A 57671-nucleotide genomic window follows, 5' to 3' on the forward strand; every position below is an offset into this window, starting at 1 on the left:
CCCTTGCCTGGCTATTTTGCGTGCGCACGATCCTTCCTCCGCCGCGGCACTCTCTTCCCCACCCCGCAAGCTTCTCTTACCGAGTTCCAATCGTCCCGAATTAATTATAGGGAATCAATCATAAAAGTTGGGCATTTAATTGGCTGGAAACCATCCCTTATACTGGCGAGGTAAGCGATTACACAGGGTGAAAGGAGGAAAGTTGCCCGCAAAACGGCAGCCGATATCGATGTGGCCTTGTCCCGTTGTATGAAAAATTGGAGGGAGTGAACAAGTGAGTGTCGTTACAAACCAGGAAGGGTAACAAGCTTTTTCATATGCTTAAAATGTTCATCGTCATTGGCGCCCTGATGGCCGGAATGGTTGTCAATCCTCCCGCCCTGCCCTCGGCGCAAGCAAGCGGCGTGTCATACTCGGAAGATTTGCAGCTGCCGAATATTCCCGGCACCGAATGGATTCAGCCTGCGCCTGTCAATGAGTGCGCCAATCCCGATCCGGCCTGGATCTTCTGCGACGATTTCGAACAGGATCGCAGCGCGCAATATTTTGAGGGGAAAAGTTTCGTCAGCAATAATCGGACAGCCGGTGCCGGCTGGAACGGCTCTACGGCTGTAAAAGGGGCATTCAAACAAGGCATCGAGAGCGCGGGCGGCATGAAGGTCGCTTTCGGCAAAACGCCGAGCTCCTATGAAGCGCCTGTCTCGCACAACGGAGAAAAGATACGTGAACTTTATTACCGGATGTATCTGAAAAATGATGCGAATTGGATTGGCGGCGGCGGTTACAAGCTGTCAAGGGTCACTTCGCTTGCCGAGAATTGGGCACAGCCGTTCATCGGTCATGTATGGAGCGGCAACAGCGTACCTGGAAATCCGGACAAGGATTACTTGCTCCTGGACCCCGCATCGGGAACGGATGAGACCGGCAATCTGCTGAGCACCGAATACAATGATTTTGACCATTTGCGCTGGCTGAACCAAAAAAAGGGACTAACCCCGATCTTCAGTTCGGACTACGTCGGCAAGTGGTACAGCATTGAAGTGCATATTAAGCTGAATGACGCGGGACAATCGAACGGCGTGTTCGAATATTGGATCAATAATACGCTGCAGGCAAGCAAGACAGGAATGAACTGGGTAGGCAATTATGATGCGTACGGCATCAATACGGTCCTGTTCGAGAACTTCTGGAACAACGGGGCTCCCCAGGATCAGAATCGGTACTTCGACAATATCGTCATCAGCACCCAGAAGATCGACAAGGACTACGACGTGAATCCGGCGTACGTATCCGGCGGCAATGCCCAGCTCGGCTGGCATGCGGAAGGCGGCCTGGTCGAAGGCGGCGAGCTCGTCGTATCCACGGATGGAACGTATGACTTCGGCAACCTCGGTCCGACGATGCTCTATCGGCAATCGTTGTCGGATGAGGTTCCGGGTACGCAGCTGTCGGCGAACGTCCCCGTAGGACGAGGAACGGTACAGCCTGCGAATGAAGTCGGTTCGCCTTACGTAAGAGCTGTGCCGGAGCTGCCTTACGGCAAGGGGCTCGAGATAGGGACGCCTGTCAAGAAGATCTATGTTTATGATAATCAGGTGCATACCGAATTTTACGAGCACTACTATGTCTACTGGCCTGCCGAGCATCAGGACAATGCGAAGGACAAATTGCTTGCGGCCACGAGAAGCTGGGGAATCAAGGGGATTTGGCACTATCTGGATGCAGATGGATATAATTCGAATACTAAATCCGACGTTTTCTCCAGTTCGCCCGGATGGGACATTAACGGAAAATATTTCTCGGACGGATGGAAGGTTATGTCCAACGATAGCCCCATCTCTTATTTTGACACCACGTCAAGAAGCCGCATGCGCGATCCCAATGACCTCCAAAGATGGAGATCATCGCCGATGCTCAAGCAATTCTGGGTGAAGAGCGGTCCAACTCCCGGTTCGGCGGCAGGATCGGACGGCTTGTATCGATTGACCGATACGAGCACGGGGATGGTTGATTCCAAGAGCTACAAGGACATTGGGCAGTGGACCGCAGCCAATGCGCCTGTCGTTGGCTACGACCGGCTTACGATACCCGGTTTTGTGGAACAATTCAATATCGCCGACCACACCGAGCTTTACTTCGCCGATATTTACCAGGCGGTTGGACCCGGAGCGGCAGCCCGGATTGAGATTACGGACAACGCCGATTATAATGCATCGACGAAGATTACGATCCTGGATATCCAGAACTGGGCAAACCATGAAGTAAGCGCGAAGATTCGCAAAGGGATTTTTTATCAGGAGACGCTGGTTGGAAAATATGTGCATCTGCATGATGCGAACAACAATCCTATTTATATTGGACAACTGCAAGATAACATTACGGTCCCGCCGGCAACCGCACCCGGGGCGCCAACCGACGTAACCGCCGCAGCGGGCAACGGCAAGGCGACCGTCACCTTCACGGCGCCGGTGAACGACGGGGGGAGCGCGATTACGGGATACACCGTGACGGCCTCGCCGGGAAATCTGGTTCAGAGCGGCACGGGAAGCCCTATCGTGTTCACCGGCTTGACGAACAATACGGCCTACACCTTCACGGTGAAAGCGGTCAATGACGTGGGGTCCGGCTTGTCCTCCGCTGCATCCAATACGGTAGTGCCAGGCAGCGTCAAAATCACGCCGGTGGCAACCGAAGACGCGGAATTCAAGCAAGGGGTTCTTATCGAAGCCGAAGATTTCACCTTCCAGAGCGGCGGAACCGTAACGATCGCCGATCGGGGGCAATCGCATACGACCGGGAATCCGCTCGGGAACATGTTCTACAACTGGGACAATGCCGGTCATCTGCTGGAATGGGAATTTAACGTTCCGGAATCCGGCAGCTATCGAATCGGGATGAAATATTCATCCTCGGTGCCCCTGTCGCTTAGAGACCTTCAAGTAGACGGAGGAGAAACGTATACGTTCCACTATCCAAGGACGCTCGGCGGCTGGGGCGATTTCGACAACGCCCTGCTGCAGGATAGCGAAGGCAACGATCTTCTGTTCGATCTGGCGGCAGGCACGCACAAGATTCGAATGACCAACGTATCGTCCGGCTTAAACCTGGATTATATCGTTCTCCACAAGATGAACGACGGCCCGCTGCTGCCGCCGACCGCTGGAGCGGCCAGCATCACCGGCAACCATGACTCCTTGCCCTTGGGCAGCGACCTGGATTTGACCGTCGGGGTGGCCGCGTTGAATGGCAGCTTCACTGCATTGGATGCGATTCTCGACTACGATCCGGCTGATCTCTCCTTCGCCACGGTAACGAACGGGGCTTCCGTATCGTTGGCCGAATCGGCATTGGAGCTGCTGAAGCCGAACTATACGGTCATGAGCGCCGTCAATGAAGCCAAGGGGAAAATTCGCATCCTTGCGTTCACTCAAGATGAGCAGAACGCCGTCCGGAACGTCGGCTCGTTATTCAAGCTGCATGGCGCAGTGAAGGATGGCGCAACGTTAGGCGATACCGACGTGACCTTGGAGAAATTCGATGTGTCTTTATTCAACACGTCGGTTTCGCTAGACACCGGCGAGGCAGGCTATTCGTTCGAGATTCGCCTGGCGGACAACGCTGCGCTCGTTGCGGCTATCGGCAACGCGCAAGCCCTTCACGATGAAGCGACGGAAGGCGAGCTGCCGGGTCAATACGCCGAAGGCTCCAAAACGATTTTGTTGGCTGCGATCAATGCCGCAACAACCGTGAGCGTGAATATTCATGCGGAACAAACCGATGTGAATGCGGCTCTGCAAGCGCTGTTGCAGGCAATCGATACGTTCCATCTGGCCGTCATTCCAATTGACGCCGTTGACAGAACGATCTTGGCCGAAACCATTGCCTCGGCGCAGAATCGCTACAATAGAACGGCGGAAGGCAACCGGGTCGGACTCTACCAGACCGGTTCGAGAGACGCTCTGCTTGGCGTAATCGCAACGGCGAGCGGTATATACGCGCTTCCATCCGCGAATCAGACGCAGGTCAATCAAGCCGATGCGGCGTTGAAGACGGCTCTGTCGACATTCTCAACCAAGATCGTCACGCTTGTGCCGGGCGCAACAGCCGTTACCATTACCGACTTGTCCATCATCCTGCGTTACTTTGGCGTAACTCACGACGACCCGAGTTGGAGTGAAATCGAGCGGGCGGACGTGCTGAACGAAGGGGAAATTACGATTCAGGCGATTGCTGCGATTGCCCAGATGATTCTGGACGATTGGCTGCTCGAGTAGTTCGAAAGGTTTATGGGGGGAAGATGCTTCGTCTTCCCCCTTTTTCCATTCAAGCTGAACAGGATAGGAGCGCTTCCCAATGAAAATAAGATTACCCTCCCGAATCCTCTTCCTTGTATGCATAGCGGCCTTGTGTTGCTGCGCGGCATCGCCTGTTGCGCTTATGGCCGATAACGCCGACAACGCCGCTATCCGGGAAGATGTTCTGTTTCGTCTCGATCCTGCCAATTCCGAAACGAAAGACGAACTCGTCGTTAGCCTGTTCGCTCGGCACGCTTCGGATGTGTATGCCTTCGAAGTCAGGCTGGAGGTTGAACCTCGGAACTTGCAGCTGATCGATGCGCACAGCGAGCTTCCGGGCATGTCGACCGAACCTGTCCCAAGCGGGCAACAGATTCGATTCGCCCATACCCAGCTTGGCCGAATACCGGGCCAGTCGGGGGATCTGAAGCTCGTCACTTTCGTATTCAAGCTGCTGCATAATGGGGATTCCGCGATTCGTCTGCATCAAGTCAGCTTGATCGCCTCGGATTTGAGCAAGACGGTTTACGAGACCGACAACGAATTGCAGGTGGAAGATCCGTTCGTGCCGGTTTCATTGACCGACATCGCCGGACACTGGGCGGCCCAGGCTATCGTGCAGGCTGTCGGCCTCGGGTTCGTCGAGGGGTACCCCGATGGCACATTCCGTCCGCAGCGGGAAGTGTCGCGAAGCGAATTCGTTACGCTGCTGGGGCGGGCGCTTCATCTGGAGATGCCGGGAAGCAAACGGCAGCCCTTGGCGGATGACAGCCTGTTGCCCGAATGGGCCCAACCTTATATTTATGCGGCAATCGATAAAGGGTGGATCGTCGGTTACGAGGATGATACCTTCCGTGCCGATCGTTCGATTACCCGCATGGAAATGACCGCGATCATCGCGCGAACGGTCGGCGTAAAATCGGCAACCGGCGGCTTGGCTTACGTCGATGCCGATCGAATCCCGGCTTGGGGGCATGATGCGGCAGCTACCGCAACAACCGTTGGCCTCGTTCAAGGCAGAGACGATCACACATTCGCCCCGAACGACAACTCGACTCGAGCGGAAGCCGTCGTATTGATATTGAACTTGCTGCAGGCAATCGACCGAGGAGACGTCGAAATTCACTATCATTAACGACAAGTTGCGGTTCCGCGTCACACATGAAAAAGGGCATCCGCTCGGGATGCCCTTCTTTCATAGCTAGACATAGTTCAACCCGCCGGGATACGGCAGCGGCACAGGAATTCGCCCCCACCGCGCCTCGAGCTCGCGCAATACCGCGTCCAACTCGCTCTCCGCCGGTGAAAACAGCCAATCGCTCCATTGCTGGGCGCTCAGTGTCGCCAATCCTTCACTGCCATCCTCACTTTCGCCCGGTGCACGCGCTCCCTTGCCGATGCCCTTCGTCCATCCGATCGTTACACTCCCGTCCTGCCAGGTCTGTACGAGCTTCAACCTCCCGACAGCTCCTTGCGCCAGATAGAACGGTTCCAACTGCTCCAGCAGCCGCGCCGAGTCGATCACCCGGATCGTACCGGGCATCCGTTGCGAGTCGCCGATGCAGGCTGCAGCCTCCAGCTGCCTCCGCAACGCCTCCTCCTGCCAGCCAAACGGTACTTCGCATGCCTCCGCAGCATGCAGCTTCATGGCATAGCCGACCAGCGCGGCCACCCGCTCCGTATCGCCCGCCCACTCCACCAGCCCCATCCGGTTTCCGCGCTCCCGATCACGTGCCACACGGACGACGATGCAGGCGAGCAGGTCACCGTCGCGCTCTGCCACATACACGCGATGCCGTTGCCGCTCGCCGCTGGCAAACGCCTCGGAGGCGATCAGATCGGCCAGATCCCATATGCTGCGCTCGAACCGCACCGCCGTTCCCCGGTCTAGCTCATGCAAACGAAACCAATCGGCCGCCACTCTCTCCCGCAGCACCACTTCTTCGCTGTCCGTCAGCCGTCCCAGCCGTTCCGCGCTTTCTCGTCCCAGCGCCGCCTTCACCATCCCGCCGTAGCGCAAGCAGCGGTGCCGGGCGTACAGGCTGCGGGCGCCGGACACGAATAACAACGACGCCCCGGCTTCTTCGATCCGGGCGATCGCCGCCTCCATCATCCGATTCGCCACGCCGCGCCCCTGCCATTCGGGATGCGTGCACACCTGGCCCAACTGGTACACGGAGACGAAAGCCGGTCCGATCCGCATGACAGACGGCACGAGGCCCATAAAGCCGACGATCCGGTCCCCCGCGAAGGCGCCGATCGACTGGCCGAGCGAATCGGAGAACGAACGGGCGAACGCGATCTCCATCGTGCGTTCCCCTTCTTCGCGGAACACCTCGTTCACGAGCCGGATCGCCTGGGCCCAATCGTCCCGGGCGACCGGGCGAACCTGTATCGCGAGCTCCCCCGTCATGACGAATGCACCGAGGTCCCATGATTAACCGATTTCTGCACTAATCCCGACTCCTTCGCCTGAAAATACCTATTCCTTCAACGATCCGATCATAACGCCTTTGACAAAATATTTTTGCAGAAACGGATAGAGCAGCAAGATCGGCAATGTCGCCACCATTACCGTCGCGTACTTGATCGTCTGGGCGACCTGATAACGCTCCGTCGAATCGACGCCGGTCAGCATCTCCTGCATCATATTGTTGGTCAGCAGCAATTCGCGCAGGATAAGCTGCAGCGGAAACTTGTCGGCATCGGTCAAATAGACCAAGGCGGCGAAGTAAGCGTTCCAGTGGCCAACCGCATAAAAGAGCAGCATAACGGCCATGACCGGCAATGAGAGAGGGATGATGATGCGAAACAGAATCGTGAAATCATGGGCTCCGTCAATCTTCGCCGATTCCTCCAGACTGTGCGGCACGGCCTGGAAGGAAGTCTTCATGACGATCAAATTCCATGTGCTGATCGCACCCGGAACAATAAGCGCCCAGCGCGTGTTGTAAAGCCCGAGGTCGCGGATCAGCAGGTACATCGGGATAAGCCCCCCGCTGAAAAACATCGTGATCGTGATCATGATCATCAGTTGGTTTTTCAGCAGCAGATTGCGCCTTGACAGCACGTATGCTCCGAGACTCGTCATGAACAGATTAAAGACGGAGCCGACCGCTACGTAGAAGATCGTGTTCTGATAACCGGTGAGAATCCGGCTGTTGGCGAATACGGTCTTATAGGCGTCAAGGGAAAAGCCCAGCGGCGAAAGCAATAGTCCGCGGTGCTTCATCAATTCCAATGCGTCGCTGACGGAGGCGAAGGCGATGTATAGAAAGGGATACAACGTCACGGCGATGAGCGCCAGCATGAAAATCGTGTTGGCCGCGTCAAAGGAGATTTCGCCCGGGCTGCGTTTCATCTTCATCTCGATCTCCCCTTTACCATAGACTCGTCTCGGAGACGCGTCGGCTGACTTTGTTCGCCAGAATCAGCAGCGTGAAATTAATGACGGAATTAAACACGGAGACTGCCGTGCTGAAGCTGTAGTTGGCTTCCAGAATCCCCTTGCGATAAACATAGGATGAAATAACATCCCCTGTTTCATAGGTAAGCGGATTGTACAGCAGAATGATCTTGTCGCTGCCGACGCTCATCATGTAGCCGAATTGCATGATCAGCATGATGATGCAGATCGGCATGATGCCCGGCAGCGTGATATGCAGCGCCTGCCTGCCCCGTCCGGCCCCGTCCACCTTGGCCGCTTCATACAGCGTCGGATCGATATTCGCGATCGCCGCGAGGTAGATGATCGTCGACCAGCCGAGCCCTTGCCAGACTCCGGAGCCGACATAGATCGTGCGGAACCATTCGGGCTTCTGCAGGAACGGGATCGCTTCGCCGCCGAGCAGAACGATGAGTTGATTGATCAGCCCGTCCCGGGCCGTGAAGTCCGTAATCATCCCCGCGATGATCACGACCGCGATGAAATGCGGCAGATAGGAGATCGTCTGAACCGTTCGTTTGAACCAGTTTCGGCGGATTTCATTCAAGAGCAGGGCGAACACAATCGGCAGCGGGAAACCGAAGAGCAGCTCGTAAAAGTTGATCAGCAGCGTATTTTTGATCAGCCGCCAGAAGTAATAGCTGTGAAAAAAGGTCAGGAAATGCTTGAAGCCTACAAACGGGCTGGAAAGAAACCCGACGCTGGGGCTGTAATCGCGAAATGCGATCTGGAGCCCGTAGATCGGATAATAGTGAAAGATCAGGTAATACGCCACGACCGGGAGCGCCATGAGATAGATGTGCCGGTTTCGTCCCAAATCGCGCAGCAGCCGCGTCCGGTAAGGAGGAAGGGCGGTCGCGCCGCCCGCCCCTTTCCTTGTCGCCCGATTTCCGTTTCGCATAGGCAGTTGCATAGTCGTCTCCGATTCGCGGGTGATCAACGCCGTTGGTAGCGCTTATACGCCGCTTGCTGGATGGCGACCGCGCGTTCGATCCCCATATCCTTAAGCGTTTTGACAAAGGCGTCGAACTTCTCCATCGGCTCTACGCCCATGACGAATTTGTCCAGCTTCTCTTTGGTAAACGTGTTGATATCGTTCATGATCGTGGCGTATTCCGTGCTCTCCTCCGCGGTCGGGGTGAGGCGCGGCAGATGCTTTTTATTATCCGCATTCATCCAGGTGGTCAGCGAATCGGCGCCGTTCTTCATGGCTGCCGATCTTTGCTCCATCCAGCGTTTATCCTGAACGAACGGACCGTATGCGGAGGAGAGCGTCGTGCGGCCCATCAGACTCGTGTCGGCGAGAGCGCTGGCAATGAACTTGGGTTCGCCGTTCACCATGTTGTAAGTCATGCCTTCAATCCCGAAATTGAACAGCTTATGCCCCACGTCACCGTAATTGAAATCCAGCCACTGCACGAGGGCGGGAACGTTTTTGGCCGATGTGGTGATCGCCGCGCCTGTGCCATCGAAGTACGGGTCCTGCTGGCCGATGATCGGCTTCGTTCCCTTGACCAATACCGGATACGGCGCCGCCTTGATTTCAAAGGTCGGGTGCTTATCCTTCATGAGCGCATTTTCTTTGCCTACCGTATTCTGAACCAGGGTGCCCAGTTGGTCTCCCGTCAGCTTGGCATCGCGCAGCTTGTTGTCCATCGTCACATAATCCGGGTCGATCAGACCTTCCTTGTACCATTTGTTCAGCAGGGTGATGTATTCCTTAAATTCCGGCTGAAGCATGCCGTACTTGACGACGCCGTTCTCCTGGTAGAAATCGTTCTTGATCCCCCACGCCGCCTGGAACCCAAACTGACTCCATTTGTAATATAGCGGTATTTCGTCGGCTTTGCCGTTTTTGTTCGGATCTCCGTTCTTAAACGCTTTCAAGACGGTGTACCATTCGTCGATCGTCTCCGGCATCTTCAGCCCCAGGTTGTCCAGCCAGTCCTTGCGCAGCGCGATGCCGCTATACGTCAGCAAATAAGCGTCTCCGCGGTAGAAGGGAAAGGCAAAGATCGAGCCGTTGTCCGTGCTGATGAGTTTCCGCATCTCCGGATTATCCTTCAGTAGCTTGGTGAGGTTCGGCGCGTATTGGTCGATATAATCGTTCAGTCGGATGATTTTGCCGTCTTTGATGTATTTTTCCGGTCCGCCGGCAAGGGAGATCCAGCCTTCCTCGATAATATCCGGCAAGTTTTTGGAAGCCATCATCAGGTTGAACGATTCGTCGCTCTGCGGGTGGATGAACTCGGCGTCTACGCCGGTCAATTCCTTTTTCTTTTTGTAGGCCTCGTGTTCGCCCAAATTTTTGATGCTGGCGGCCGCATTGCTGTTCAAATAGACATAGTAGGTCAATTTGTCCAGCTTCTCTACTTTGGGCGCTTCCGACGGCTTTGCCGATGCCGATGCCGACGGGCTCGTGCTTGTACCGGGCGCCGTCGCGGTCGCGGCTGTGGTCCCTCCCCCATCCGAGCTGCTGCAGCCGACCACCGCGACGATCAGGGGCACCGCTGCCGCGGCCCGCCAGCGGAATAAACCATTGACCTTCCCTTTCATACTGCTTCCTCCTTCAATTCACCACATCGTGTAGGGAGCACCCTGCGGTTGCGCTTCCCCCGAAACCATCATGCCCCACGCGGAGGGTCGTTGGGTATGCTCCATGCTTCCGTTTCATGATCCAATCTTAAGTTCGGCGGGTTAATCCTTCATATGCTCCCGGTATTTGCCCGGGGTGACGCCCACATATTTCTTGAACACCCGAATCAAACCGGCGTCCTTGGCGTATCCGACCAGCTCGGCGATCCGGTTCAGGCTGAGCGAGTCGTCCCCCAGCAGCGTCTTGGCCCGCTCGACCCTTACCCGGGTCATGTAGTCGGCCAGATTGTAGCCGGTATGCTTCTTGAAGAAGCCGGACAAATACTGCGGGGTCAGCCGAAATTGGTCGGCCAGGGAATTAAGGCTCAGCGAATGCTCCGCGTAATGATCCTCGATGTATCCGGCGATCTGCTCCGCCAGAACCGCGCCGGGGTCGCGCTGGGACGCGACGACGCTGTCGCAGATCTTCTGGTAAATGAGGCGGATCTGCTCCTGCATCTCGGCAAGCGTGGTGCAGGCCGACAGCCGCTGCAGCGGTTCGAAGCCGTCCGCGAACAAGCCCTGGACCCGCTCCGAAGCGTCGTTCCAGATTTTGATCAGCGTGCTCATCATGTTGAAGTACAGCAGCCGTCCCATCTCCAGCGAAATTTGCCGCGCGTGGAAGTTCATCTGTTCGATATGCTTCAGAAGCTGGTCCGCCTGTTCGAAGTCGCCGGCGCGGATCGCGTTGGTCAGCCTCATCTCCACGTCCAGCGGGTAATAATAGCGGGCCCGATCCCGCGCCTGATCGATTTCCCGATAATAAGTCACGCTGCTCTTGCCTTTGACGATCCGATATTCCAGCGCCTCGAGCGCCTCCGTATAACAGCCCGGGACGGCCCGCACCTGCTCGCGGATCTCGCTCACGCCGATACTCATTCGGATATTGAATTTAAGCTCGATTACCGATTTGATCTCTCCGATGGCCGCTTCAAGCGGAAGGCCACGATCGGCCGAGTCGCCCGGCTTCCGATTCACCAGCAGCACAAGCCGATGCAGATCGGTCTCCACGACATAAACCTCGTGGCGCTCCCCCAGCAGCTCCTGGCTGATGTTGGAAATAATGAAGCGGATCATGGCCCACTGCTGTTCGGTTTCGCCCCGCACCAGCTGGAGGAAGTCGTCCACCTCCATCACGATCACGGCGAAGCGGTCGGACTCGAACCGGATGCCCATGAACCGGAGCGACTCCGCATTCAGCGCTTCGGGATCGACCAGCCCTTTCAGCAGCCGGTTCAGGAAGTTGGACTGGATCACGGGCGCCTGGCGATCGACGAGCTCCTGCAGCGCCGCTTCCGATTTCCAGGTATTCGACAGCGTTTCTTCGATCAGGGAGAACTCGGCGATGCCCCTCCCGCCTTCCTTGTTGTCCCGCTTGAGAATGGAGGCGACGAGCGAGCGGATCGGGCTGTACAGCCGCCTGGAGAGGAAATAAGCCCCCGTCAAACCGAACAAAATGCAGATGCCGAGCAGCGTCAGCGCCCACTTTTCCACGCGATTCACCTTGGCCATCATGATCGAGTGGGGAACGAGGGAAATATAGTGCCAGCCTGTCTCCGGCGAAACGAACTTCGTCACCATCATTCGCTCCCCGCTGACAGACTCGGCATATTCGGTGAGCGTGGAATGCAGGATGGCATCCAGGTCCTTCTCGATTCCGCGATACCGCTCGCCGCTGCCCGATTGGGTCAGCAACCGCCCCTCCTTGTCCGCGATCAGGATTGTCGCCTGATGCGCGCCCTCCAGGTTGTCCAGCATACTGCGGATCTGCTGCTCATTGATCATGAATACGACGGCGCCCTTGGACGGCCCCGGTTCCCCGTATGGGATCGGACGGCTGTACGTGATCATCCGCTCCGTTCCGCCGCTCACCCGTCCGGCGATATTCATGGCTGGCAGAAACCCGGCTTCGTTGCCGCTGCGCTGCAGGAAGTCCAGCCACTGCCGCTCGTCCAGCGTTTCATAGTGGTGATACAACCGATAGAACGTACTCGCCTGGCTTTTCACATAAGGGGTGACGACTGCGTCTTGATCCTGAAAATAGACGTAGCGGTCGCGGATGAACTCATTCACGGAGCTGTAGGAAGCAAGCGCATTCATAATATCCAGAAATTCTTGTGGAGCCGGAGGGCCCAGCGCTTCCTGGCGGTGCAGCATCTGCAGCACTTTGGGGTGAAAGGAAAGCTGAACAGCCAGTTGCTCCACTTCATGCAACCGGCTGTCGATCATCAGACTGACTTGCTTCAGCATCGCCTGGCTGGAGTTGCGCACGTCCTCCTTAATGATCGCATTCATATTGTGATAGAGCGCAATCGTCAGCAAGGTAGGAAACGTCAGCATCAGGATAAAGGTCAGGAACAACGTCAGGAAAAAATTGAATTTTCGGCTCATGGCGCCTCCTGGAAGGCGGACTCCCGGTACTTGCCCGGCGTAACGGTTTCGAACTTCTTGAATACGCGAATCAGGACGGCATCGTTGGCGTATCCAACCGCTTCGGCAATCTGATTCAGCGTAAGCGCATTGTCCCGCAGCAGCCGTTTGGCTTGGCCCACCCGAATTTTCGCCATAAAGTCGCCCAGGTTCTGGCCCTTCCATCTTTTGAAATAATGCGATACATACTGCGGGGTCAACCCGAAGGCTTCCGAAATCGAATTCAGGCTCAGCGAATTGTCCGCGTAATGTTCCTCGATATACCGGGCGATATCGTCTGCCAGTCTCCCGCCGGGATCCTTCTGCGCAGCGCTTACGGAGAGGCAGATGGCTTTGTAGATGGCTTTCATTTCCTCGTGCATATCCGCTACCGTATTGCATTCCGATACGCGCTTCAACGGGTTAAAATCCGCTCCCAACCCTTCGATCACGATTCTCCTCGACAAGTCGTTCCAGATTCGGAGCAGCGTGCTCACCATATTGAAATAGAGGCATTTCCCGAGCTCCAGCGAAATGCTGCGCGATTGAAAGTTCATCGCATAAATGGTGTCCAGCAAACGGTCGGCTGCAGCGAAATCGCCGTTCTTGATCGAATTCATCAGCTGCAGCTCGACATCGATCGGGTAAAAATATTGCGGATCGGCGTGCTGCAAGTCCGTATAACGGATCAAATGGCCCTTGCCGGCAATAATCCGGTATTCCAGCGCTTGCAGCGCCTCCTCGTAACAAGTGCCGATCTCGGAAAAGCCGTGATGAATGTCGCCGATGCCGAGACTGGTCATCATGCCGAACTTTGCCGAAAGGAACTGCATCGCCTGACCCAGCGCCGATTCAAGCTCCGCCATTGCCTTATGGTCCGGCTCCGTCCTGACGTTGATCAGCACCGCGAGCCGATTGCGATCCATTTCGAGCACATAGGAAGTATGGTTGTGATTCACGAACTCCCGGCAAATATTGGTCAGGATGTCCCGTATGATGGCCCAGCGCCGCTCTGTCTCCATATCGGGAAAGGTCGAGCAGTCTTCGATATCGATCACGGCGACGGCAAACCTTGCCGATTCGAACCGAATGCCCATATGCGCAAAGGCTTCCGCGCTCAAGGAATCAGGATCGACCAGCCCCTTGAGCAACCGGCTTAACAAATTCGCCTGGATCGCGGGCGTTTGCCGGCTGAGCATGTTCTGAAGCTCCTTCTCCGAATCCCACGATTTCAGAATGGTCTCCTCGATCAGCCGATATTCGTCCGCATACTCGCCTTTGTTCAGATTGCGGTTTTTCTGAATATAGTGAACCAGCTTATGCACGGGCTTGTAAAAAATTTTGGCAAACATAAATGCCCCGCAGATGCCGAAGCATAAACAAATGAACAGCAGCGACAACGCCCACACCTGCACGCGATTCACTTTGCTCATGAAGATGGCCTTGGGCACCAGCGAATAATACACCCAATCGTTCTCCTCCGAAGCGATGGAGGTCATCATGAACTCTTCGCCGTCGGACGTCCGGACAAAATCGTTCGCTCCCGCCCGAAGGTTATGATCGCTGACAAGCGTGAGCTCATCCCGCAAAATGTCGGTGGATGTCGCAAGCACCAGGTGGTTCTTGTCGGTAATAATGAATTTCCCTTCCATTGGCGCTATGATATGCGCAAGCATCGATCGCAACCGGCTTTCCTTGATCAGGATGACCAACGCTCCCTTGGACGCTCCCCAATCGGCCGCCGGGAAGGGGTGGATATAGGTCAGGAAGCGTTCGGTGCTGCGCGAGGAATTTTCCCTCATTTCCATGGCGGGCAAATAAAACGCATTCGCTCCGACCTGGGACAATGCCTTGATCCACTCGGCCTGACTGAGATCCTGATAGGTGTAATAGTTGCGGTAGAAGGTTCCGGGATCCGTTTTGATAAACGGGGTGACGATCGCCCCCTGCTGCCGGAAATAAACATAATAGTCGTGCATCAGCTCGTTCTTGTTGACCGGCTGCACCAGGAGGTCCATGATTTCCGCATATTGCTCGTAGGTCGGCACCCAATTCTCCACCGCATCGTTCCGATTCAGCATCTGTTGGATCTTGGGATGATAGGAAAGCTGAACCGCCATTTGCTCCACTTCCCGCAGACGGCTGTCGATCACTTGGTCGATCTGATTCAGGACCGCCTGGTTGGAATGCAGCGTATCCTCCTTGATAATGGCGTACATATTTTGATACAGAGCGGTATGAATGAATACCGGAAATAGCAGAACAAGAATAAAGGCCAGAAATAAAGCCAGAAACAAATTCATTCGTCTATTCATCATCATTCATCCGCCCATGCCTGCAGAATAACCGTTCCATGCGATTCATTATAAGCGAAATCGGGCATGCTTAGAGAAATTAATGGCTATATACCGTCCGGCCTTGCGAGACGGCGGCTCTGATGTGGAACCGGCGATCGGCCGATTGCTCATACAGAAGCAGGTCGGCAGGCGCGCCAACCGCCAATCGCCCCGTTCCTCTCGCGGAAGCGCCAAGCATCCGGGCCGGATGCTCCGAGGCCATTCGGATCGCTTCTCCCAGCGGACAGATGCCGAAGCGGGCCACGTTCTCCACACATCGGTTGAGCGGTGTCGCCGCCCCGGAGAATATGGCCGGATTGTCGGCCATTACGAGACGCCCGTCCGCGTCCAGAAGGACCTCATGCTGCCGCCGTTTCAAGTACCTTCCCGGAGGGAAACCCTCGAAATGATTGGCGTCGCTGACCAGAATCGCCTTCTCCCCCTTGGCCCGAATCATCGACTTCAAGGTGGCGGGAGGCAGATGGTGGCCGTCGGCAATCAGCCCGGCCCACAGCCTGTCGTCGGCCAGCTGCGACCAAATATAGTTGGGATGACGCGGAATAACGGGATGGGCGCCGTTTCCCAGGTGGGTCGACATGGCGGCGCCGGCGACGACAGCTTGATCGAGCTCCGCTTCCGTTGCCCGGGTATGGCCGATTGCCGCTACGACGCCTTCGCGAGTCAATCGCTCGATGAAGGCAACCGCTCCCTTGCGTTCCGGCGCCAATGTCAGCATGCGAATCCGATTGCCGGACAGCTGCTGCCACGCGGCGAACTCCCGCCAATCGGGGTCGCGCACGTATTCCCGGGAATGAGCGCCCCGCGGCCCATCCTCATCGGAAATATAAGGCCCCTCCACATGGATCCCGAGCACGGAATAACGGACTTCGTCGTATCTGTCGCAAGCCTGCCCGATCGTGCGGATGCAAGTCGACATTCCCTCGCTGTCCGAGGTTACCACCGTCGGGCAAAAATGAACGACGCCGCGGACATGCAAGTATCGCACCGCCTGCAAAATCTGCTCGGGGGACGTTTGCGGATCGTTAAAATCGATGCCCTGAATGCCGTTTAATTGAACGTCAATCAGTCCGGGAGAGATCCACAGATCTGACGTGGACGAAAGCTGCTCCTCAATAGCCGTGATGACGCCATCGGTTGCCGTGATTTTGACGGTGCCGCCGTGGAGATAATGACGGCCGGTCCATTCGGCTGACTGTTCACTCATCATGTGTCACCTCTTTATGCCGGGGTAGCTGCCCATCCATTCTTGCATCGTGACCGGCCGTCTCTCCGCGATCGAGATGTTCGCCGCCGCCCCGACGAACAAGGAGTAGGCGCCGGCCAGCGAATCGGCCTGATGGCCGAGCGGATCGGGATGACCCGGCTCGAACAGCATCCGCTGCAGCAGCGCGTCGCTGCCGCCGTGCCCGCCGCTTCGTTTCATAACCCGATGCGTGACAACTTCCCCGTCGTGCGGATAAATCGTGATCGACTGGGAGGGTTCGCCCGCTTGCTGCCCGCTGGCGAAAGTCTCCGCTTGCAGCCTGCCCTTGGTGCCGTGAATCGTTGCCCGCCACCCTTCGAACGGGCTGTACGACACGAGCGAATAGTTGAGCAGCGCACGACCGCGGTAACGAACGGTAACCGACATCGAATCGTGAATCGTAATCTCGTCGCTAAACACGCAGCCGTCCCTGATATACCCGTCGTCGACCTCGGCCTCTTTGTAATATTTCGTCAAGAAGGGGTCCTTGTCGATCGCCAAATAAAACTCGCAGTCCCGCTTGTAATCGCACGTGCCGCAGCGCTGTCCCGTATTCGTCCGGGTAGGGCCGTAGAACAAGCGGTCGCCGTAAGCGAACACTTCCTCCGGTTGTTGGCCGAGCCACCAGTTGATGACGTCGAATTGATGCGTGGACTTGTGAACGAGCAGCCCGCCGCTGTTCTCCTGCCGCCTGTGCCAGCGCCGGTAATAGTCGGCGCCATGGGAAAGGTCCAGGCTCGATTGGTAGTGAAGATGGGTAATGGCGCCAACCGCCCCTGCGTCCAGCAGCTCCTTGATCCTTGTCACGTACGGGTTATATCGCGCGTTGAACGTAACCGTCACCTTTCTGCCGGTTTGCTTCTCCGCTTCCAGAATGGCAATGCATTTTTCGGCGTCGATCGTAATCGGCTTTTCCGTAATGACGTCGCATCCGGCATGGAGAGCGCGGATAATATATTCGTGGTGAACGCTATCCACCGTGGCTACAATGACATAATCCGGCTTCGCCTGCTCCAGCATGTCCGCGAAAGTCGCAAAGACGGGCACCCCGCCGCATTCCTCGCTGAGCCGCTCCGCGCGAATGCGGTTCGAATCGTACAGCCCTGCCAAACATGCCGTCTCATTCCAAGTCTCGACAATCGGCTTGGCGAACATGTAACGCGCTCTGGCGCCGGTTCCGACAATTGCGTAGCGTTTCATGGTACCTCCAGGAATCGTTATTCTTTTAAAGAACCGATCATCACGCCTTGAACGAAATACTTCTGCAAGAACGGATAGATCGCCATGATCGGCAATACTGTGATGATGATCATCGCGTATTTCAATTGAATCGCATACAAAGCACGGTCGAACGAATCCAGCATGCCTTCCGACATGATCTCCTGATTTTGCACCAGTATTTTGACCAGGTACAGCGATAGCGGCTGCAGCTTCTGTTCCGGAAGGTACATCATCGCCGGAAAAAAACTGTTCCAGTGATTGACGGCATAAAACAACGTCAGCACGGCCAGAATCGGTTGGGAGAGCGGCAGCACAATTCGAACCAGAATGGAAATGTCGTTGGCGCCGTCCAGCTTGGCCGATTCGTGCAAACTTTCCGGAATCGTCTGGAAGAAGGTTCGGGCAATAATAATCAGAAAAGCGCTCACCGCGCTCGGCAACAGGATCGCCCATCTGGTATTGTAGATGCCGAGCTCCTGAATCAAAATAAACATCGGGATAATCCCGCCGCCAAAAAACATCGTAATGACGATGAATACCATCATCGGCCGCCGCAGCGAAAAGCTGCGCCGGGCCAGGGGATAAGCGGCCAATGCGGTCATGACCACATTAATGGCCGTCCCGACCACCGTATAAAACAGCGTATTGTAGTAGGACCTCCACACCATCTCGTTCTCGAAAACCTTCTTGTACGCCCCGAGCGAAAAGCCTTTGGGAAACAGCCAGACCGATTGTTCGATCACATGGATCGGCTTGCTGATCGACATGCTGAACACAAATACGAACGGATACAAGGTAACCACGATAACAAACGCCATCGTCAAATAAATCCATCCATCTGCCAAATGTTCGCCCCACGTTTTACGAATCGTTCTCATCGGCGCCCCTTACCATAACGACGAATCCGACAGCCGGCGGCTGATCTGATTGACGGTTACTAGTAATACAATGTTGATCATATTGTTAAACAGGTTGATCGCCGCCGCGAAGCTGAAATCGGCGTTGATGATGCCCCGCCTGTAGACGAAGGTGCCGATGACATCGGCCGTTTCGTAGGTAGCCGGGCTGTACAGCAGCAAAACCTTCTCGAAGCCTACGTCCATCAAATTGCCCATGCTCAAAATAAATAAAATGACGATGGTAGGCAAAATTCCCGGCAAGGTGATGAACATGATTTTATGCCGTCTTCTTGCTCCGTCGATATCGGCCGCTTCATACAGCTGCGGATTGATGCCGGCAATCGCCGCCAAATAGATGATCGAACCCCAGCCGAATTGCTGCCAGATGCCGGACGAAACGAACAGCGTGCGGAACCAGCCCGGTTCCGTAATAAACCCGATCGGCTCGAACCCCAGCCGCGTCAACAATATATTCACGATGCCGTCGACCGGATGCGTGAACGTAACGATGATGCCTGCGATCACCACGATGGAAATAAAATGCGGCAAATAACTGATCGTTTGCACGATTCGTTTGAAATAGCGGCTTCTTAATTCATTCAGCAACAGCGCGAAGACGATCGGAACCGGAAATCCCCAAATCAGCGAATACAAGCTGAGCAGCACGGTATTGCGCAGCAGCCTCCAGAAATAGACCGAGTCAAAAAACTGCTGGAAATATTTGAAGCCCGCCCAGCCGCTGCCCAGAATGCCGTCCACCGGCCGGAAGTTTTTAAAGGCGATGACAATGCCGTACATCGGAAAATAGTGAAACACCAAATAGTAAACAATCACCGGGCTGATCAACAATAGCAGGTATTTATCCCTTCCGAACGCCTTCCGGGTCCGGGTTAACAGACTGTTCGCTCCGCCTCCCGCCTTGACTTCAACCCCTGGTTCCATGGAATAGACTCCTCGCATGCATGATGTCAAGAATGCCGGACCGGGAATCCCCCAGTCCGGCATTCGAGCCGTCCGAATAACCGACCGGACCGTTTACTTCTTGAGCGCTTTCAGATAGCGGTCATACTGTGCCTGGCGGATCGTCAGAATACGGTCGACTCCCATCGACTTGGTGTTTTTGACGAACGTATCCCATTCCGTCAGCGGAGAACGTCCGGTGATGAATTTCACTATCGTTTCTTCCACGAACGTATTGACGTCGCTTTCGAGTCGGGTCAGCTCTTCCACTTCTTCCTGTGTTCCGAGTATTTTCGGATACGAAGGAACGATATATTTCTTCACTTTATTGACTTGCGCGGCAAGCGGCGGATCCTTCTCCAGCGCGGCAACCGGTTGCGCGGAATGGAACCCTTCCCTCATGCGCAGAAACGGTGTTGTCGGCAACGCGCCCAGCGAACGCAGCGCATCGTTAAACGCCAGTTTATCCGGGTTATTGGATACCCAATCCGTATATTTCGGCTTACCGTTCTCTACCGTGTAGCTGAGCCCTTCGACCCCGAACGTGACCAGTCGCGCGCCCTCTTCGCTTGCATAGATGTAATCCAGCCATTTCATCGCGATATCCGGGTTCTTCGCATCCTTGGAGATGCCGAACGCCTGGCCGATCGGCGGTCCCATTTCGTAGAACGGTTCCGCGTTCGGACCTTTCGGCGGATTCGTAATCGTCCAATCCGATTGGACGCCCGCCTGCTTCATCATCGTATTGAAGCGATTGACGTTGTTCACGAAGTGATTCGTTACCCCGACTACGTTGCGGGATATGCCCGAGTCGATCTGCTCCGATTTATTAACGGCAAACTGACTGTCGATCAAGCCTTCGTTATACAGCTTATTAAACCAGGTCACCAGTTCCTTCGCTTCCGGCTTCAGCCACTGGTATTCCACCTTGTTGTTCTTGTCGGGGAAATAGCCGTTGCTGTAGACGAACAAGTGGAGCCCGAACACACTGCCGAAAATGCCCAAGCCGCGATAGGAATAATCGGGCGACAGCGGAATTTCATCCTGTCTGCCATTCCCGTTCGGGTCTTTTTCCTTAAACGCCTTCAATACGGTATACCACTCGTCAAGCGTCTGCGGCTCCTTCAAGCCCAGCTTGTCCAGCCAGTCTTTGCGGATCAGCCAGCCGAAAGGATCGTTCACGTAAGCTCCGTCGCTGATGGACGAAATCGCGTAAATTTTTCCGTCCGGCGCCCTCATGCCGCTTTCAATAGACGGATTTTCCGCAAACAGCTTGCGAATATTCGGCGCGTTTTTGGCGATCAGGTCGTCAAGCGGAATGATGCTGCCGTCCGCCGCGGCTTTAACGGGACTTCCCGGCAGCCGGAACAAGTCCGGCAGGTTGCGCCCGGCAGCAAGGCGTACATTAATGAATTCGAGGTACTGCGAGTCCGGAACGACCTCCCAGTTGATTTTGACCCCCGTCCGTTTCTCAATTTCGTTCCATACGGGCAACCCTTGGGTCAAGCTCTTCGGGGCGTACAGGTTGTCAGAAGCCGATACCCGTAATGAAACGGTGCCCGGTTCGACAAAGGGCAGCTTATAGTCTGACTGGGCTGCGGGCGCGCTTGCCGCCGGCGCTTTGGATTCGCTTGCCGGCTGTTTGTCGCTGCCGCTGCCGCTGCCACTGCCGCTGCTGCAGCCGGCGACACTGGTCGCCGCCAAAGCCAGAACGACAGCTGTGATGCCGATATTCCTTGTGTTAATCATGTTCACTGTTGCGTTAACCTCCCTGGTTTGTAGTCATCAACTACACGCTAATCTTATGAGCCGCCCCGTTTATTTCATATGGGCTAGAATTAAGAATTGTTGCCTGTTGTCAAGATTGACCGTGCGCTCGGCCGCTTTCCTTGCGGAAATCCCTTCCCCGGCCCCCTCTACAGGTATTCTACCCCTTGAGTCCCGTGGTCGAAATCCCTTGAATGAACATTTTCTGTCCGAAAAAGAACAGGAGTATGATAGGCACCGTTGTGACCACAGATGCCGACATGAGCTTGCTCCACTCGGTGCCATACACACCAACGAACTGCTGCAGCCCAAGCGAAATCGTAAATTTGGATTCGTCGTTTAAATATATTAATGGACCAAGGAAATCGTTCCAGCCGCCGATGAAAGTAAACAAAGCCACCGTAGCCAACGCAGGTTTGGCAAGCGGAAGGATAATCTGCCAGAAAATCCGAAATTCCGAACAGCCATCGATGCGGGCAGCGTCCGATAATTCATAAGGAATGGTTAAATAGAACTGTCTTACCAGAAAAATAGAGAAAGCGCCGCCGAAAAAAGAAGGAATAATCAGCGGTTTGAACGACCCTACCCATCCCAGTTGTTTAAACAGGACGAACAGCGGGATCATCGTCACTTGATAGGGAAGCATCATCGTACTAAGCAGGATCAAAAAGAGGAAGTTGCGTCCGGGCCATTGAATTCGGGAGAACCCGTACGCAACAATAGCGGAAGACAGCGTTGTCCCGAGCAACGTCCATAAACAGATGATCAACGTATTTTTGAGATATTTGAAGAAGGGAAAGAAGGATAATGCATCCGGGTAATTGGACCACATGAATTGGCTTGGAATCCATTCGGGAGGAAAGATGAATAGTTGTTCGTCAGGCTTTAGCGAGGTAGAGATCATCCATACGAAAGGAAGCAGAAATGAAATCCCGAGAACGATTAGCAAGATGTGGGTAATAATCCCGCGAATTGCGCCTGTCGTTCTACGTCTAACCTTCCATTGTGCAGCGCTAGCCGTACCCATAAGACAACCTCCTATGCTCAAATAATAGTGGGAGAGTTTCCTCTCCCACTATTCATGCCATCCATATATTAGGAAAACGTTATTTATTTTTTATTTCCTTCTCTATTTCGGCTTGTAAATCCTGAAGTGCCTTTTCGGGTGTTTTAGCCAGCGTCATGACGGCCTCTTCGGCAGCTTTAATGCGGTCGCTATAATACATTCCTTTGGCGATTCCCGGGAGAGGCTTCGCATTTTTGCTTCCCAGCGTGTCTACGAATATTTTGCGCACAGGAATTTCATTGATAAACGCTTGGTAGTCGGGTTGCACGGCGATCTTCGGCGATGCAGGAATCCAGCCGCCCTGGGTGAGCATATTGGCCGCATATTTCTCATTGCCATATCCGCTCATCCATTTGACAAACTGCCAGGCTTCCTCGGGATGCTTCGCTTTACTGGGAATCATGTTGAAATTGCCGTCGCTTAAATCGGCGTTTGCTTTTCCATAACCTGCTGGATATGGCATCGGAGCAACGCCATAATTCATATTTGGCGCATACTTTTTAATATCCGGCAGCGCCCACATCCCGTCAATGATGATAGCCTGTTTACCGCTAAAGAAAGGATTCGTCGATCCTCCGCTCTCCTTCAGACTGTTCTTGAACGCTGCAAGTTTGGTGGCATCATATTTTTTGGCATAAGATTGAAACCATTGGAACAGCTTCAGATTATGCTCATTCGTCGCAGTAGGATTGCCTGCTTCATCCACCCAATGACCGTCGAAAGAGGGATTCCAGCTTCTTATGTTATTCGGCATATAACCAATTCGCTGGATAAAGCCCCGGTCATCCTTTTGCCACAATTTATCTTGCATGGCGTCCAATTCTTCAATCGTGACCGGCGGCTTCTCCGGATCAAGCCCCGCGGCTTTAAAGATATCTTTGTTATAGATCATCGCATGCGCATCCATCGAAAAAGCAACGGCATACAATTGATTGTTGTATGACCCCATGTTTTTAACAACAGGATACAGCCAGTCCTTAAAATCGGGAGCGTCGGCACTTTGATATTTATCAAGCGGCATGATAGCCCCCGAGTCGGCCCAGGCCGGAACAACCGAACTCCCTTCCGTTATGATATCCGGCGGGTTGCCCCCGGCATTGGCGGTCAGAAATTTCGTATCAATGTCGCCTGGAATCGAAACACTTTTCACTTTGATACCCGGATGAGTTTTATTAAACTCGTCGACAATTCCGTCGATCATCTTGGCATCGTCACCCGTCCAAAAATGCCAGTAAACGAGCTCGACAGCTTCCTTGCCCGACGCCTTGGGCGCAACCGAAGCAGATGGTTCCACGCTTGCGGATGGGTTGGCGCCCTTGGAGCTGCCGCACCCTGCCATCGCAAACAAAACGACACTCGTGGATAAAAAAAGCATTTTCTTTGAAAAAAATTTCATTTGATTTTTCCTCCCGTTTATGGATCGCCTATCTGCGTTCGCCGCGGCTGATGCCGCCAGTATTCTTTTAGAAATGGAGCTTCACTCTTCTTTCATCCCTCGCGGATTCATAGGCTGCCAGTGAGACCTCCAAGGTATGCAACGCATTTGCATAGGACGAACGCGGGAGAGCCGGATTATGGGTTCGGACCGCTTCGATGAAGGCATCATCCTGCTCTTTATACATGTTTTGAGTTTTCCCTTCCAATGTTGTCGTTCGATTGGGTTCCGTGATAGTCAGACTTTTCCCGGACAGGGTCAAGCGATAATCTTTCCCCATTACCTCTACCGCATTTCGCCAATCCGGTTGAATGCATGCCGTGTCGATATGGCCAACCGCTCCGGAAACAAAATCCAATCCAACCGTAACAACGGATGGGATCGTCGCTCCCGCTTTATCCTCCAACAGGCCATATCCCATTAAACCGTAAACGGATCTTATCTCGCCCGCCAAATACCGAACCAGATCGACCGTATGCGTGGCCTGTTCAATCAATTGCCCTCCCGATTTGGCAAGATCCCGCCACCAAGGCGTATTCACGAAACCGGATAAATAATGAGCGCTGACCATGCCAATCGGTTTATCCGCCAAATAATGGCGTGCTTGTTCGACAACATCGATGTACCGCAAGCAGTAGCCGGAGGCAGCGATTATACCTGAGCTTTTGATCGCTTCCGCTTTCCGGCGAGCCGAGGCCATATCAAGACCAATAGGTTTCTCGACCAATAGATGAATATTTTTTGCCGCCGCTTTTTCTTCTATATCTTCATGACCAAAAGGGGGAACACAGACAAACAGCGCATCAATCTGCTCACGATCAAGCATCGAATCGAAATCCGTGTAAGATTTCATTCCATAAGCGAGCGCCGCTTTCTCTGCACTTTCCTTTACTACATCACAAACCGCGACCATTCGCACATCCTCATTCTCAGCCAATACTTTTAAATGAGTCTGAGCGATACCTCCGGCCCCGACAATGGCTACTTTTACCATTCGTATTCCCCCTAAAATGATTCTCCGCGAATGATGGCATCCAAATGACGAGATGTATCATAGACCGCTTGGAGAGCGCTTTCACAATAAGCAGTTATCTCCGCCGTTATTACGTCATCATAGCCAATATCCTTCAGAGCCTGCATCACCGCGCGCCACGGCACGTCTCCCGCCAATAGCGGGACGAAACCTTTCGAGTTTCCCACGGCCCGTATGAAATCCTTGGCATGAATTTTACAAATGTGCTTACCCAACATGCGAATCCATTGCTCCGGGTGACCGAACAGCATCACGTTGCCAATATCGAAGTAAACCTTAATAAACGCCGAGCCGATCTCATCCATATAGCGGATCATTTCAAGCGGCGACAGCAAAAACTTGTTCCACACATTCTCAATCCCAATAGTGATTTTGACCTGCTCGGCATAAGGCAACAGCTTGGCAAGCTCTTCCTGACTTCTGTCGTAGCATTGGTCATAGGTTACTTCTTCCGTACAATAAGCCGGAACTACCAACACCGTATCCATACCGAGAATCGAGGCGATTTCAAGCTGCTTTTTAACAATATCACGTCCCTTCTCCCTTACTTGCGGATTCGGAGACGACAATGAATGATCCCACATAAGACCACAGGACAAGCTGCGCAATTGAATACCATGGGATTGGGCGATCTCTCCCACTTCCCGGATCTCCATTTCAGATGAATCAAGAGTAAAACCAACCCGATCGGGATTGTTAAGCGTTAATTCGATTGCGTCATACCCGGCCTTTCTGGTGTGCGCAAAGACATCACGGAGCGGCATAGTGGATGGAAAACTCCAATGATTAATAGCCTTTAACATCGCTGCATCCGCCTTTATCTTTAATTGGAAATGCTATCAAATCAACTGCCGGCTATCGTTCGCCGCCGTAATATACCCACCGTGCAGACGATTTAAAGACAACTATTGTGGAAACCAGGATAACGAGGAATAACACCCAGGCCATAGCCGATGCGTATCCCATATGAAAATAGGTAAATCCGTTTTTGTACAAATAAAGCGAATAGAACAGCGTGGAATCGTTTGGACCTCCCTCCGTGATGATGTACGATTCCGTAAAATACTGAAACGACCCTATCAAGCCCATAATCAGGTTAAAGAAAATAACGGGTGTAATCATCGGCAGCGTGATGTAATAAATTTTTTGCCGCCACGTGCAGCCGTCAAGCTCCGCCGATTCGTACATTTCTTGCGGAACATCTTGAAGTCCCGCAAGGTAAATAACCATCGCTCCCCCGACTCCCCAGAGTCCCATGAGGATTAGCGCCGGTTTTGACCAATGGGGATCAACAAGCCATCCAGGCCCTTCAATACCGAAGAAATAAAGCAAAGAGTTGATTACGCCAAACTGGGAATCGAACAGCCACTGCCAGAGCAAAGATGAAGCGACGATCGGCACAATTGTCGGCAAATAAAAAATCGTGCGATAGATCCCTATTCCCTTAACCTTCATATTCAAGATCAAGGCCAAAATAATTCCGGCAACCACACTTAATGGAACGGAAAAAATCGTGTAAAACATGGTGTTATAAAGCGCCTTCCAAAACAAAGAATCGTGCAACAGATTGTTGAAATTGCTCATCCCCGTCCACCGGGGAGAGTTAATAATGTCATAGGTAGTAAAACTGTAATAAATCGATAACGCAAACGGTATTAACGTAAATGCGATAAAACCGATCAGCCACGGAGAGATGAACAGCAACCCCTTCATGAGGTTGCGCCTGGTCTCCTTGCTGCCGCTACTCGTCGATACATGCAAGCCGGACATTGGGGTCACATCCCGGATTAGTTGTATTTTGAACCTCGTTAGTAATCGATTACTTTTTGTCACCTCGTTTTCGCGTGGCTGTCTGACTTCCTGCGCCTTTACATCATGAAGCCGGTGTGTACTCCCCTTCATCATAAGGCGGGATTCCCTTCAGGTGAATGCGCAATACTTATGATGAGTCCTTCATAATTAAGATTTCATTGATCCCGAATCGAATCGGACCTTGAAAGTGGTGCCCGAACGGGCCAAAACGTACAACGTGCCGAGCGCGATTCGCCCTTGTCTTAACCATCGCAAAGCAGACATGTTGCACAAGACGCGACATTCTCCCCTCCGCCAACTAACTACTTCGCTTTTTATGCCGCTCCGATCAAGCGTCCTGAAAAATAGGCGATGTTTTATTGCCTATTTCGCCAAAAACGGGCCGCCTCTCCAAAATAGCCAGTGAAATCGCTGGCTATTTTGTCCAAGAAGCCCGATTCAGGGCCTGGCGGAACAAATAAGCCATGATTGCACTGGCTATTTCGGATGAACCGTGCGAAATCGGGCAAATAAGCCATTTTTCGTGGGCTATTTTCTTTACCCGGCCGGCATGATGCCGCGGCCTGCACTTAAAGGTGGTTGGTTCGGGTTCGGGTTACGGTTCTGAGTGTCTACCAAATAAACAAAACAAGAATACCCATCAAGCAGCTCTGATTCCCTCGAAGGGTCGGCTCTCATTCGCCACGTTATACCCAGCACCAAAAAAGCGCCCTACCTCCCGCCGCGCCTTCACGCAGCAGCAAGTATGACGCTTTCGTTTTACTCCTCTTGCATGAACCCCATCTTCCGGGACTGTCCGTCCGTGATCCATTCGCGGCTGCGTCCTTTGGCGTAGTCCGATTTCATACCGGAAATCAGCCGGTCGAGATCGGTTTCCTGCTCGTAATGCATCTGCAGCGCGGCGGAAGCATAGAGCTCGCTAAGCTGTGCCAGCGTAAATCCTTCCGTCCCGCGGGCGGCCCGGGCGATCGTCTCCTCGTCCGCAAGACGCGGCATGCCGATATGCACCAAGTACGCGCGGCGCAGCGCCTCATCCGGCGACTTCACCTCGTACGCCCGGTCGAATCGGCCCGCTCGATTCATCAGCGCGGGATCGATTTTCTCAGGATAGTTGGTCGTGCCGATCAGATAGATCCCTTCCTTCGACGTCGCGCCATCCAGCGTATTCAGGAAATAGGAGCGGCAACCGGCCGGCATCGAATCGATATCCTCGATAACGAGCACCATCGGCGCCATGCGGGCCGCCGTGTCGAATATTTCCTTAATCGACCCGCTGCCCGTATGCTCCGTAATCTGCCAGTAGGCAATCGGCGCGTTGGTCGTCGACGAGATCGATTTGACCAATGTCGTCTTGCCGTTGCCCGGCTTGCCGTATAGCAGAATGCCTCTCTTGTAAGGAATGCCGTAGGATTGAAAAAACGCCCGGTCCTTGGAGAAAAACTCGTCGATAGAGCGGTAAATTTGCGTCTTCAGCTTCTCCTCCAGGAACACTTCGCTCCGACCGACAGAGTATGCCACCGGTTCGCGGGTTTGCTCCAGTCCGTCCGGGGTGTCGGTAAACACGGCAATCTTCGGATCGGCAAGCAGGCGTGCTCTCATCTCTTTCAGAAATCGCATGAGCCCGTCATCGGATTTGCAGAAGATCAGATTCTCGCAACCCCTCCCATGCTCTGACACCCGCGGCACCCGAGAAAGCGCGACCGGATAATCCGGATAAACGAACAGATTGTTGCGTACAGCCGGCCTGATCGCATGATCGCCCCGCTTCGGATCGGCGATGGAAGCGTACTCGAACACACTGGTTTCCACGAGATCGAACAGACTGGCTGCATGCTCGACGCCAGAGAATCCGTTGCGAAGATCTTCCCCAAGTCCGTGCCAAACCTCATTGCCGTCATCTTGATAATAAAGGCGAAGATCGCCTCCGAACCGTTCCCGCAGAAAATCCAGGATAGTCTGCACGACAGTTACATAGTTGAAATAACTTGCCGCATCAAGCCTGCCGCCACCGTCCGCATGATCCGTCCGTATGATAAAAGGACGCTCTTTCATTTTGAATGGTATCGTCATATTCGGCATCACACCCCCTTCACCGTCGCCAGCGGACGGCATTTGGCTACAACGGAAGCCAGCCGCGCCTGGACGACGCTGTCGATAATTTGATCGACATCCTTGTAAGCTTGTGGCGACTCGTCAACCAGCGATTCCAGAGCCCGGTGATTGAGCACGATTTCGTCCTCCTGCCCGATGCGCAGCGACGAAGCGAATTCGTCTACCGTGACCAGCTGTTTCGTCGCACTGCGAGAGCGAACCCGCCCTGCCCCATGGCAGATGGAATAATAATTCCGCAAGCCTTCGGGCGCTCCGACCATCAGATACGAAGCCGTTCCCATCGAGCCGGGAATCAGCGCGGGATGCCCCGTCTCGCGATACGGCGCCGGGTTTCCGGAATGTCCGGCCGGCAGGGCGCGCGTCGCCCCTTTGCGGTGAACAAGCACGGGGGCTTCGCCGTGGTTTTCTTCGCAGGCATAATTGTGCATCAAGTCGTATAACGTGCTCGTCTCCGCCTGGGAACCGAATAATTCCCGCAAAGCGTCACGGACAGCAAAAGCCATCAAGTGCCGATTGGCGACAGCGTAGTTGAGCGCGGCATACATCAGATTCGTATACGTCCGGCCGGCAACACTATCGAGCGGCGCAAAGGCGAGCTTCGGGTCGGCTGTGCCCAGCCCGAGCTTGCTCATCGTTTTGGCGACCAACGAGCCGCAATGCTGGTTGACCGCGCCGCCCCAGGAACGGGAGCCGGAATGAATCATCACGACAACCTGCCCGTCCCGCAAACCCCATTGCTCGGCAATACGGCGGTTTTCTTCGTTAACGCTTATAGCCTGCATCTCGATAAAATGATTCCCATTGCCGAGCGTGCCAAGCTGGCGATGCGCTCTGTGCCAGACCGGCTCCGGAATCCGCTCCAACTCGCTCTCATCGAACCGGAGCCGGCTGCATTCCACATGCGTAAGCGAAGTTGCTTTACGCGGCGTGTATGCGTCCGGGACGTATTTGCCCGGCAAGCCGTGAAGCCCTTTACGCAATACATCCTCCAGCCGAATGTCGGAAAAATGGCCCCGCTGGTGATTTTCGACCGGAATCCGCTTCTCGATCGCCTTGACCAGCTTGCGGCGGAGCTTCACATCGTGCAAGTCCTCGGCCTGTAAATTCGTCAACTGCACCCGCATGCCGCACCCGATATCGCTCCCGACGATCGACGGAGAAACAAAACCGTCCTCCATCCCCCATACCGCGGTCGTGCCGATGCACGTACCGACTCCGACATGGGCGTCGGGCGTGTAGCTCATGTAGCGGATGTTCGGAATTTGCAAATTGTTGTTCGCCATTTCGAGCACCTTGGCCCCCATGGCATGAAAAAGATCGTCGCGAGCGAATACGTGCAGATCCCCCGCGGGGAGATCGATTCGCCGATAATAATTAGCATTGTTATTCATATAGTCGATAAATTCCTCTCTACATTTGAAATATTCAGCCTAAATAAAAACGCAAAAAGACCGCAAGCCCATTCGCTTACGGTCTTCGCGCAATGTGAAAACAGCGGATGCCGCGTGCCTTCCCCCTCACAATAGAGGCGGGAAGCGGCTTTATCCTTGTCTTTCCCTTGCTTGGGCCCGTAAAGGCCGATGGACAATGAACGCAATATTCGATTGCGGCTTGACGACATTGCGACGATTGAACGTTCCGGTCATGTCCGCCGGCCTCCTTTCTGTATAATTGATTTTTTTTATTGGAGCAGTGCATCGGCTATTCCCTAACATTCAGCCCCATACTTCCTGCAAAGACAAGCGGAACCAAGCATCGAGTTGTCCGTCCAGCTTATTCTCCGCCGTGCTTAACGAGGCCGCGATTTGCTCGAAATGCCGCAGCCGCTCCTCCAAATAATCGTTGATCGGGACCAGCCGCGATAGTTCCCACGCGCCATATGAAAGTAGTGATACACGCAAGATTTCGGCGAAAAAGCAAGAGAAGCGATCCCCCGAAGCTGCTCCGCTACCCCATACTTCTCACTGTAACGGATCGGCGATTGCAGCCATTCGAGCAGCGGCGGATTCGATTTGCGATACAAGTTCAACGCTTTGCGCAAATCCCAACCGCCGATGTCGAGCTTCTCGCTGATCGGGCGCTCGATGACATCCCGCTTATCGAAGATAGACAAGTACCATTCCGGCCGACGGATATAAAGGAACCGTACATCGTAATCGCTGTCTTGCGACGGGAACCCCCAAGCACGGCTGCCCGATTCGCAGGCGTACAGGATGCGGATTTGTTCTTCGCGCTCCAAACGATCCAGTTGTTCGGTTATGATTCTATGCATGTCAACCATACCTGACTCCTCCCTCCCAACCGCATGGCCACCAATCTGCAGACATTCATGACCATCCGGCATCGGCTTCATGCCCCTATCTTCGCTTATCTCCTTCCTCCCGAACATGGCGGAAGTATGACGACAGAGAAATTTCACTACGATATGTACTTTGCAGGGAACGAAAAAAGACCCCTGTCGCCCAAGATCCTTCCCTACAGCAATAATAGCCATAGAAAAAGACCGCTCAGCTTCAAGCAGTCTTTACAAAAACGCTTAGCAGGTTCATCGCGAACGACTGAAGCAGCATGATTAACTGCCGCAGCACTTCTTATACTTCTTCCCGCTGCCGCAAGGGCAAGGGTCATTGCGGCCTACTTTATTCGTATTTACGTGCGGCTGGGCTTTCACGCCGAACAATTGCCGCCCCCCGGTCACGCGATTGCTCCCCTTCGACATCCGGCTCGATTGCGCGTCCAGCTTGGCCATCCTTCGTTCTTCGGCTTCAAGCTCGCTTCTCCACTCGGGCAGCAGCGGATGCTCGGTATTCGAAATGACACAGAAGGCATACAACGATTTCGTAAGGTTCAAATACCCGTCGTCATAGCCTTCTTCCACCATCCGCAGAACGAGCGGAAAACCTTGCTCGGATCCAAGCTCGCATAGTGCGTCCGCCAGCTTGGTTGCGAATGTAAAATCTTCTTCGGCCGGCAGCAACGAAAGCAAGGCGGTTTCGGATTCGGGGAGCTTGATTTTGCCGAACACATCGGAAGCAAAGAGACGGTAGTCCCTCTCGGAAGCAGGCGAATACCGCTCCGTCAACGCAGCAATAACGGATGGCTTGCCAATACGAACCAGGGCCTCCACGGCCTTCGACGGAAGCAAGTCATCCTCGGATCCCAAAAATCCGCACAATAAAGGGACCGCGGCTTCCAGTTTCAATGCTCCTGCCAGTTGAGCGAAATAGATGGTTTCATAGCCCATCTCGTCATCCGGGTCATGAGCGTCAAGCTTGTGCAGCACACCTTCGGAGGCGATGCATTGCCGGCGTGCCAGCTCGCGTACGAGTTCGTCTCCATAGAACGAATCGAACTCGTCGATATATTTTCCATAGCAGTCTTTGATAAAATGTTCAAACTCATCCGCCAAACGGCCATCCTCAAGGCTTGCAATATGAATCCTGTCCTGTATACGCTTGTTCCACTCCCGCTCTTTTTCGATGAGCGTGGTGTAAGGTTCCAGCAACGGAAGGTCACTTCTGATAAGAATGTTAAACAAGTGAAATTTCGTGTTGCTATCCACAGCCGGCGAGCGGATTAATTCAACCAGTCCCTGGACGGTTTCCTCGGTTTGGGGAAAACAGTACGCATGGAACAGGTGGACGGATCTTGCTTCCTTGGGCTGCAGCCTTAGCCTTTCCAGGACAAGCGGCATCAGGGTAACATCGTTCTCATATAGGAAGCTTTCCGCAAAAAAGCCAAGTGCCGCATTGCAAACAACCGATTCGGGGTGCAGGATAAAACCCTTTACATGCTCGCGAGTAAACATCGTTATCGACCTTTCCTTATTTATCATTGCCATCCGGCAAAAATCCACATGAATACTATAGCATAGACATGGCAAATGAGCCTAAACTTTGGTAGTGTTCATAGTAAAGTATATTCAAGTCCGGAGGATGCGGGAGGATTCGAACATGGTCACAAATCGGGAAGACGCCGCGCCGCTTGCCGGCCTCGGCTTCCGCGCGCACCAGGGAGGCGCCGTGGTCGTCGGCCTCGCCGTCGGGGAGGGCGAACCTCGTGTCGTGCTCTCCACCTTGCTTGAAACCTGCACGGACGGCGACCGGCTTTCCTTCGAGCCCTACCGTGTCGCAGCCGAAATAGCCCGTCGCGATCCGCAAAGCGGCGCTTCGACCGAAGCGGCCGCCGCCGTAGCGGAGGGACGCAAGCGCCAGGACCGACTGGCAGCGCAGGCTTTGCAGAACATCATTCGTCAACTGGGGAAAACGAATCATACACCCGTCGTCGCGGCGCTGCTCGTCAATCGTGCCGGCTGGGTCACCGACCTCCTCGCGTACAGTCTTGCTTGGCCCGAGCATGTGCCTGTTGCGGAAGCCCTCGCCGTGCGCGACGCGCTTCGGTTTGCCTTTCGTCAATGCAATGTCGAGGTCGCCGAATTGGACGAGAAATCTCTTCCCGATCTCGCAGCGGAAACGCTCGGCATATCGGCGGCTGAGATCGATGCGCGCCTGAAGGCGCTTGGCGCGGCCGTCGGGCGGCCCTGGCGCAAAGAGCAAAAGCTCGCCTGCCTGGCCGCATGGGTCGCGATGGCAGGGCGGCGTTTGACAATAGCCCGCTTGAAATGATAACTTGGCGTAATACCCATTTCCATGGGTCATCTTGAAAGGGGGGCTTATATGTTGTTGCCCATCCACCAACGTTTCCTGGATCAAGCAAAGGAAAAACTCCGTCAAGACCTGAGAGTTCGGGGTCTTCTTGCCGGCGGTTCTCTGGCGACAGGAACCATGGACGAGTACAGCGATTTGGACCTTATCATCGTATATGACGCCGCCTACCGGGAGCCGATCATGAATCAACGGCTCCTCATTGCGGAAGGACTGGGCAAACTGCTCTCCGGCTTCACAGGCGAACACGTTGGCGAGCCGCGTGTGGTGATTTGTTTATACGGGCCGGAGCCACTGCATGTCGATCTGAAGTTTGTTGCGCTGGAAGAGCTCGCCACACGAATGGAAGATCCGCTTATTTTATGGGAACGAGAACAAGCAATCAGCAAAATGCTGGAAAGCACCTCCCCTTCCTATCCATACCCCGATCGGCAATGGATAGAAGACCGTTTCTGGGTCTGGATTCATTACGGCGCCACGAAGCTGGGAAGAGGAGAATGGTTTGAATTGATCAATCATCTTGCCTTTATTCGCAGTGCCGTATTGGGTCCGTTGTTTTCAATAGGCAACAGGCAGCTTCCAAGAGGCGTCAGAAAATTGGAGCAATCCGACGTCGAAGGATGGGAAGAACTGAAGGAAACAATCCCTCAATACAGCTTCGAGAGCTGCTGCCATGCGTTAAGAAGCACGATCCGCCTCTATCGGCGCTTGCGCCAACACTCCGATGTACTTGCTAAAGAGGAAGCGGAACACGCTGCAACCGCCTACCTGGAGAAGGTGTATGCAAGTACCAGGAGCACCTGACACGGTGCTCCTGACTCACGGGTCGGCGGCTGCTCCTCGAACCCGCATAAAAAACACTCCTTTTGAGGCATGGCTGCGCCGGACCAAACGGCGTATACTTGCGATGTTCATATGGCTGCATGATTCGTTTGGCCTGGCTATTTCGATCATCGTGCCTCCTGCCCTACACAATCACTTTATTTGCCGCCGGCACCATCGCCGGAGGCATCTCGACCTTCAGCCGCCAGACGAAGCTCATCGGCTTGTTCCCTTCATGCTTCACATACTCCGCCTCGCCAAGAAACACATAAGGCGCCGTATAGTTATGCTCCTCTTTGTATTCCCTTACAAACAAGACGACCCGCGTCCCCAACCGCCGATGATGGATATAACGCTGCGCCGTCGGGGAATCCTCGGCGGTCCGGCTCTGCGTCTGCCAATGAAACAGCCGTTCGTTGATCGCATAGTCTTCATACAACGTCGACGGCGAAAAATCCTTATCCGACTTGTTGAGCGTAATAAAGAAAATGTCGGTCTTCTTGTCCTCGAAATATTTGACGCCTTCCCGGAAGCTGGGCGCTTTCTCTTCATTCCAATACCCGAAGGCGGCCAGGATCTGGTCCATCGAATAACGGCAATGAACCGCCAGCGGACAAACGTAAGGAAACGCATGCGGCTTGTCCACAAAGTCGAGATGAGCCAGCTTATACGTGAAAATAGCAATCACTTCCCGGCGGAATGCCGGATAAGCCAGCGTATCCCGCAAGGCTGCGATCACGCTCGCATACCCTTGTTTGCCCGGTTCGACGCGATAGAACGTGTAATACAACTGGCTCAGCATGAGCCGTTCCTCTTCCGATTCCGGAGGGTTCATCCCTCCCTCGAGAAAAGCGATCAGGTACCGAAGCTGCCTGCGGGAATCGAGATGAAGCAGCGCCGGCACTCGCTTCGCGACGAAATCGGCATGGTGCCATTCGCCATCTCCACGATTCTCCGCCACACCTGCCTCCATCAGCAGCCCGGTAAACGTCCGGTTCCCCGTCCTTCCGCCATAGAACTCATACAAGCTCATCCCGTGGTAGCGCAGAAAACTATCGAGCGTAAGCTCCATCCCCGTATCGGCGGCAAAATATTTCAGCTTCTGAACCAAGCTCCTGCGGTTGGTAGCGGTTTGCTTCAGGTTGCGGAGAATATAGTCGCGAGCCTGCTTTTCCAACTGAATGAAGCTTCCCCGCGGCAAACTGGAGAAGCCTTGCTCCACGTAGTGCTGCACCGAATGTTTCGCATGTCCGATCAAGGCACGAAACTTCTCCTGGAAGTTGTACTCCTGATGCGCCTGCCCGATAAAATCCAGCACCGTCAGACACTCTTTGCCCTCCGCAAGCCGCAGGCCGCGCCCCAACTGCTGAAGGAACACCGTCAAACTTTCCGTCGGCCGCAGGAACAGAATCGTGTTCACCGCCGGAATGTCGACACCTTCGTTATACAGATCGACGACAAAAATCAGCTTGATCTCGCCATTCGTCAGGCGCACCTTGGCCTCGCGACGTTCTTCGTCGTTCGATTGTCCGTGCAGCGCAATAGCCGGGATGCCGGCTTCGTTGAACACCTTGGCCATATAGATCGCGTGGTCGACCCCAACGCAGAACCCGAGTCCTTTAACCTGCTCCATGTCGGTGACATACTTCTTCATGCTGTTCAGAATTTGCACGGCCCGAATCTTGTTGTTCGTGTATAGATGCTCGAGCTCCGCCAAATCGTAGCCGCGCCGCGACCATTTCACCTGCGTCAGATCGACCTGATCAGTCACGCCAAAATATTGAAACGGACAAAGCAGCTTCCGATCGATCGCGTCCGTCAGCCGAATTTCCGCGGCGATACGGTCGCCGAAATAGCCGAGCACGTCTTTGCCGTCCATCCGCTCCGGCGTCGCCGTAAGCCCCAGCATGACCTGCGGCTTGTAATACTCCAGCAGCTTCCGGTAAGAGGGCGCCGCGGCATGATGAAACTCGTCCACGACAATATAATCGTAGAACGTCGGCGTCGTGTGGTCCGTCAGTCGCATGGAATTGAAGCTCTGGATGCTGATGAACAGATGATTCAGCCCTTGTGCCTGCTCCCCGCCGACATGCAGCTCGCCATAATTCAAATCCTTCAGAATATAGCGAAACGTATCCCGGCTCTGGCGAAGGATTTCCTCCCTGTGCGCAACGAACAGCAGATTGGCCTGGACGCGCCGCTCCGCGAACCGTTTGTAATCGAACGCCGAAACGACCGTTTTGCCGACGCCGGTTGCCGCCACGATCAGATTGTACATGCGCCCATACAACGTGCGCTCGGCGTCCAGCTTCTCCAGAATCTCCTTCTGGTAGTCGTAGGGCGTAATCTCGAATGGAAAATAAAGCGTGCCCTGTTCGCCGGCCTTGGGCTTGCGAAGCGCCCGCTGCAGAAGTTGTTCCTGCTCCGGATCGGAACCGACGAAGGGACGAAACTCGCGATCGTTCCAATAGCTTTCGAACGTCGCTTCGATTTTCTTCAGCACGTCGTAAGAGTCCTTCTCCGTCACCTTAAGATTCCATTCCAGCCCGCTGGTGAGCGCGGAATTGGACAGATTGGAGGACCCGACATAGGCGGTCGTAAATCCGGTGTCGCGTTCGAACACATACGCTTTGGCGTGCAGCCGGGTGCGGTCCGTATCATAGGAAATCTTGATCTCCGTGTTGGGCAGCTTGCCCAGTTCGATAATAGCCTTGTAGTCGGTTGCTTCCATATACGTCGTGGTGATGATCCGGAGCCGGCCGCCGTTCTTCGTGAACATTTCCAACTGCTCCATGAGAATTCGAATCCCGCTCCACTTGATGAAGGAAACAAGCAAATTGATACGGTCGGCGGTCACGATTTCGCATTGGAGCTCGTGCAGCATATTCGGCTCGGCATGAGAGCCAGTGAACAAGGAACTTTGCGACAACGGCGTCGTCGGACGGACGATAGCCGCGTCTTTGAACGAACGAATATGATTGAGCTTGGCGTAAATATACGTCAACACTTCGCCCCGCTCGTCCAGTTGAAGCAATCGGCACTCTTCCGGGCCGAGACTGTCCTTCAGCGTCGCAATCATCGCATTGCAGGCCTGGATCTGCTTCAGAATGAGCTCGTCGTCATTGCTCGTTTGCTCCCGCACCAATTTTAAGGCTCTGCGTGTCACCAGACCGATGTAATTGGCCAGCAGCTTGCGCGCCTCTTCCAGATCCAGCTTCTCCTTGCCAATCTCGAACCGCGAGGCGTCCACCTCGGCCAACTGCTGCGATGTCAATCGGTTGATGACTTGTTCGTAGAGCCCTTGCTTCATGGGGATCGTTCCTTTCCCGGACGAACTCAGGATCCTTCGCCCACTCGATAACGTGCCGGTCCGCGGAACACTTCCCGGACGTGCCAGATGATATAGCTTTCATTCGGTTGGTACAATGGCCGGATCGGGGAACGGACCGTTCGTCCGTGATACCGCATCAGCCATTCGTCAAAACCACGCGTCCCGTGCGCCTCTTCCGCAACAAGCATTTTCCTGTCGGGCGTGATCGTGAACACGCCGCGATCGAACAGCTTGTGGTGCAAGGAGCATAAGGCGACGCCGTTCTCCTCCACGTCGGGGCCGCCGGCTTGGTGCCACTGAATATGGGCGGCATCGACCGCAATCAGTTGATGGCCGAGTCGGACGTTAAACCCGCAGATCGCGCAGCTGAATTCGTAAGCCCGCAATATTTTGTTGCGGAATTCGGGATCTCTTCTCCGTTTGACCACCGGCGACAGGCGCAGCCCCACTTCCTCGAGCAGATCCGCATGCATCGTCTCCGGAAAATGATCGTTCAACAGCTGCTCGGCGACCTCTTGCACAAGCTTCTCATTGCCGCGGAGCAGGTGCAGGACCTCTTCGCTGAACCCGCCGACCACCTGATCGGTGACGAGCTGCTTATCGCTGAACCGCATCTTGTCGATCGAGACGCTCAAATGCCAGATACCATCAGTCGTTAGCCGGACGAACGGTTCCTCCGGATGATACGACGTTCGTGCCGGGCCGAACTCCCTCAGCAGCTGCTTCAGCTTCAAGCGAATGTCTTCATAGGGCAGCAAGGTCACATCGTCCTGCAGCTTGCTCAGGGCAAGCAAAAGCAGCAACGGCTTATGCGGCGCCCGCTGCCCGTTCTTCTTCCATATCGACAGCGTCGCAACCTTCCGCTTCAGTTCCTCGGCATTCATCGGCATTCCCTCTACAAATTCCGGCATTATTTTACAGCGTGTATGGGTAAGTATTCGTCACCGGGGTGGGGAGTTCCTCCAATTGATCGGGCATCAAAAAACCGACCTTGTGAGGAGATCGGTTATCAAGATCCTATTTCAATTTTTGCTCGAACGTCTCCAACATATCTTTCGCAATGCGATGCACAAGCTTGATCTCTTCCGGATCGCGCCCTTTCAGATAACTGACGTGAATCGCCAAAGTCCCGGTAATCCCAAGCTTCTCCTGATGAATATCCATCCCGGAAAATCGAAAAAACTGCTCCGAATCCACATCAAGTGCAACCATGATTTTCTCCAAAGTATTTAACGAAACGTTGCGTTTGCCGCGTTCGATATCCCCGATGTAGGAAAACTTCGTACCCGCCAATTCCCCCAACTGGGCCTGCGTTAGTCCTCTCATTTTACGGATGGATCGAATTCGATCCCCGATCATGATTTTCAAATCCGGCATCATCTACACCCCTCAGTATTTATAGCGTATAGATATCAGCAGAAAGATAAATCCCCTTACTTCTTTCATTATTTGAATATATAACTTATAAGTGTTATTATTGGAGAAATAATTGTAAAATATACACTTGTGGGGTGCAATTCGCCAATGACTTCGATCGAGAATATTCATGACATCATCCTTTCCGACGAATACGACGATCATCACTGGTTTCAATTCGAAAAGGTCTATTTACTTCCCGATCGGCATGTGATAGTACTGAAAAAAGAAAAGAAGCCTTTCGGCTTCCGGATTGTGAACAAACATTATTTTCAACCACTTAATGAACGAGAAACCTCCAAGTTGCAGCAGCTTTACCCTGATACTTTTGCGGGCCTACAAAAGCCCGCCGCGGCTAACCCTGCACCATTATTTATATATGCCATATGTTACAATATCATTGAAACGAACGGGATCGTCCGAGCCCAGATCTCGTTTTCTACTAGAAGTGAGCCGATAGATGCTTCGGGTTCTCTGTTGCAATGTGACGCACGATACGTGCGTGTGTTAGGGTGACATTTCACCAGAGGCTGATGATAAGTTTGAGTTGTTTTGGGTTCTCCATATTCTTTATGCACAAATCCAGTTATAGATGGACTTAATAAAGCTGTATTCTTCTGTAGAAACACTATAGGCTGCTTTTTGAAGCTTATTGGATATCGTGTTTAATTTAACGAACCATTCGGTCTTTGCTTCACGTCCTCCAGTAATTTTCGAATCTTCCGGGCGAACTACAACACTTTCAAAAGTTTCAGACCAGTTTTTACCGTACAATATAATTTCTTTACATTCTAAAAACTTAACACAATCCCAAATGGTTACATTTCCTACGCCCCCACTTGTGATCGAATCATAATTTTGATTATCAGCATCTTTTTTCGCTCTAGAATAAACAGTCTTTGGCAACCCTTTTATTTGCCAATTATCGCCACATTTTTCCTTTAGCTTTTGAGCAATAATACTTTTAACACTAACTTCTATTTCACGCAGATATTTCAACGATTCTTCGTTAAACGTTTTTGCTTCGTCTTCCCAGTACTTTTCAAGTCCATCTGGTTTAAAATCTTCTCTAGTATCTGCTATGGCCCTCTGGAATGCTCTCCAAAAGCGTGTATCAGCACCACCACCAAAATAACTTCGAAGATCTTTCCGCTGCTCAGGAGAAATGTTATTAATATATTCAATTAGTGGATCTAAATAATAATATACCTTTGCAAAGACATCTTCTGCTTTTTCTGTTTTAGGTGCAATCTCGGCATTGGCTAATAACATATTTACGACGTCATTAATAGTACGAATTACCGCTTGGATACCACGATTTATTGTTAAAATGCCATTGTCCAATTCTCCCTTTATCCATTCCCCTTCACTGAAAGTTTTAATATACCTGAAGCAATTCTCTATAAACGGATAAAATAGGTCGCAGGTTTCCTGATTGGTCCCAAGGTCAAAAGTCCCGTCTTTAACAATTACATTTCTCTTTCCAAATATCGTAAAAAAATGACATCTTTTCAACGCGGATTGAATCGCTTCAACAGTAATACACTTTAATGGAGAAGTTTCATCTTCACCAACAACCACTCTAGAAAGTAACGGCGATGTCTCTTCTTCCCCTAGCATTTGGGCGATCTTTGATCTGAGTGCTTGCCTTCGTTCATTATAATTTTCAGACTCCCACAACATGTCAGAGTTAAGTGTCACTCTCAATGTTTTTGGAACTGACTTTTGATTCTCGTTAATGTCCATAAACAACTTTACTTGCTCTTTACGATCTAAATCTACAAAGGCGACCACAGGTATAGAGTTCTTTGATGCGTATTGAGAATCAGAATATCCATACAAACGATGTTGTCCATCAATAATGTAGGCAGATCTGTACCTCTTAGGTAAATGTAAAATACCTAATTTGGAGATCGAATCATCTACTTTTGTTGCGGATTGATCAAATTGTAGTCCCTTTCCATTGGTATCGATACTTATTATCAGTGAATTAGGAAAATATCCGCCTTTATCGATAAAAGTTCGAACATCTTGCAAACGTTTTTTCTTGATGATCCGCTGATATGTTGGCATCATATTCTTATTTGCTTCATTGCGATGCAGCACGTATCCGATTTTCAACAAACGTTCTGGCTCGATTGAAAAAGAATAATATGTATATCCTCCCATCTTACCCTGTATAGCAGGTATTTTTTCCTCCATATTTCGGATTTCTGTATTTGCAAAAAGATTACCTAATAATTGGTATTTTGCACAGGACCCAAGATGTTTAACCAATTCCACGTAGTAATCTATAACTGCATCACTAAAATGTACAATTCCCCATTCACTAAGCTTTACTAAATCGCTTTTGCTCATAATGAAATTATGCGTTGCCCAAATAAACTTCACTTTTCTTCCGGGGTATTTCTTCAATGCCTCTTTTCGTAGTCCATCCATTTGACCACGTAATGCTTCTATTGATTTTTTGAATACGCCGTCCTTTATGTTCTCTGCCGACTTACACTCCACAATGAGAACCGTTTCATCATCAGAAGCAAAAACATCAATCTGTTGTGTGAACGCTGGATTTTGAAAATCATATGACATTTCAAAATTCCTATCAGAATTCATTTCCGTGAAACCCATGCTTGCTAATAATAGCCATACTTTATCCTCAAACTGTTCATCAAAAGGCTTGTCTTTTTTTACACCAATAAATTTCGGGTCTTTGTAATCTTTATATTTTATCCAACCTTCTTCGACTAAATCCGGAAGTGCAAGAAGCCTCTCTTTCATTGTAATAAATGTCTTGTTTCTGTTTGCCTTAGTTGATGAAAGCTCTCTACCGGATACAATTTTATCCCACCTTGTCTTACTCATCATTTTCCGCCTCTTCTGGAATATTTGTGAATATGTACTCTGAAACAATAGTTCTTGCAGCCTTTTTCCCGCCAATTAAACTGCTCCTGTTAAGTTCTAATATCCGGTCACCGTTTTTTTGGAAGATTTCTCTTATTACAGGGTGGGCTGCATTTGTTAAGATGTAGTACGCACCCTTTCGTTTAATAAAGTCGATAAATTGACTTAGGCGGTGTTGATCTTCAATAGAAAATAAATTTTGGTTATACTTGATAAACCCATTACTATTGTGTGATACGGTGTATGGTGGATCTAAAAATACCAGATCATTCTCGTTAATTCGATTCTTGTAGCCTTCAAAATCAAAACATTGTAACTTTACTTTTTGAAGCTTTTGACTTGCAGCAACTATTTTTGTGCAATTGTAATTCCAATGTTCTCTACGACCATAGGGAACATTATATTGTCCTTTTCTATTTACGCGGTAAAGGCCATTATATGAGGTTTGATTAAGGAAAATAAATCTGGCAGCTCTTTCTGCCGGGTCATCAAAATTCATTGAACGTATTCTGTAATAATCCTCAGACGTATTGTTATACTTCACGAAATGATCTATTACCGCATGAGGCATGTCCCTTACTGCTATATATGTCTCTATTAACTCATTATTAAGGTCTGATAGGTAACAATTATGGGAATGGTCCATTGCAAAAAAGATTGCTCCTCCACCAAGAAAAGGTTCATAATATTTTCGGTATTGCAAATTCCCTATTATCTGAACCAGTGACTTTACTATCCAAGTCTTTCCACCAGCCCATCTAATGAATGGCTCTATTGCAGTCATATAATCTATCCTCACAGGTATTTATTCACTTAAAGAACAACTCCTATAATGTCTCCGACATCATAAGTTAGTGCTTTACAATGTTTATCGATTACTTCTATGATTAAAGATCCATTACGTCCCACTACTATGGGTATATTCGACTATATCCCACTATCATATTAGACCCGGAGTTTTATATTTTCTAGTGGTATATCCTCATCGTAAAAATACAACTATTGTCATTTTAAGCACAATTCGACGAAATTTTCAATAATAATTGACAATAAGTTAAATATATTTACAGACACCTCTATTAGCGGTGGCTAATCCCTTATTCGTCCGTATCGCTTTTGGTCTGAAGACCTAATCCACACATGGGGCTGTCCCAAGAGATATCTTGGAATTTTGTGCCTACTTAGGGCCGTGTTACTTTTTAAAACATAAAAATGGACTCCAGTCCCCACTCTATAGTGGAATTTGGAGCCCTTACGCGTATGATTCGGGATGTTCTCATACCAATATGAATACTTTTGTGACAACCTTGTAGGTAAATTTTGAAATCTACATTGAACTTGCTCCCAAAGCCTACTTGACACCAGCCACATCTCTTGCTCGTCCACTTCGCTCCCTGTGCGCTGACGAACCCTCGTTTACACCATTTAAAACCCAACCTTATGTAGCCAAGTTTTTAGATGATGGAGGCAGGCCATCGCTTGGCAAAACCACAATCGGCCACCGAGTGATATTAAGGATGTTTGGCGAGCCACTTCTACCCCGATAATTTGCACGTCGGTGGCACCTTATACAAAATTCAATATAAATTTGATTAATCGGGCAGCTTGCGAACAACCGAGCACGGCTTAAACCCGATTCCGCCTTCGAAACTCCCCCGGCGTCAAACCAACCACTTTACGGAACAGCTTGGCGTAATAATGAACCGACTCGAACCGATGCCGTTCGGCGATCCGCGTAATCGTCTCGGTTGTCTCGATCAGCTCGCGGAACGTCCGTTTGATCCGTTGTTCGGACCAGTATGCATTGGGCGTCGTGCCAGTCTGGCGTTTGAATAAGTCGTGGAAGTGGCTGCGGCTTAGCCCGTGGCGCTCAGCCCGATGCTCGATGTTGTCATGAGTCAGCTCCGGCTCACCGGCTTGCGCCGCCTGCATGAATGCCTTCACCCGCCGATCGGCGAACGTCTTCGGCTGCATCGCTGTATTGATGACGAAATCGAGAAACAGCAAAAACTGCCCCTGTATCCGCAGCGAACCGGGAAACCGGCCGGCATCGTAAACGTCGTAGTTGGACAAAATCGGCGCGAACAGCCGGTTCCATTCCGCCGCGTCGGCATCGTCCAGCACGGTGTACTCCACCAACGGCTCGTGCACGGCCGGCTCGATGAACGACGCATTAACCGGACTGCCGCGGTCAGCGAGAAAATCGCTCGGATAGACAACGCCCGGCCGCTCCCGGTAGTTCCATTCGAAGTAGACGATGCGATAGATGAAAGGATTGTCGCGTGACGCCTCCCAGCGATGCGGCTTTCCCGACGGCACGTAAGCGTGCACGCCGGGGAACAGCGGCAGCGGCCCGTCGTCCGTATGCAGCGTACCGGTGCCGGACTCGATCAGGTTGAACGACTGGATATATGTCGTTCGCGGACCGTGGATCTCGCCCGGCGACATGATGTACCGCAGCGAGAAGCGGAAGAACGGCATTGCCGCCGCCGGCTGCTCCGTTGGCTGCGCCATGCTACTCCTCCAGACCGAGCAAATAGCGGGCCGGCGCCGACAGCCGCGCTCTCGTCTCCGCCGACGTTTTTACCTGGTGATTGATGTACGGCTCATGCTCGCGAGCGCAGAAGTAAGCGAACACGCCCCGCCGCGCAGCATCGCTCGTGTTACGCGTGCCGCTGTGCCACAGGTGGCTGTTGAACACGATTACCGAACCGGCCGGCGCTTCCAGGATGATCTGCTCCGGGTGCGGTTGTTCGATGCCTTCGAAGGAGAAGTGATCGCCTATCTTACCGAGCAGCCTGTGGCTGCCGGGGACGACCCTCGTCGCGCCGTTGGCTGCACTGAAATCGTCCAGCAGCCATACGGTATTGACGACGTGAAACGGATCGTCTTCGCTGCGCCGCGGTTCGGCCCAGTCGGAATGGAAGTGCTGCTGGCCTTGCTTCGGCAATGCGTCGCGGCCGCAATAGTTGGACAGCTTGAAGTTGCGCTGCAGCACGTGGTAGACGGCGGCCAGCACTTGCGGATGCGTATACGGCCCGTCGAACTCTTCGCCCTTGTTGACCAGATCGTGCGGACGGCGCGTGCCCGGCTCCTCGTCCTTGTCCGTGATCCCTTCGTCCGACATGATTGCTTCGTACCGTTCGCGCAGCCGCTCCAGAAATGCCGGCTCCATCAATCGTTCGAACACGACGAACCCTCTTGTATCAAGACTTGCTTTCTCTTCTTCCGTCAACAGCGACTCGCTCACGCCGAGCGCAACCAACTGTTCGTGCAACGGTTCCTTGTGTGCAATACTCACGGCAGGCTCCTCCTTTTATCGATTCCTCTGCTAAGGTTATGTTGCCATTCCCCCTCATTATCCGCGATAAAAGCGGCGCCGTCATTACTCGCCTTTCCGGTTTTTTGTCGATTTGTCCGGCACCCACGCTCCCACCGACGAGTGAAATGCCAAAAAAGGCCCCCCACTAAGAGGAGAGCCTTTTGTCTTTGCCTAATTTTCAGATCCGATGTCGTATGATCTTACGTTCGATCCTGATCTTCAACCACATTATTCATGCTCATTCGGCCCCGATCGCCCACAAATGGCCATCCAGGTCCTGGAATCCCCATTGATACATGAAACCGTGATCTTCCGGTTCGGTAACGATTTTCCCGCCCAATGATGCCGCCGTTTTGACGATTTCGTCGACTTTCTCCCGGCTTTCAACGAACATGGCGATGGTCAACTGCGCATGCTTGTTGGTGTCGACGATTTCTTTATTCGTAAGAGTCTGGAAGAAATCTTCCGTTGTCAGCATAACAAACGTTTTCTCGCCAATCACAATGCAAGCCGACTTTTCCTCGAGGGCGAACCGCATATCAAACGCAAAGCCGAGCCCCGTGAAAAACGCCACGGATTGTTTTACATTCCGCACATGCAAGTTCACAAAAAATTGCGTGGCGGTCAATGCCATTTCACTCACCTCAGAAATTTGTTTTTGGGATTCTTATTTATTTAGACGCCGTCCCATTGCTATATTCATCGGTCTAATTGTTCCGGAAGCCCAAATCGCGAAAATAATGGGGTGTTGATGAAATCTTGAAGGTGAAAGATCTTCTTGTCCTTCATCACCATGACGTGAATTCCCCTGAAATACCCTTCATCATTATGAATAAAAAGAAAGTTAAGGCTTCTCCATGTGCCCTAACTTTCTTTTTACGAATTAAGCCAAACGATTACTGAAAATCCACCAACTAAGTATATGGTGTTTGTTTTTAGCAAGGTTGGTGGAGCTGAAGCGCGGCAGAGCAGATAAACAATTTCCCACGTTCTAAACCATTGCCGCTGTCGCTGCTTGATGATGACCGGCATTATTTGATGGCATCAAGGTAAGATCGACCCCAAGGGCCATAGCCACCCTGATAATCGTATCAATACGGGGCGCAGTTGTATCACTCTCAAATCGAGCGATTGCAGATTGCTTCATTCCTGCTATTCTCGCCAACTCAGCTTGAGTCCACCCGTTGCTCTCCCTTATCTTGATCAGCGCAACAACCATTTCAGCCCGCTTGCGAATAATCTCAATCTCCCTTTGACTCTCGGGGCTCATATCGTTTATCATATCGTCCCAAGTTTTCATGAGAATCACCTCCTTTTCTTACCCTTCTTCATTTTTTCCCCAACATCTTCTATTGGATCTTCTCTTATGTATGTATCCCTTAACCGTCTTGCTTTCGCCAGCTCGAGCTTGTCTGTCTCATCATCGTCCTTCGTGTAATGAGATAACATGATAAAGTGATTTCCATTCCATAGGCACATAAATATTCTTTCGTCTAGAGGTCTCAATTCATATAAATTGTCATTTTCTTTACCCTTGAGGTCCTTAATAATTTTTGCACCGGCACGACCCCTTATATCCCGTCTGAAAATGTCCTATGGAGCATAAAAAGCACTCCCCTAATAGGAAGTGCCTTTCGTCTTTGAATGGCTATCAGATACTAGGTAATTATTTTTCTAATCGTTCCGGAAGCCCAAATCGCGAAAATAATGGGGTGTTGATGAAGTTTTGAAGGTGAAAGATCTTCTTGTCCTTCATCACCATGACATGAATTCCCCAGGGGATCAAGCAGGTTTGGTCAGGACTCGGCATATACTGCGCCAAAGCCGGATAACCGCCATTCACCTGAGTCGGCAGAAACCGCGACCCGACACAATGCCAGCGTGTAAGCGAGAAAAATTGGAACAAATCGTCCTTGCCTCGTACCCACATAGGGAAAGGCGGCATCGACATATGGCCTTCTTCATGAAACAAGGCTACCAGCGCATGGATATCAAATCGTTCAAAAGCTTCCACATACCGTGAAACCAGCTCCTGATCAGGCTGTTCCTCCATCAAGCTGTATTCCTCCGAACGGAGCTTCGCCCGGTCCATCGTTTCTCTGGCTCTTTGCAAGGCGCTGTTCACTGCTGCCGGCGTCATTCCCAACGATTCTGCAATCTGTTTGGCGGACCACTCAAATACGTCTTTTAAAAGAAGAACGGCACGTTGGCGTGGAGGCAACATTTGCAAAAGGGTAATAAAACAGAGTTGAAGCGTATCTTTGCGGATGAGTACATCTTCCGGATTGTCCGAAAATGCCGGGGCAGGCCAGACCCAGGATGAGTCGGGGAGCGTTTCACTGGGTACGATAATGGACGCCGCGGGGCCGGAAAAGTCAACGGGACGAATTCGCCGTTTCACTTGTCTCAGCTTGTCCAGGCATATATTGGAGGCAATCCGATAAACCCATGTTTTGGGCGAGGATTCCTGTCGGAATGAGCTCCAGCTTTGCCAGACCCGAATAAAGGTTTCCTGAACGGCATCGTCTGCGTCATCGATCGATCCCAGCATTCGATAACAGAACGATGTCAACTCCGGTTTTAAGCTGTCAAATAACTGAAGCTCCGGTCCACCATGCTGCAGTGCGGTTTCGTTCATTTGGGCCTCCTACGGTCTACAGAAAATTCCTTCAAAATCCTTGCAGCAGCCTCCAACGAATGAATTCCTTTTGCAATATCCACCATAAACTCCACGGCGTATTCACGTTCCATTCTTACCTGTTTGCCATTAACCATAAGAAACGATTTGGTAACCAAATAGGCTGTCCGTTTGTTCCCATTGTGGAAGCAATGATTCTTTACCAGTGACTCTAGCAAGGCCGCAGCTTTGTCAAATAAATCGGGATAAGCATCTTCTCCAAAAACACTTTGTTGCGGTCTATGTACCGCAGATTCCAGCAAGCCGTGATCCTTCACTCCTGCCTGGTCTGCGTCGTTCATTTTTCGCATCATGAAATAGTGGGCTGAAATAACCTCTTCTTTCGTTAGAAATAGGATCATTTCACCGATTCCTTAAGTCTTCGAGAATACCCTCGTCTTCTTCAAACACATCAAAAAACGCTTCAAGAACTTCCAGTCTTACATTTTCGGGAAGTTGAGCTTGCCGAACCTTTTTCAATACCACTTCACCGCGATCATTTTCCACAAATTCGATCTCATCGCCTTGTGAAACATTCAATTTTTCGGCCAGGCTTTTGGGCAAGCTTACTCCCAGGCTGTTGCCCATTCGTCCTATTTTGCGGGAATAACGCATCGCATTTGATTTATCGTTTGCCACTTTGGCCACACCTTCCATTACTATTCTGCTCTCTATAAGTATTATCCACGCTTATTCCATTATACCTTATAATCGTAATAACTTTTATAACGTATGTACGTATTAATAAAAATAAAGCAGCAACACCATCCTTATGCGGATGGTGTTCATGGTTGTTGAGCCGAGAGGAGTATTGATTCCATCATCAGTCTTTGTACGGATCGAATTCATCCGCGCCGGCCATGCATACGCCGATCGGCTTAAGCACGTGCAGCACCTCGATCGTCTCCGCATGGGCATCCAGCACCTCCTGAAGCTTACGGTACACGAATGGGCTTTCGTCCGTTCCGGCACCACGAAGTTCGACGCCGAAATCGCGAACGGCTTTATCCATCTGCTCGGCGGAAATTAGACCTCCGGAGCGAGTGCGGGTTTTCCAATTCATTTTGCCCGCGGCTTGCGTACGGCTCATGATCCGACCGGCCCCATGCACGGTGCTGTAAAAAGATTCTCGATTTTCGATCGTATCTTTGCCCTGCACGATGACCGAGATGTCGCCCATGCTGCCGCCGATAAAGCCGAGTTGGCCCGGTGCCGATGGTGTCGCGCCTTTGCGGACGACGATCGTCTCTTTGCCTTCATGCCTTTCCCGCCAAGCGTAATTGTGATGGTTATGCACTTCGAAATCCGCCTCGGTTCCGAGGATGGCCAGCAGTTGCGCAATGACGTAATCCCGTCCGGCGTATGCGTAACGACCCGCCAGCTTCATAGCGCGGTAGTACATGTCGCCAAGCTCGCTGCCCAGATCGAGCAACACGGGCGGCTGGTCCATCGACTCTCCCGGCGCGTTCGCGAGAAACTCCCGTCCGGCGGCGAGATTTAAAAACCCGCTCGCCGTCTTGTGGCCGAAGCCGCGGCTGCCGAAGTGGTTGCCGATCCACAAACGACCTGTGCCGATCTCTTCGAACAGATCGACGTAATGATTGCCGCTTCCGACCGTTCCAAGCTGCTCGCGTGCCAACGCTTTGAGCTTGTCGTGCTCCTGGCGGCCGACCGTCGCGTAAACGCTCCAATCCGGATCGTCGAACAACTCGTGATCGACTTTCTCACTGTTCACTCGTCCGACGCCAAAGGAAATTTTTCGCGCGATTTGATTCATAATCGCAGATAGCTGCGATTTTATATCCGAAGCCATCAGCTTCGTCCTTACCGCCTTGTTGCCGCAGCCGATATCGTAACCGACGCCCGAAGGCGAGATCTGTCCGTCATAGGCGACCACGCCGCCGATCGGTTGGCTGTACCCTTTATGGTGGTCGGCCATAAGCAGCGTCTGCACGACGTTCCCGTGCTCTGCGCAAGTTTTCGCCTGCGCCAGCGCGCCGGCGTCGGGATTGCCCCAGACGCGCACGCCATGGATCGTTTGGTAAGCCATATTGTTCAACACTCCCGTTGGATGAATTCATTTATTTCCATGCTGCAAGCATAGCAGCACGGAATACGTGACGCTATCTTCGCTTACTGCTCCACCCCTTCAAGCAAAATGGCTTCCATGCGCCTCAACGAAGAATTTTTCGGCTTTGGGACCGCGATAAGGAGTCTTCGTATATCGGTTCGATATGGACGAAGCCACAATCGCCTCCGGTTTCACTCTTGCCGACATTCCCATCGCTTCGATTCTGCCGACCAGATCGGCTACAAACGCCGATGTCTGGTTTCGTTTGGCGTCCGTTCCCGCATCGATATCGATGAACAATTGCAACTCGGCGCCGTGATACACATGGGGCATCACGATATCTTCAAGGACTGCGCGCCTAGCGGGATTAAAATAAGTTGCAATCTCTTGGCTGAATGTCGTCTCCAAGCCAAGCTTTTCTCGAATCGAACCGATCTCCCGGGGAACGATGACTTGCCGATAACAGAACCATGCGCCGCGCCCAGGCCGATGGATGACAATGGAAGTAATAAACTTCGTATGTCCGACGTGAACTTGCGCGTCCGTTCCGATAATGAGTCGGTACGGTACTCGCGGGTCGCTTTTCATAAAGCTCTGAATGCGTCCGAAAACCTCGTCCAGCGTCATGTTTCGTTCGGATAAGTTGCGGAATACCTTTTCGTGGATCATGGGGAATGGTCGTCTTTTCATGAGTGTCGCCTTCAACGCAAGCTTGGCTTCTTCCTTTCCTAGTGAGATGAGTGATGGTGAGCCGGGTTGGATTTGAACCAACGAGCCTCCGGAGAGGAGCAGATTTACAGTCTGCCGCGTTCGACCGCTTCGCTACCGACTCTTATTGGCAGGGGAAGCAGGATTCGAACCTGCGCTAGCCGGTTAACAGCCGGGTGCCTTACCGCTTGGCTATTCCCCTGAATGATGGAGGCGTGGACGGGGCTCGAACCCGCACATCCGGACTTGAAAGGCCCGTGTGTTACACCAATTTCACCACCACGCCGAATGATGGTCGGGACGACAGGACTCGAACCTGCGACCTCTTGCTCCCAAGGCAAGCGCTCCAGCCAAGCTGAGCTACGTCCCGATGGAGGCTACCGAACATTGCTTTGGGGAGACCAACCAGAATCGAACGGGTACTTGCGGAGTCACAATCCGCCGCGTTCGCCTTTTCGCCATGGCCTCCACAAAAAAACAAAAGCTATCTGTCTCCGCCCCCCGCCGATCGGCAAGGAAGGTATCCGGATTCCAGATAGCTCGATTCAAGCAGCAGAGCGCGCCTTCACCCTGCGGGCAAAGTACCGTCCTCTATGTCGAATCGGCTATCCCGAACCATTGTCTCCGGATGGTTCTTATCCTGACGTTGCCATTCGTAATTTCTCATTTCCCGCACCTCCTTTCGTTGCATGTTCATTGCGATATGTACTTTGAAGGGATCAAAAAAAGACCCCTGTTGCTCCCCGATCCTTCCCTACGGCAAATTCAGCCATAGAAAAAGACCGCTCGGCATCAAGCAGTCTTTACGCATACGCTTATGTAGGTAACCCATGATAGGGATCAGGCGGTTGAGTACAACCGTCGAACCAAACCGGATTTGCGTCTGTAAAGAATGCCTGTGTGAGATTGGATGAAGAAGTCATGCGGATGTTTAATCTCTTGCTTCTGATAGAAATTTGGCTGTTCATGGAACGAATGGGCCCATTCTCGACGATTCATCTGCAACATGCTTCAACACTCCTTTCTCGGTTTGAATAGTGATGGTTATCCTAACACCTCAGGTTCAACCATGTCAACCACTATTTTCAAAATCGATGTTTTCGTGAATCCGCTGCCGTATGACCTCGGCTTCATAAACTGATTTTCGCCGAAATCCAGGGCCGCGAACAGGGTGAAAGTATGGCAACGAATAAAGTTGCCATTTTTGTTCCTTGACCATCCGCATATGTTGCAGGTCAAAACCGGCCGACAACGTCGTTTCGATGGCCAAGTTCATCTTAGCGTTAGCGGCAAGAGCGCTCGAATTCGTCTCACCGCTTCCCGCCCCGCCCTTACTTTCCTGCTACCAGGTTATTGTACTTGTCTCTCTCGCGGTCACTGTTGCTGTCGAGGTTGGTCCTGCTGCCAGTGGCCCTCTCAATGAATAGGTCGATTTTGGCCATTGGCTGCTCCTGCTTTAATCACCTGTATAACGGTCGCATCCTCATAAGCGCTTGATTTCACGACAAACGTATGCGTGCCTGCCGCCTTGACTGCTCCTGCCATAATGGTAAGCTTGCCTGCCGCGAGCTTATAGTCCGTATCCTTGGCAAGCGCAAACCCGTCATACGTTACGGAGGTCACCGTGTTGACCAGTAGTCCAACCTTATCTTTGAAGGTAATTACAAAATCGTGCCCGACATCATTGCTTTTTGTTGCGGCTGTCAACGTCACTGCTGCAACAAGCGGAACTTGTACATCCACATTTTTCTCATTCTCTGCTGTATCGACAGCCGTTAAGGTAATCGTCTTGCCAGGCTGAGGCTTTTTCAGACTGATCGAGAAATTGCCTGATTTATCCGCCTTTGCCGTGCCAAGTGTCACAACTCCATCACGAGCCGTAACGGTTGAACCTGCCACTGTAGTACCCGTAATTTTCTTGTCCCCGCCGCTTATCGTATTGACAGACAGCCCAACTGTACCGGCGATGATTTGCTGCTGTGCAAAAGGTTGACTGCGCTGACCCGCGATTACATTCAGGCTCTTGATCGTATAATTCTTCATTGTCGTGCCGTTCAAAGCGTATACGACTACATTGTATTTACCGGCCGGCACATAAGCCAGCACATTCCCCTTGCTGTCTGTATTCGTTAAAGGCCAGACTTTAGCGCCCTGCGAAATCTTCACAACCGCATTCTGAGCGGGAACACCGTCTTCATAGACATTCAAGTATACGGCTCCTGCTTTCGCATCGGTCGATTTCAGATACGTTGGTACAGTTGCAGCAACGTTGACTGTTGCATAACGTGTATTCACCGCTCCATCAGCGGTGTACGAAGCTCTGATCGTCGCTGTACCTTTGCTCAAGCCGGTGACTAAACCGCTGGCATCGACTGAAGCGACCGTCGAATTGGAGGATGCGAAAGTCAAGCCGCTCGTAATCTCACTAACGCTGTTATCGTCATTATTGGCGCGCACAATAGTCGTATGAGTGCCGCCTATGCCCAGCGTGTATTTTGTTGCGTCTAGCGAGATGGAGTCGGCAGGACCAGGTGACGCTGTTGGTGTCGCTGTTGGTGTCGCTGTTGGTGTGGGTGTTGCTGTGGGTGTCGATGTCGGTGTTGCTGTCGGTGTTGGCGTTGGTGTCGGGGTTGGTGTTGGTGTTGCTGTCGGTGTTGGCGTTGGCGTTGCTGTTGTTCCTGTTAAAATTTTGCCGCCGGAACCAACCGCTACAAAAGTGTTATTGCCATGAGTGATGCCATAAAAGGAGCCGCTAATACCATTTTGAGCATCCCAGCTTAGTCCATCATATGAAATAAGAATCCTATTATTATCCCCTACAGTAACAAATCTGTCTTCATCGTAAATGATATCGTACAGGTTCGGATAGGATTCAAGCCCAGACCGCCTTTCCCAGTAAGTACCATCAAATAACGTAGTTACATTTGTGATTATATTACCGTTGTATCCAACAACCACATAGGTATCATTCGCGTAACTAATGCCATAAAGCATAGCTCTGATGCTGAGTTGTATTTTGCTCCAGCTTGTTCCGTCGCTAGAGGACATTACAGTACCCTCGCCACCCACAGCCATAAATTGACCATTTACGTAGCTAACGCGCGGTAGTTTTACATTTCCGCTGCTGACCGTACTCCAACTGATCCCATCCGTTGAAGATAATATACTACCGTATATTGTAGATATCATAAAAGTACCGTTTCCATAAGTTATACTTCCAATGCCTGAGGTGCCGCTGGAATGGCTAGCCCAGCTTGTTCCATTGGCTGAAGTATAAATAGTGCTGTCTCCTATTGCCACAAAGGTATTATTTCCATAGGTTACCCCATAAAGGCTTTCTGCTGTTCCACTTGTTCGGGTAGTCCAACTGGAAGCATCGCTGGAAGTCAATATCGTCCCGGATTCCCCCACCGCCACAAAGGTGCCATTTCCATAAGTTACACCGTTTAAGACATTCGTAGTATTACTGGATTGATCGCTCCATGTCAGACTGGATGGTTGACTTGCAAATGTAAACACAGGGGCAATTGTCGTAAATAACAGCACAACAATTAATAAAGAAATAATGCGTTTGATTTGCATACCCACACGTTCCCCCTATGTTCCCAAAAAAATTCATACTAGAGTTACTTCTATCACTAATTGTCGGCAAATTACGATAAAAACATTAGTTATTTTAACCGGGACTAATGAACTAACGAAAGCGAGAATTCGCCCAACGCATCAGTAGCGCAAATTCGAGAAATGGCAACCGTATGAATGAATGCAAAAGCCTGACCCCCTATCGAGATCAGGCTTAAAGCTTCTTTAGCATATGAATGTCATTAGGCTCCAACGCATACAGCTCGGGATCGGCCTGCCCAGCCAGTTCGCTGCCATAATGGCTGTAGAAGCCGACGGCAGATTGTGTCTCTGTCGAGGAGATATACAGGAAAGCTGCTCCTCTTGCTCTGGCCACCTTTTCCAGTTCAACCATAATCCTCGTTCCGGTTCCCCGCCTGCGGTAATTTCGGGAGACATAAAGCAAATCGACATGCACTTGATCCGAGTTGCTGCCGCGAAGCTTATGCCCAAGCACCCCGAAGCCGACAAGATGACTTTCGTGGTATGCGCCAACGGCATAGCCGCCGCGGCCCACTTCTTCTTTAAATCGGGTTATCAACGCCTTGACCTGCTCTGCGCTCCAAGTCGAACATTCGTGCCCCGCGTCCGATCGTTCCAATTGCCCATTCACCATGCGATAAGTGGCTTCAATCCATTCCGATCGGTCGATACCTCCGATTTGATCGGCTTCCGAGATGGACATGACTCTGATGTGTATTGCGGCGTCCGGCATCGCAGCTCCTCATCTCTGATCCGTTAATGGGTCAAACTTTTATAAAAGAAAATCTCCAGCGGTTCGTGCTCAAGCAGCAAACATCCCGCATCACGATAGCCCAATTTCCGATAGAACTGTTGCGCGTCCTCGTTCGTCAGCGTGGACGTCATGACGCGTTCGAAGCCCCGGCCTTTCATCTCCCGCTCCCAATGTTTTGTCGCATGTCACCAATCTAACGTACCCCTTGGTCTACTACGCTTGGTTCCACTACTGGAATTGGGCTATTTGCATGATAGCGAACATATGGCGGTGAAGCACCACGAATAAAGAACAAAACAAAAAGGCCCTCACGAGGTGCCTCTTCTGACCTTGCCCTCTTCGCAATGATCTCGAACAACTATTTATACCTATCCAAGACCCGCATCGCCCAAACCGGAGGCTCTTCAACACAATGTAGCAGTTGATCCAAGGCGATTTCGGCAATGATTGTAGGCGCATCCGTATTATCGATGATAATGACCTCGTCAGCGATCCCCAAGGCCGGACTCAAATTCTGAAGAGATTGCCCATATCTCCACCGGATGTCCGTCTCGGAGATCCAGTGACCTCCCTGCTCGACTCTGGATGCGACCCGGTCGATATGCATCTGGACGTCCATGAGTCCGATGTAGTAGAGTGCAATCCAATAGCCTTGTTCCTTGGCCATCTGCATATGCCGAAGTGCAAAGCTGCCCGACAACGTCGTTTCGATTGCAAAGTTCATATTAGCGGCAAGGAGCGCTCGAATTCGTTTCACTGCTTCTCGTCCCGCTGCCAAGTCGGCACTCCGTGGGCTTTCCGGATTCAGTTCCTTTGCAATTTTATCGGGGTCAATAATTGTCCCGACAATTTGGCCCATGAGCCTGCTCAACGTGCTTTTCCCCGCTCCGTTCGTGCCGGCAAAAACCGTCATGACCTGTTTACTGTTCATGAAGAACTCGTTCGATCCGTTTGCCCGATTCGTCAATCAATATTTCATACTGCTGGCCATCCGCAGACTCACGGATTCTCTTCTCTTCCCGAATATAGTAAATGGATGCCCCTGCTTCCTTGGCTTCCTTCCTCGCTTGTTCGGCAGCTCGATCAAGAATGGTTTGCAGTTCTTCTCCCTTGGGAAGCATTCTGAGATACTCTCCTTTCAGGCTGTTTTTCCTGCCTGCTTACTTCTTCATTATACACAAAAAATCAGTTCAATCGTCACGCTGTTCTATCCCGTCCATCGTGTCCGAAGCGACACTCGCAGCTTACTTGCGCATTCACACGCGGATTCACTTGCCTCTTAAACGCGGGAACTTTTCACTGTCAAGATAATCGCTAACCCCAAATATTAACAATGGGTATGTCGTTTTCTATCCTTACTTTACTTTCAGCGATCCAGTCCTTAAACCATGGATTGTCCGAACTACTGAAGGTTTCATCCCCATCCCAGTTTCTAAAAGCACCAATGTAAACGATAAGTTCCCTTAGCTTCAGAAATAACGGGATTTGTTTGATCCAATACTCGTCTAGCGAATGCTCAAGAGTATACCCCTCCATAAAATGATTCATGAATCGGCGAGCTTGCTCCTCTCGCAACCCCTTTCCATCCTTTCCACCATAGACATATACCAAATAGTACAGTTGTATCGCTATGTCCTCTACAAACCAACTGTACTGGGCTTCATCAAAATCAAACAGGGTAATTTCTCCATAATCATCTACTCGGAAGTTGCCAACGTTGATGTCGCCGTGAATAAGTCCGTAAACTCTTCCATCTTTAGGTAATGAACAGATCGTCTTAATCAAACTGGAGCAGCTGGTGCGAACCCCAACTTGAGATTTGGGAATTAAATCGATATTTTGCAGAAACCAATTTTGGCTCCAATCATGTCTGGTGCCATTACGTTCTTGAGGTTGATACGATTTCGACAAAGCATGCAGTTTTCCCGTAAGCCGACCGAGCCGCTCATACAAGGTATTGTCTTGTAGGCACTCCGGATATTCGACCCTTCTTCCACAAGCCTTTTCAAATACGGTACAGGTGAAAGATCCTTCAGATAAAAGAATCGCTTCAGTCAATTAACCCTTCTTCGAGAGTATTGGTTTTGAAACCGAAACCCCTTTATTTGCAAGGAATGAAATCCAATCCAATTCACTTTGAACTAAGTTTTCTGATCGATTTGTACTTGGAGTCAATCTCAAAATAAAGCTTTTTTCATCCTGCCTATACTCGTAAACGAGATTCTGATGCCCTCCAACAAAAGAAACTTGGGAATTCCTTGAGCTAAAATGTCCTACTGCATTTTCGAGTACCTCATTATCGATATAATCCTTGCTTTTCATAAAAAAGCCTCCTATCTCATTAGTTGAAAAAAGGCCAAATCAAAAAAACCTGTATCAGGATTTAAGATGATAAGCGCCTTACTCCCTCAACTTAATGAAACGAAAGCCCGGTGACATACATAAGCCTCTTTTCAAAAAAATGTATCCTACAAAATGAAGTGTATCGACAAAACAAAATATTATCAATACCTTCCAAAAATGAAAAGCCAGTTAAGCTTGAACGCCTAACCGTCTTTTCATTAGTTGATCCGCATTATGCTGAGGTTATTGAAATCAGCCCAGTGATTCCAACAACGTTTTCAATTGCGGATCAAGCTCCAGCATATTCAAGATGATCTGCAACGCTTCCCTGCGGGTGGCATTACCTTTGGGATCAAATATACCATTCCCTT

At 51.8% G+C, this 57671-nt stretch carries 45 protein-coding genes, 5 tRNA genes and 4 pseudogenes (1 of these 54 cut by a window edge); 6 read left to right on the plus strand and 48 right to left on the minus strand.

The window, feature by feature from the left end:
* The first annotated feature begins 317 nt into the window (after nucleotides 1-317).
* Complete coding sequence (locus EXY20_RS19030) at nucleotides 318-4274, plus strand: fibronectin type III domain-containing protein (protein WP_135553682.1); 3957 nt, start codon at nucleotides 318-320, stop codon at nucleotides 4272-4274.
* 91 nt (nucleotides 4275-4365) lie between these two features.
* Here EXY20_RS19030 and EXY20_RS39075 read toward each other — a convergent pair whose 3' ends face one another.
* Nucleotides 4366-4620: a hypothetical protein gene (locus EXY20_RS39075; protein ID WP_167859364.1), complete on the minus strand. Its 255-nt coding sequence runs from the start codon at nucleotides 4618-4620 to the stop codon at nucleotides 4366-4368.
* Here EXY20_RS39075 and EXY20_RS19035 point away from each other — a divergent pair.
* Nucleotides 4600-5430: an S-layer homology domain-containing protein gene (locus EXY20_RS19035; RefSeq protein ID WP_167859365.1), complete on the plus strand. Its 831-nt coding sequence runs from the start codon at nucleotides 4600-4602 to the stop codon at nucleotides 5428-5430. The two genes, EXY20_RS39075 and EXY20_RS19035, sit on opposite strands and share 21 nt — an antisense overlap.
* 66 nt (nucleotides 5431-5496) lie before the next feature.
* Here EXY20_RS19035 and EXY20_RS19040 read toward each other — a convergent pair whose 3' ends face one another.
* The 16 genes from EXY20_RS19040 to EXY20_RS19115 all read right to left on the minus strand — a co-directional run bounded on the left by EXY20_RS19040 (nucleotide 5497) and on the right by EXY20_RS19115 (nucleotide 26477).
* A complete protein-coding gene (locus EXY20_RS19040; protein WP_135553684.1) occupies nucleotides 5497-6708 on the minus strand; it encodes a GNAT family N-acetyltransferase in 1212 nt (403 codons plus the stop codon).
* A 69-nt stretch (nucleotides 6709-6777) separates the two neighbouring features.
* Complete coding sequence (locus tag EXY20_RS19045; protein WP_135553685.1) at nucleotides 6778-7662, minus strand: carbohydrate ABC transporter permease; 885 nt, start codon at nucleotides 7660-7662, stop codon at nucleotides 6778-6780.
* A gap of 13 nt (nucleotides 7663-7675) precedes the next feature.
* Nucleotides 7676-8653 (minus strand): ABC transporter permease, encoded by a 978-nt coding sequence (locus EXY20_RS19050; RefSeq protein WP_235886093.1) that lies wholly within the window; start codon nucleotides 8651-8653, stop codon nucleotides 7676-7678.
* Nucleotides 8654-8676: 23 nt separating this feature from the next.
* Nucleotides 8677-10296 (minus strand): type 2 periplasmic-binding domain-containing protein, encoded by a 1620-nt coding sequence (locus tag EXY20_RS19055; RefSeq protein WP_135553686.1) that lies wholly within the window; start codon nucleotides 10294-10296, stop codon nucleotides 8677-8679.
* A gap of 141 nt (nucleotides 10297-10437) precedes the next feature.
* Nucleotides 10438-12765, minus strand: coding sequence for a helix-turn-helix domain-containing protein (locus EXY20_RS19060; RefSeq protein ID WP_135553687.1), 2328 nt, complete (start codon nucleotides 12763-12765; stop codon nucleotides 10438-10440).
* The gene (locus EXY20_RS19065; RefSeq protein ID WP_167859366.1) at nucleotides 12762-15098 is read right to left on the minus strand and encodes a helix-turn-helix domain-containing protein; all 2337 of its coding nucleotides are present in this window, start codon (nucleotides 15096-15098) and stop codon (nucleotides 12762-12764) included. The genes EXY20_RS19060 and EXY20_RS19065 overlap by 4 nt, the downstream gene beginning before the upstream one ends.
* A gap of 79 nt (nucleotides 15099-15177) precedes the next feature.
* Nucleotides 15178-16344, minus strand: a complete 1167-nt coding sequence (locus EXY20_RS19070; protein ID WP_167859367.1) for an N-acetylglucosamine-6-phosphate deacetylase — start codon at nucleotides 16342-16344, stop codon at nucleotides 15178-15180.
* A gap of 6 nt (nucleotides 16345-16350) precedes the next feature.
* Entirely contained in the window at nucleotides 16351-17583 is a 1233-nt protein-coding gene (locus tag EXY20_RS19075) for a Gfo/Idh/MocA family protein (RefSeq protein WP_135553690.1), read from the minus strand.
* Nucleotides 17584-17600: 17 nt separating this feature from the next.
* Nucleotides 17601-18482: a carbohydrate ABC transporter permease gene (locus EXY20_RS19080; protein WP_135553691.1), complete on the minus strand. Its 882-nt coding sequence runs from the start codon at nucleotides 18480-18482 to the stop codon at nucleotides 17601-17603.
* Between the two features lie 9 nt (nucleotides 18483-18491).
* A complete protein-coding gene (locus EXY20_RS19085) occupies nucleotides 18492-19445 on the minus strand; it encodes an ABC transporter permease (protein WP_135553692.1) in 954 nt (317 codons plus the stop codon).
* A 93-nt stretch (nucleotides 19446-19538) separates the two neighbouring features.
* Nucleotides 19539-21212: an extracellular solute-binding protein gene (locus EXY20_RS19090; RefSeq protein WP_235886100.1), complete on the minus strand. Its 1674-nt coding sequence runs from the start codon at nucleotides 21210-21212 to the stop codon at nucleotides 19539-19541.
* A 178-nt stretch (nucleotides 21213-21390) separates the two neighbouring features.
* Nucleotides 21391-22257 carry a carbohydrate ABC transporter permease gene (locus tag EXY20_RS19095; protein WP_135553694.1) on the minus strand — a complete coding sequence of 289 codons (867 nt, stop codon included), beginning with the start codon at nucleotides 22255-22257 and terminating at the stop codon, nucleotides 21391-21393.
* 79 nt (nucleotides 22258-22336) lie between these two features.
* Nucleotides 22337-23692 (minus strand): ABC transporter substrate-binding protein, encoded by a 1356-nt coding sequence (locus EXY20_RS19100; protein ID WP_135553695.1) that lies wholly within the window; start codon nucleotides 23690-23692, stop codon nucleotides 22337-22339.
* A gap of 67 nt (nucleotides 23693-23759) precedes the next feature.
* Nucleotides 23760-24725 (minus strand): Gfo/Idh/MocA family protein, encoded by a 966-nt coding sequence (locus tag EXY20_RS19105; protein WP_135553696.1) that lies wholly within the window; start codon nucleotides 24723-24725, stop codon nucleotides 23760-23762.
* Nucleotides 24726-24736: 11 nt separating this feature from the next.
* Nucleotides 24737-25567, minus strand: a complete 831-nt coding sequence (locus tag EXY20_RS19110; RefSeq protein ID WP_135553697.1) for a sugar phosphate isomerase/epimerase family protein — start codon at nucleotides 25565-25567, stop codon at nucleotides 24737-24739.
* 52 nt (nucleotides 25568-25619) lie between these two features.
* Nucleotides 25620-26477: a carbohydrate ABC transporter permease gene (locus tag EXY20_RS19115; protein ID WP_235886095.1), complete on the minus strand. Its 858-nt coding sequence runs from the start codon at nucleotides 26475-26477 to the stop codon at nucleotides 25620-25622.
* A gap of 259 nt (nucleotides 26478-26736) precedes the next feature.
* Between EXY20_RS19115 and EXY20_RS39885 the strand changes: the two are divergent.
* A pseudogene (locus EXY20_RS39885) lies at nucleotides 26737-26808 on the plus strand (YebC/PmpR family DNA-binding transcriptional regulator); the annotation flags it as partial.
* A gap of 527 nt (nucleotides 26809-27335) precedes the next feature.
* Here the strand turns inward: EXY20_RS39885 and EXY20_RS19125 are convergent.
* The 4 genes and pseudogenes from EXY20_RS19125 to EXY20_RS19140 all read right to left on the minus strand — a co-directional run bounded on the left by EXY20_RS19125 (nucleotide 27336) and on the right by EXY20_RS19140 (nucleotide 32496).
* Entirely contained in the window at nucleotides 27336-28646 is a 1311-nt protein-coding gene (locus EXY20_RS19125; RefSeq protein WP_167859368.1) for an AAA family ATPase, read from the minus strand.
* A gap of 8 nt (nucleotides 28647-28654) precedes the next feature.
* The gene (locus tag EXY20_RS19130; RefSeq protein ID WP_135553700.1) at nucleotides 28655-30079 is read right to left on the minus strand and encodes an RtcB family protein; all 1425 of its coding nucleotides are present in this window, start codon (nucleotides 30077-30079) and stop codon (nucleotides 28655-28657) included.
* A 461-nt stretch (nucleotides 30080-30540) separates the two neighbouring features.
* Nucleotides 30541-30969: pseudogene (locus tag EXY20_RS19135) on the minus strand (nucleotidyltransferase domain-containing protein); the annotation flags it as partial.
* Between the two features lie 291 nt (nucleotides 30970-31260).
* A complete protein-coding gene (locus EXY20_RS19140) occupies nucleotides 31261-32496 on the minus strand; it encodes an SEC-C metal-binding domain-containing protein (protein ID WP_135553702.1) in 1236 nt (411 codons plus the stop codon).
* Between the two features lie 145 nt (nucleotides 32497-32641).
* Here EXY20_RS19140 and EXY20_RS19145 point away from each other — a divergent pair, with 145 nt between their 5' ends.
* Both EXY20_RS19145 and EXY20_RS19150 read left to right on the plus strand, forming a co-directional pair.
* Nucleotides 32642-33313 carry a hypothetical protein gene (locus EXY20_RS19145; RefSeq protein ID WP_135553703.1) on the plus strand — a complete coding sequence of 224 codons (672 nt, stop codon included), beginning with the start codon at nucleotides 32642-32644 and terminating at the stop codon, nucleotides 33311-33313.
* Between the two features lie 51 nt (nucleotides 33314-33364).
* Nucleotides 33365-34156, plus strand: a complete 792-nt coding sequence (locus tag EXY20_RS19150) for a nucleotidyltransferase domain-containing protein (protein WP_135553704.1) — start codon at nucleotides 33365-33367, stop codon at nucleotides 34154-34156.
* Between the two features lie 163 nt (nucleotides 34157-34319).
* Here the strand turns inward: EXY20_RS19150 and EXY20_RS19155 are convergent, their stop codons facing one another.
* The 3 genes from EXY20_RS19155 to EXY20_RS19165 form a co-directional block, all read right to left on the minus strand.
* Entirely contained in the window at nucleotides 34320-37484 is a 3165-nt protein-coding gene (locus EXY20_RS19155; RefSeq protein WP_135553705.1) for a DUF3427 domain-containing protein, read from the minus strand.
* Between the two features lie 26 nt (nucleotides 37485-37510).
* Nucleotides 37511-38389 (minus strand): phosphorothioated DNA-binding restriction endonuclease, encoded by an 879-nt coding sequence (locus EXY20_RS19160; RefSeq protein WP_135553706.1) that lies wholly within the window; start codon nucleotides 38387-38389, stop codon nucleotides 37511-37513.
* 133 nt (nucleotides 38390-38522) lie between these two features.
* The gene (locus EXY20_RS19165) at nucleotides 38523-38882 is read right to left on the minus strand and encodes a helix-turn-helix domain-containing protein (RefSeq protein ID WP_135553707.1); all 360 of its coding nucleotides are present in this window, start codon (nucleotides 38880-38882) and stop codon (nucleotides 38523-38525) included.
* A gap of 147 nt (nucleotides 38883-39029) precedes the next feature.
* Here EXY20_RS19165 and EXY20_RS19170 point away from each other — a divergent pair, with 147 nt between their 5' ends.
* The gene (locus EXY20_RS19170) at nucleotides 39030-39437 is read left to right on the plus strand and encodes a hypothetical protein (RefSeq protein WP_135553708.1); all 408 of its coding nucleotides are present in this window, start codon (nucleotides 39030-39032) and stop codon (nucleotides 39435-39437) included.
* Between the two features lie 54 nt (nucleotides 39438-39491).
* Here the strand turns inward: EXY20_RS19170 and EXY20_RS19175 are convergent, their stop codons facing one another.
* The 24 genes and pseudogenes from EXY20_RS19175 to EXY20_RS39890 all read right to left on the minus strand — a co-directional run.
* Nucleotides 39492-41783, minus strand: coding sequence for a DGQHR domain-containing protein (locus EXY20_RS19175; protein WP_135553748.1), 2292 nt, complete (start codon nucleotides 41781-41783; stop codon nucleotides 39492-39494).
* Nucleotides 41776-42606: a DNA adenine methylase gene (locus tag EXY20_RS19180; RefSeq protein ID WP_135553709.1), complete on the minus strand. Its 831-nt coding sequence runs from the start codon at nucleotides 42604-42606 to the stop codon at nucleotides 41776-41778. The genes EXY20_RS19175 and EXY20_RS19180 overlap by 8 nt, the downstream gene beginning before the upstream one ends.
* An 842-nt stretch (nucleotides 42607-43448) precedes the next feature.
* Nucleotides 43449-44336: a helix-turn-helix domain-containing protein gene (locus tag EXY20_RS19185; RefSeq protein ID WP_135553710.1), complete on the minus strand. Its 888-nt coding sequence runs from the start codon at nucleotides 44334-44336 to the stop codon at nucleotides 43449-43451.
* Between the two features lies 1 nt (nucleotide 44337).
* Nucleotides 44338-45123 carry a phytanoyl-CoA dioxygenase family protein gene (locus EXY20_RS19190; RefSeq protein WP_135553711.1) on the minus strand — a complete coding sequence of 262 codons (786 nt, stop codon included), beginning with the start codon at nucleotides 45121-45123 and terminating at the stop codon, nucleotides 44338-44340.
* A gap of 259 nt (nucleotides 45124-45382) precedes the next feature.
* The gene (locus tag EXY20_RS19195) at nucleotides 45383-45778 is read right to left on the minus strand and encodes a VOC family protein (protein WP_135553712.1); all 396 of its coding nucleotides are present in this window, start codon (nucleotides 45776-45778) and stop codon (nucleotides 45383-45385) included.
* Between the two features lie 357 nt (nucleotides 45779-46135).
* Nucleotides 46136-46444, minus strand: a complete 309-nt coding sequence (locus EXY20_RS19205; RefSeq protein WP_135553713.1) for a helix-turn-helix domain-containing protein — start codon at nucleotides 46442-46444, stop codon at nucleotides 46136-46138.
* A gap of 5 nt (nucleotides 46445-46449) precedes the next feature.
* A complete protein-coding gene (locus EXY20_RS40685) occupies nucleotides 46450-46734 on the minus strand; it encodes a type II toxin-antitoxin system RelE/ParE family toxin (RefSeq protein WP_135553749.1) in 285 nt (94 codons plus the stop codon).
* A 76-nt stretch (nucleotides 46735-46810) separates the two neighbouring features.
* Nucleotides 46811-47782, minus strand: a complete 972-nt coding sequence (locus EXY20_RS19215) for a sigma-70 family RNA polymerase sigma factor (RefSeq protein WP_135553714.1) — start codon at nucleotides 47780-47782, stop codon at nucleotides 46811-46813.
* Complete coding sequence (locus EXY20_RS19220) at nucleotides 47779-48183, minus strand: type II toxin-antitoxin system death-on-curing family toxin (RefSeq protein WP_135553715.1); 405 nt, start codon at nucleotides 48181-48183, stop codon at nucleotides 47779-47781. Before EXY20_RS19220 ends, EXY20_RS19215 begins: the two co-directional genes overlap by 4 nt.
* A 1-nt stretch (nucleotide 48184) precedes the next feature.
* Nucleotides 48185-48478, minus strand: coding sequence for an AbrB/MazE/SpoVT family DNA-binding domain-containing protein (locus EXY20_RS19225; RefSeq protein ID WP_135553716.1), 294 nt, complete (start codon nucleotides 48476-48478; stop codon nucleotides 48185-48187).
* Between the two features lie 166 nt (nucleotides 48479-48644).
* Nucleotides 48645-49871, minus strand: coding sequence for an RtcB family protein (locus EXY20_RS19230; protein WP_135553717.1), 1227 nt, complete (start codon nucleotides 49869-49871; stop codon nucleotides 48645-48647).
* Between the two features lie 99 nt (nucleotides 49872-49970).
* Complete coding sequence (locus EXY20_RS19235) at nucleotides 49971-50663, minus strand: ribonuclease H-like YkuK family protein (protein WP_328592556.1); 693 nt, start codon at nucleotides 50661-50663, stop codon at nucleotides 49971-49973.
* A tRNA-Tyr gene (locus EXY20_RS19240) sits at nucleotides 50637-50724 on the minus strand. The genes EXY20_RS19235 and EXY20_RS19240 overlap by 27 nt, the downstream gene beginning before the upstream one ends.
* Before the next feature lie 4 nt (nucleotides 50725-50728).
* Nucleotides 50729-50802, minus strand: a tRNA-Asn gene (locus EXY20_RS19245).
* Nucleotides 50803-50808: 6 nt separating this feature from the next.
* Nucleotides 50809-50886, minus strand: a tRNA-Glu gene (locus EXY20_RS19250).
* 6 nt (nucleotides 50887-50892) lie between these two features.
* A tRNA-Pro gene (locus EXY20_RS19255) sits at nucleotides 50893-50970 on the minus strand.
* Between the two features lie 23 nt (nucleotides 50971-50993).
* Nucleotides 50994-51068: transfer RNA gene (locus EXY20_RS19260), tRNA-His, on the minus strand.
* 948 nt (nucleotides 51069-52016) lie between these two features.
* Nucleotides 52017-54182, minus strand: a complete 2166-nt coding sequence (locus tag EXY20_RS19265) for a hemoblobin-interacting domain-containing protein (RefSeq protein WP_135553718.1) — start codon at nucleotides 54180-54182, stop codon at nucleotides 52017-52019.
* A gap of 214 nt (nucleotides 54183-54396) precedes the next feature.
* A complete protein-coding gene (locus EXY20_RS19270) occupies nucleotides 54397-54936 on the minus strand; it encodes a GNAT family N-acetyltransferase (protein ID WP_207671300.1) in 540 nt (179 codons plus the stop codon).
* Nucleotides 54937-54959: 23 nt separating this feature from the next.
* Nucleotides 54960-55130, minus strand: a pseudogene (locus EXY20_RS19275) (GNAT family N-acetyltransferase); the annotation flags it as partial.
* Nucleotides 55131-55315: 185 nt separating this feature from the next.
* Complete coding sequence (locus EXY20_RS19280) at nucleotides 55316-55888, minus strand: AAA family ATPase (RefSeq protein WP_135553719.1); 573 nt, start codon at nucleotides 55886-55888, stop codon at nucleotides 55316-55318.
* Nucleotides 55878-56078: a hypothetical protein gene (locus tag EXY20_RS19285; RefSeq protein WP_135553720.1), complete on the minus strand. Its 201-nt coding sequence runs from the start codon at nucleotides 56076-56078 to the stop codon at nucleotides 55878-55880. The genes EXY20_RS19280 and EXY20_RS19285 overlap by 11 nt, the downstream gene beginning before the upstream one ends.
* Nucleotides 56079-56271: 193 nt before the next feature.
* Nucleotides 56272-57279: pseudogene (locus EXY20_RS19290) on the minus strand (phosphotransferase enzyme family protein).
* Nucleotides 57280-57552: 273 nt separating this feature from the next.
* Nucleotides 57553-57671, minus strand: partial view of an S-layer homology domain-containing protein gene (locus EXY20_RS39890; RefSeq protein WP_235886096.1) — the 3' end only. 4597 nt of this gene lie beyond the right edge of the window; 119 of the gene's 4716 nt are visible here — the last part of the coding sequence; the start codon falls outside the window, past its right edge; the stop codon is at nucleotides 57553-57555.

This window comes from Paenibacillus cymbidii, assembly GCF_004764705.1.
GTDB lineage: Bacteria > Bacillota > Bacilli > Paenibacillales > NBRC-103111 > Paenibacillus_AN > Paenibacillus_AN cymbidii.

Coding starts and splice junctions, on each gene's coding strand:
- EXY20_RS19030 (WP_135553682.1), top strand. CDS start 318: ATGCTTAAAATGTTCATCGTCATTGGCGCCCTGATGGCCGGAATGGTT.
- EXY20_RS19040 (WP_135553684.1), bottom strand. CDS start 6,708: ATGACGGGGGAGCTCGCGATACAGGTTCGCCCGGTCGCCCGGGACGAT.
- EXY20_RS19045 (WP_135553685.1), bottom strand. CDS start 7,662: ATGAAGATGAAACGCAGCCCGGGCGAAATCTCCTTTGACGCGGCCAAC.
- EXY20_RS19050 (WP_235886093.1), bottom strand. CDS start 8,653: ATGCAACTGCCTATGCGAAACGGAAATCGGGCGACAAGGAAAGGGGCG.
- EXY20_RS19055 (WP_135553686.1), bottom strand. CDS start 10,296: ATGAAAGGGAAGGTCAATGGTTTATTCCGCTGGCGGGCCGCGGCAGCG.
- EXY20_RS19060 (WP_135553687.1), bottom strand. CDS start 12,765: ATGAGCCGAAAATTCAATTTTTTCCTGACGTTGTTCCTGACCTTTATC.
- EXY20_RS19065 (WP_167859366.1), bottom strand. CDS start 15,098: ATGAATAGACGAATGAATTTGTTTCTGGCTTTATTTCTGGCCTTTATT.
- EXY20_RS19070 (WP_167859367.1), bottom strand. CDS start 16,344: ATGAGTGAACAGTCAGCCGAATGGACCGGCCGTCATTATCTCCACGGC.
- EXY20_RS19075 (WP_135553690.1), bottom strand. CDS start 17,583: ATGAAACGCTACGCAATTGTCGGAACCGGCGCCAGAGCGCGTTACATG.
- EXY20_RS19080 (WP_135553691.1), bottom strand. CDS start 18,482: ATGAGAACGATTCGTAAAACGTGGGGCGAACATTTGGCAGATGGATGG.
- EXY20_RS19085 (WP_135553692.1), bottom strand. CDS start 19,445: ATGGAACCAGGGGTTGAAGTCAAGGCGGGAGGCGGAGCGAACAGTCTG.
- EXY20_RS19090 (WP_235886100.1), bottom strand. CDS start 21,212: ATGATTAACACAAGGAATATCGGCATCACAGCTGTCGTTCTGGCTTTG.
- EXY20_RS19095 (WP_135553694.1), bottom strand. CDS start 22,257: ATGGGTACGGCTAGCGCTGCACAATGGAAGGTTAGACGTAGAACGACA.
- EXY20_RS19100 (WP_135553695.1), bottom strand. CDS start 23,692: ATGAAATTTTTTTCAAAGAAAATGCTTTTTTTATCCACGAGTGTCGTT.
- EXY20_RS19105 (WP_135553696.1), bottom strand. CDS start 24,725: ATGGTAAAAGTAGCCATTGTCGGGGCCGGAGGTATCGCTCAGACTCAT.
- EXY20_RS19110 (WP_135553697.1), bottom strand. CDS start 25,567: ATGTTAAAGGCTATTAATCATTGGAGTTTTCCATCCACTATGCCGCTC.
- EXY20_RS19115 (WP_235886095.1), bottom strand. CDS start 26,477: ATGAAGGGGTTGCTGTTCATCTCTCCGTGGCTGATCGGTTTTATCGCA.
- EXY20_RS19125 (WP_167859368.1), bottom strand. CDS start 28,646: ATGACGATACCATTCAAAATGAAAGAGCGTCCTTTTATCATACGGACG.
- EXY20_RS19130 (WP_135553700.1), bottom strand. CDS start 30,079: ATGAATAACAATGCTAATTATTATCGGCGAATCGATCTCCCCGCGGGG.
- EXY20_RS19140 (WP_135553702.1), bottom strand. CDS start 32,496: ATGTTTACTCGCGAGCATGTAAAGGGTTTTATCCTGCACCCCGAATCG.
- EXY20_RS19145 (WP_135553703.1), top strand. CDS start 32,642: ATGGTCACAAATCGGGAAGACGCCGCGCCGCTTGCCGGCCTCGGCTTC.
- EXY20_RS19150 (WP_135553704.1), top strand. CDS start 33,365: ATGTTGTTGCCCATCCACCAACGTTTCCTGGATCAAGCAAAGGAAAAA.
- EXY20_RS19155 (WP_135553705.1), bottom strand. CDS start 37,484: ATGAAGCAAGGGCTCTACGAACAAGTCATCAACCGATTGACATCGCAG.
- EXY20_RS19160 (WP_135553706.1), bottom strand. CDS start 38,389: ATGAATGCCGAGGAACTGAAGCGGAAGGTTGCGACGCTGTCGATATGG.
- EXY20_RS19165 (WP_135553707.1), bottom strand. CDS start 38,882: ATGCCGGATTTGAAAATCATGATCGGGGATCGAATTCGATCCATCCGT.
- EXY20_RS19170 (WP_135553708.1), top strand. CDS start 39,030: ATGACTTCGATCGAGAATATTCATGACATCATCCTTTCCGACGAATAC.
- EXY20_RS19175 (WP_135553748.1), bottom strand. CDS start 41,783: ATGAGTAAGACAAGGTGGGATAAAATTGTATCCGGTAGAGAGCTTTCA.
- EXY20_RS19180 (WP_135553709.1), bottom strand. CDS start 42,606: ATGACTGCAATAGAGCCATTCATTAGATGGGCTGGTGGAAAGACTTGG.
- EXY20_RS19185 (WP_135553710.1), bottom strand. CDS start 44,336: ATGGCGCAGCCAACGGAGCAGCCGGCGGCGGCAATGCCGTTCTTCCGC.
- EXY20_RS19195 (WP_135553712.1), bottom strand. CDS start 45,778: ATGGCATTGACCGCCACGCAATTTTTTGTGAACTTGCATGTGCGGAAT.
- EXY20_RS19205 (WP_135553713.1), bottom strand. CDS start 46,444: ATGAAAACTTGGGACGATATGATAAACGATATGAGCCCCGAGAGTCAA.
- EXY20_RS19215 (WP_135553714.1), bottom strand. CDS start 47,782: ATGAACGAAACCGCACTGCAGCATGGTGGACCGGAGCTTCAGTTATTT.
- EXY20_RS19220 (WP_135553715.1), bottom strand. CDS start 48,183: ATGATCCTATTTCTAACGAAAGAAGAGGTTATTTCAGCCCACTATTTC.
- EXY20_RS19225 (WP_135553716.1), bottom strand. CDS start 48,478: ATGGAAGGTGTGGCCAAAGTGGCAAACGATAAATCAAATGCGATGCGT.
- EXY20_RS19230 (WP_135553717.1), bottom strand. CDS start 49,871: ATGGCTTACCAAACGATCCATGGCGTGCGCGTCTGGGGCAATCCCGAC.
- EXY20_RS19265 (WP_135553718.1), bottom strand. CDS start 54,182: ATGCAAATCAAACGCATTATTTCTTTATTAATTGTTGTGCTGTTATTT.
- EXY20_RS19270 (WP_207671300.1), bottom strand. CDS start 54,936: ATGCCGGACGCCGCAATACACATCAGAGTCATGTCCATCTCGGAAGCC.
- EXY20_RS19280 (WP_135553719.1), bottom strand. CDS start 55,888: ATGAACAGTAAACAGGTCATGACGGTTTTTGCCGGCACGAACGGAGCG.
- EXY20_RS19285 (WP_135553720.1), bottom strand. CDS start 56,078: ATGCTTCCCAAGGGAGAAGAACTGCAAACCATTCTTGATCGAGCTGCC.